This is a genomic window from Mesorhizobium norvegicum, from assembly GCF_004919685.1.
In the GTDB taxonomy this organism is placed as follows: domain Bacteria; phylum Pseudomonadota; class Alphaproteobacteria; order Rhizobiales; family Rhizobiaceae; genus Mesorhizobium; species Mesorhizobium norvegicum.
This window is the reverse complement of record NZ_SMYZ01000043.1, coordinates 1-55,291: the sequence shown is the minus strand read 5'-3', so window position 1 is coordinate 55,291 and position 55,291 is coordinate 1. Positions and strand designations below refer to the sequence as shown.

Sequence of the window (55,291 nt, the reverse complement as noted above, 5' to 3'; positions counted from 1 at the left end):
GCGCCCCTCTTTTCAGGGATTGAAACGCCACCTCCTCTCAGAGCCGGCAGTAGTGGCGGTAGCCGTCGTGGCCGACATAGGTGTCGGAGTCCACGTCGTAGCTGGCGTAACGATCGTAGCAGCGGCGGACGTGCCACGAGCCGCCGTCTTCGTCGACATAGACGGTGCGCGGCTGAGCGAGCAGGCTGCCGAGGACGAAGCCGCCGACGCCGGCGGCAATGCCGATGCCGAGGTCGTGGTGATGATGGCTGTGAGCAGCCGAAGGCTGGACGGTGCCGACCAGCGCGGTGGCGGCGACGGCGGTGGCGATGAGGCCGGAAACGAGTGTGTTCTTGAACATGATGATCTCCTTGCTTCGTTGACCGAGGCGATCCATCCGCCTCTTGATCATCAGTCGTTGCGGCCAGGAAAAAGGTTCGAATCTTTTTTCGATTTTCTGGGGTCGGCCAAATCGTATGGGCCGAGGTCGTGCTGACGGCGACCTGCAAGAGCTTGGCGAGGACGTTGATGCGGCTGATCTCCCCCCTTGCGGNNCTTGCGGGGGAGATGCCCGGTAGGGCAGAGGGGGGTGCTGCCCGCCGGCTTACCAACCAATCAAGGCGTGGCAACCGCACGGACAAAATAGGGAAGGTTCATGGAGAAGCTGGTGATCCTTCACACCCCCCTCTGTCCTGCCGGACATCTCCCCCGCAAGGGGGGAGATCGCTAGCTTTGCCCGCCCTACATCGCGAGGTGCAGAACGAAAAAGGGCGGCCGAAGCCGCCCTCTAGGAAGAATGGGTCCCTCGATCAAAGGAAAATGATCACCCTGCCATACCTGTGGTGATGATGGTTGTGCTTCCACCAGAACTTCTTGAAGTGCTTGTTGTGATGGTGGTGATGATGATGGCCGTGCATGCCGTGGGCCGACGACGTGCCCACAGTGCCGGCGAGCGCGCCGGTGGCGACGAAAATGGCGACGAGGCCTGAGGTAAGAGTGCGCTTGAACATGATCTCCTGGATCCTTGATCGAGGCGACCCATTCGCCTCTGACCATCAGTCGGCGCGGCGCGGGAAAAGGTTCGAAAGGGCGAGGAGATTTTTGGAGCGGCCGTTGGCGCAAGCGAATAGCGAATAGCGAGTTGCGAGTAGCGAGTAGCGAGTAGCGAGTAGCGAAGGCAGGGACACCAAGGAATCCCTCGCAACCTATTCCCTATTCCCTATTCCCTATTCCCTATTCCCTATTCCCTACTCGCTATTCGCTCTCTCTCACCCCATTCCCGTGACATGGCGAAGCCAGAAGGCGAGCGCGATGAAGCCGATGATGGTGGTGACGCCGGTCCAGTCGACATTGGCCTTCTTCACATCGCTGATGATCTTCACCAGCAGCATCCAGGTCACGAAGATGATCGGGAGAATGATGACAAATCTGATCATGCGACACCCCTGCTCGAAGCGATTGCACCTTCCTTCTATGTAGGAAGCAATCTGGCGCTTTTCAGGATGCCCCTGCCCGGCAGCCCATACGACATGCCGGGAAAAACGGAGTTTTGTCTTTACTGGCGCAACAAATATGCTAACCGGAGCTCCGTGCCCTTGTAGCTCAGCTGGTAGAGCAGCGGTTTTGTAAACCGAAGGTCGGCGGTTCGATTCCGTCCGGGGGCACCAGCCAGCTTCGGTCCATTCCGATGCTCCCGGCGTGGATGAATTGGAGATGGCGATCATTGAAGCGGCATTCGCCACGCATATACAATCAGGTCCCCATCACGGTGAACCGAGTCCTGAACTCGCAACCTTACCGGGTCTCTGCACAGAGCCACAATATCCAAAGTTGGCAGTTATAGGGCTTTTAGTCCCCTCCTTCACGCCAAGAGATGGATATGAATGACAGCATGCGATTGCCATCTAAAATACTAGCCAAACCTGAGGAATTGCTATTTCGTTGTGATGGGATTTGGCGAAGGGGGGAACATGAAAGACTTCGATACACGTACGTACAATGTGTCGGATTTTGTCGAATGGAATAGTCGTGACCAAATCCAACTCTCTCCCGACTTCCAGCGGCGTTCGGTATGGAGCCTGCAGGCAAAATCCTACCTGATCGACACAATCATTCGCGGCAAGCCGATGCCAAAGATGTTGTTGACCCAAGATATTAAGGACCGTCGCAACGTTCGCGTAGTGGTGGACGGTCAACAGCGGCTACGGGCCATTCTCGAATACGTTGACGGGCGCTTCTCACTTTCCAGGGCGCACAGCAAAGACTATGCCGGCGCCCGCTTCAATGCGCTTCCCATCGATGTTCAATCGGCGTTCATGAAATACGAGATCGGCGTCGACCTTCTCTACGACCTTCCTTACCGTGAAATCCTCGACATCTTCGCGCGTTTGAATACCTACACTGTAAAGCTCAATCCGCAGGAACTTCTTAATGCGAAATATGTTGGCTTCTTCAAGCAGTTGGCATATCGACTAGGGTATCGATACGTGGACTACCTCATAGCTGCGAAGGTTATTTCGAAGGCTCAGGTCACGCGAATGGTCGAAGCAGAGCTAACGTCAGACCTCCTCGTAGCGCTGACGGAAGGCGTGCAAACAAACAAAAACATTGAAGCCCACTACCGAAAGAACGAAGAGGAGTTTGAGAACGTCGACATTGTCGAAGATCATTTTGATCGCGTTATGGCATTTGTGAACGCGATCTATAAGCCTGAAGAACTTGCACCTACCAACTGGGCGAGAATCCACCTCTTTTATACCCTTTTCACTACAGTAGCACATGGTCTCTTCGGTCTGCGAGGTCTTAACGCGCCGCGCCCCATTATTTCAGAGGCAAACGTCGGCCGAATACGCGTTGTTCTTGATGATATAAGCGCGCGGTATGACCGCTTCACCTCCGCCGAATACAAAGATGATGATATTCCGAAGGACTTTGCCGAATTTATCGAGCGGTCACGACGCGCAACCACAGACAGTGGGTCAAGAATCAGCCGGACAAACTTCGTCTGCAAGGCATTGCAAGCTAACTAACGATGGCTGAGCGGCGCAAAGTAAGTGCAGTTCATTCGGACTTCATCCACGAGTTGGACAGTTTGCTCCGGTTGGACGCCCAGAATCAAAGTCGATTCCGCGCGGGACCAGGACGTCCTGGAAAAGCGAGCCTTTCAAAAGGTCAAATGGTGCTCATGACGGAGAGCATCTTCACGAAGGCGTTTTCTCACTACGAGCTCTTTCTTGAAGAGGTTTTCATCCTCTATACTAGGAGTAAACCGACGATTGGTGGAGCGAGTGTTCCCAGTTACATAGCGCCGCGCGATGCCAATCACGCGCGTGACATGCTGAAATCGAGCATGCCGTTCCTAGATTGGAACAGCCCGGACAACATCGTTCGTCGGTGCGAGATTTATCTTAAAGACGGCGATCCCATAAAGCTCTCAATCACCACGCATTCCGCTCGACTGCAAAGCATGAAGACCATTCGGAACGCGATAGCACATCGTTCGACAGAGGCGACTGTGAAATACAACAATGTTGTACGCGCTGAGCTTCGCGCAGCACCGCTACGCCCCCTAAATCCCGGCGAATTTCTATTGGCTGCCGACCCAGTTGCGCCGCCGTCATACTTTCTTTTGAGCTACCTCGACGTCCTTCGAAGGGTGGCGAACGTCGCTGCAGGTTAGACGAAGCGTTCAGCCACAATTGACCTTCAAGTCCCAATCGCCGCCACCAATATCCGGTTCTGCCTTCGTATCGCCGCGCGCAGTTCCGGTATCTTCGCCGCATCCCGCTTCACAAACTCGATGAACATCATGTTCATGTTGTTGAAGATCAGTTCGCCGAGCGCTGCGCCGTCGATGTCCTGGCGCACCAGGCCGAGCGCCTGCAGCCTCGCGATCAGCGCGCGGATCTGCTCGGTCAGTGCGCGGTCGAGCGCGGTGTAGGCTTGGCCGAACGGGCTGTCGGGCAGTTGTGTCGAGATCGCCATCGCCTGCCGCCACATCTCCTTGCTGAGATAGTGCAGCGAATGCTCGATATAGATGCCGATCAGCGTGTCCAGCGCATCGCCGACATTGGCCGGCGGCCTGGCGACGACGCCTTGACCGGCATTGAGCACCTCGTTGACCTCCAGCGAGACGATGGCGCCGAGGATGTCGCCCTTATTCTGGTAGTAATTGTAGATGGTGCCGACCGAGACCTCGGCCTGGGCGGCGATCGCCTCGATCTTGGCGCCTTCATAGCCGGCCTCGCGAAACAGTTCCGCCGCCGCCTCGATGATGCGCCGGTGCCGGTCCGCCTTTTGCCTTGCCCGCAATCCGCTCATCTCAGCCTCTTGCCATAAAAACAGAATTGACTCAATTTTAGAATTGGTTCAATTTTTTGCAAGAAGCCACAAAGGCAAGGGAGAACACTCGATGTCCGCAAAATCCGCATCCAGGAATCCGCTTTCCATCCTGAAGAGCCATCTGCATGCCGCGTGCGCCGCCACGGCACTGCTGCTCGGAGCCGGCAGCGCTGCCCAAGCCGCCGACCTCAACGCGCTGATCTGGTGCGATCATGCCGATCCGGCGTTGCTGCAGCCGTTCGAGGAGGCCAATGGCGTCAAGGTCAACGTCAAGGAATTCGAGGGCACCGGCGCTGGGCTGGCCATCGTCGAACAATCGCAGCCGGGCGACTGGGACGTGATGGTGATCGACTCGATCGACGTGCCGCGCGGTGTCGAAAAGGGCCTATTCGAGCCATTGCCGGAAGACAAACTGCCGCTGGCCGACCTGTTTCCGCAGGTGAAGATGGACGGCTCCACCGTGGTCGGCGGCAAGCGCTACGGCATCACCGAAAAGTTCGGCTACAACACGATCGGCTACAACAAGACCAAGGTCGATCCGGCCGACATGCAGTCGATGGCGGCGCTCACCGGCGACAAATACAAGGGCAAGGTCGCCATCTACGACTACTACCTGCCGGTCATCGGCATGGCGGCCCTCGCCATCGGCAAGAAGACGGCTGAGCTTACCGAAGCCGACCTGCCCGCTCTCAAGGACGAGCTTCTCAAGATGAAGGCCAATGCCAAGCTGGTCGGCGAAGTGACCGCCAGCCAGACCGCACTTGCGACGGGCGAGGTCGACATACTGGTCGGCGGCGGCGAATGGGTGACGGCGGGGCTGGCCAAAGAGAACCCGGCGCTCGACTTCTCCATCCCCAAGGAGGGTGCGGTTCTGTGGTCGCAATCGCTGGCCATGTTCAAGGATTCCAAAAACAAGGACATGGCGCTGAAATTCATCCAGTACATTATGAGCCCGGAGGGCCAGGCGCGGCTTGCCACCTCGTCCTGCTATTGGGGCATGCCGGCCAACACCAAGGCAGCACTCACCGACGACCAGAAGAAGGTCCTGCGCTTCGACGAGCAGCCGGGCTTCCTCGCCCGCGCCCAGGCCTATCCGGCGCCGAGTGCCGATCTCGACAAGAAGATGCAGGACATGTGGACCGAAATGCTGCAGGCAAAATGAGCAGATATCGCTCATGAGCCCTTCGGGAAACAACCCCCTGCCCCGGGCGGGTCGTGCCCTGCCCCGGGCGGGCTCTGCCCTGCCCTGGGCGCTGGTCACGCCGGCACTCGGCTGGACGCTGCTGTTCTTCGTGCTGCCCTTCATCGCCATGGGATTTTCCAGCCTGACGGCGCATGAGGGCGGCGGCTTCACTCTGTCCAATTACAGCCAGTTCTTCACCAACCCTTCCTATTGGCAGGCGATGGTGAACTCGCTTGAGGTGACGGCGATCGTCACCGTGATATCAGTACTGCTCGCCTATCCCTTTGCCTGGATCCTCGCCGAACAGGTGCCGGAGCGCTGGCAACGGCTGGCGCTGATGCTGGCGGTGCTGCCGTTCTGGACCTCCTATGTCGTGCGTTCCTATTCCTGGCTGCTGGTGCTGGCGCAGAACGGCGTCATCAACCGGGCGCTGACCGGCTCCGGCCTCATCAGCGAACCGCTGCAACTCGCCAACACGCGTTTCGCCACCGTCACCGGCTTCGTGCATTTCTTCGTCATGCTGTTGACGCTGACGATCTTCGCCAATCTCAAGCAGTTGAGCCCAAGCTACCGCAAGGCGGCCGCCGATCTCGGCGCCGGGCCGGTACGCACCTTCCTGCATGTCGTGCTGCCGCTGACCTTGCCCGGCATCATGGTCGGCGCGTTCCTAACCTTCGTGCTGTGCATCGGCGACTACATCACGCCGCAGATCCTGGGCGGCAACAACGAGCTGCTGATGCCGCAGCTGGTGATGATGCAGATCGGCCGGCGCGGCGACTTTCCGCTGGCCTCGGCGCTGTCGATCATCCTGATGGGGGTGGTCACCATCGCCTACCTCGCCTGCGCCCGCTGGCTCAAAATCGAGCGGGCCTGAAATGCGCAGGATTGTCCGCATCGCCTCCTGGCTCTACGCGATCGCCGTCTACGGCTTCATCTTCCTGCCCGTGGTCGTGCTGGTGCTGTTTTCGCTGCAGGCAACGTCGTTCCCGATCCCGCCCTTCACCGGGCCATCGCTGCGCTGGTACGACGCGGTGCTCTCCGACGTCAGGCTGACTTCGGCGCTGGTCAATTCGCTGCTGGTGGCGTCCATCTCGTCGCTCGCCGCCGTCACGCTCGGCTTCCTTTCCGCCTGGGGTTTTGCGCGCTTCGTCCTGCCGGGCTCCGGCTTGCTGCGCGGGCTGATCACGCTGCCGCTGACGGTCAGCTATCTCATCATCGGCATGGGGCTCCTAGTGCTGTTCAACTGGGCCGGCGTGCCGAAATCGCTGCTGGCCGCCGGCATCGGCCATGTCGTGATCAACCTGCCGCTCTGCTTCGCCATCATCTACAGCCAGATGGGCGACCACCAGATCAACATCGAGCGCGCCGCGCGCGACCTCGGCGCACCGGAATGGAAGGTGCTGCTGTTGATCACAGTGCCTGTGATGGCGCCGGCCATCTTCGCCGGTTTCTTCCTGTCGATGACCTTTTCCTGGGACGAGTTCGTGATCTCCTTCCTGCTCACCCGCTTCGACACAACGCTGCCGGTCGAAATCTGGAACCTCCTGCGTTCCGGCCTCAATCCCAAGACCAACGCCGTCGGCTCGCTGGTCTTTGCCGTCTCCATCGTGCTGGTGGTGCTGTTCGAACTGACATTGCTGCGCAGGAGAAAGGCATGACCGCGCCTTTGGTCGACATAAGTTCCGTCTCGCATCGCTTCGGCCAGCACACCGTGCTGAAGGATGTGTCGCTGCAGATCGAGCCCGGCAGCTATACGATCCTGCTTGGGCCGTCCGGGTCCGGCAAGACGACGCTCTTGTCCATTCTGGGCGGCTTCGTCACCCCCAGCGACGGCAAGGTGTTCATCCGTGGCGAGGACTGCACCTCGGTGCCGCCGGCCAAGCGCCCGACGACGACGGTGTTCCAGGACTATGCGCTGTTTCCGCATATGAGCGTCGGCAGCAATGTCGGCTTCGGCCTGCGCATGCAGGGCGTCGATGGCGCTACCCGAGCGGCAAAGGCGCGCGAGGCGCTGGCGCTGGTCGGCCTCGCCTCCGCCTTCGACAAGAAGCCGCACCAGCTTTCCGGCGGCCAGCGGCAGCGCGTGGCGCTGGCGCGGGCGCTGGTGATCGAACCGGCGGTGCTTTTGCTCGACGAGCCGCTCGGCGCGCTCGACCTCAAATTGCGCCGGCAGATGCAGGACGAGTTGAAGGCAATCCAGAAGCGCGTCGGCACCGCCTTCATCCATGTCACGCACGATCAGGAAGAAGCGATGGCGCTGGCCGACCATTGCGTGGTGATGAATGACGGGCGCATCGAGGACGAAGGTCCACCCGAGCGTGTCTATGCGCGGCCGGCAACGCGCTTTTCCGCCACCTTCATGGGCGAAAGCACGATCCTTGCCGGCACAGTCACGGCGGCGACGGAAAGGACAAGCACTGTCGCGACGCCGGTTGGGTCGGTTTCACTGCCCAGCGCATTACCGGTGGGCTCCGCCGTTGCGCTGGCCATACGGCCGGAGCATCTTGTCTTCGGCGAGGCCCGCGGCGGTGTCAGGCTCGGCACGGCTGAGGTGAGCGACGTCGTTTTCCAGGGCAGCTTCAAACGCGTGCTTGCAGTTTCCACCGAAGATCCTTCGATCCAGTTCATCGCCAAATTGCCCGCGACGGCGACCGTCCAGCCGGGCGACACGGTCGCGATTTCCTGCGATACCGACCAGATCATCCTGCTGACGGATTGACCATGGCAACACTTCCGCTCATCGACGCTCCAGACTGGTACGAAACCATCCGCATGAGCGATGACGTGACCTTGATCCACGAGCCGTGGATCAAGCCGTTCTTCCGCTGCAACATGTGGCATGTGCGCGGCCGCGACCGCGACCTTCTGTTCGACACCGGCCTCGGTCATTTCAGCCTCAGGCGTCACGTGCCTCTGGTCACCGAGCGCAAGCTGACCTGCGTCGCCAGCCATACGCATTTCGATCATATCGGCTGCCACCACGAATTTCCCGACCGCTGCGTGCACGCGGCCGAGGCCGACATCCTCGCCGATCCGCGCAACGAATGGACCGCCGCCGGCACCTATGCGACAGACGAGATGTTCGACGGTATGCCGCAAGGCTGGGACACGGCGCGCTACGGCATTCTGCCCGCACCTGCCAGCCGCCTGCTCGCACAGGGCGATATCGTCGACCTCGGCGACCGTGCCTTCGAGGTGATCCATACACCCGGCCATTCACCCGGCGGCATCGCGCTCTACGAAAACAGGACGGGCATCCTGTTATCCGGCGACATCATCTATGACGGCCCGCTGATCGACGATGTCTACCACTCGGACATATCAGACTACATGGCGACACTCCTGCGCCTGCGCGACCTCGATGTCTCGGTCGTGCACGGTGGCCATTTCCCCAGTTTCGGCAAGGTGCGTTACCGCCAGCTTGTCGACGAGTATCTGGCGCAGAAGCGGCAGGCGGGCTGCCATCTGCGGCAGCCCTGAAAGCGGTTAGAGCATCAGTTCAAAATGCCGCGGAAACGCCTGATGCAGCAGGAGCAGCGTGGTCTTGCGCAGCACGTTGGTGTCACGGCCGCGAGGGTTCAGGTGATCCCAATACCAGGCGCCATGAACCAGATAATTCAGGCTCTCTGACAGGGTGTCTATGTCGACGCCGGTATAACCGCCGGCGCGCGAAATCTCGATCAGCAGCTCACGCGCCTCGGCGGTGTAGGCGAGATCGCTCGGCAGGCCGATCTCGTTGTAGATCTGCATGCTCTTGCGGTCGCTGGAGAACACGACAAAGACCGAAACCCATTTTGGATGCTGCCGGGCGAAGTTTTGCGCGCAGTTGACCGCCCCGAGCAGGCGCTCCACCGGCGACAGGCCGGGCGCCCGCACCAGAGACACCCACAGCTCATCGTATCGATCGCTGAGATACTGCAGGACGGCGCGAAACAGGTTCTCCTTGCTGCGAAAGTGGAAGACGACCAAGGCATTGGACGAGCCGACATGTTCGGCGATGCGCTGCATGGTGACGCTTGCCAGCCCCTCCTCCGCGATGAGTTCGATGGTGGCGTCGATGATCCGCTGCACGCTGGCTTCGCCGCGCTCGCGCCGGCGGTCCTTGGGCGCGGCATCGTTTGCCGAAACTCCGTCCTTGGCCATTGCGCCTTTGTGTTTTGCCGCTGTGGCCTTGCGTTGCGCCATCTCGTCCAGTTCCTTTCGAACCTTGTGGCGGCGATCGCTGGCGCCGCCACAGATCCGTCTCTTCGATGTGTCCGGCGCCGGCTCACCACAACCGAAGCCGGAGATCAAGCACCAGTGCGGCAAGCGCCGCATCGCCCGATCAGAGCGACGGACGCGTTTCGGTGTTTGTGTACCATTGTCCCTTGGCCGTCTCATAGGCCATGGCCGCCCGGAAAACATCGGCATCGCAATAGGTGCGGCCGACAATCTGGATGCCTGTCGGCACACCACTCGCCGCCCGGCCCGATGGCACGGACAGAACCGGACAACGGCTCAGCATGTTGAACGGCGTCGTCATCACCCATCCCAGCGAGGGATTCACCTGTTTTCCGTTGATCTCGACCGTACCCTTGGTCTGATCGAACTCCGCCGGCACGGAGGGAAGCGCGTTGGTCGGGCAGATCAGCACATCATAGGTCTCCAGCAGCGGACCCAGCGTCTGGTACATTCTGGCCGCCACGTCCAGGGTGGCGACAAAGTCCGTCGCCTTGGACTTTTGCCCGTCCTCGGCGAACTGCCGCGCATAGGTCGTCATGTCCTTGCCGTGGTCCTTGAGCAGTTGCGACAGCGAAGCGCCGAAGAGATGTTCGAGATAAGCCATGCCGGCCTTGAGCACGTCGTCGCCCCAGCCCAGATCGACTTCCTCGACCGTCGCGCCAAGCGAGCGGAACACGTCGCAGGCCGCGAGTGTGTTCTTGCGCACGTCCGGATCGACTTCAAAGGAGCCAAGGTCCATCGAGAAAGCAATCTTCCAGCCCTTGATCGGCTTGTAGTCGAGCGGCAGCCGCAGTTTTGGGCGAAGCGTGGCGATGTCGAGCGAGCTCGGTCCGGACATGACATTCTGCAGCAGTATGGCATCCCCGACATTTCGCGCCAGCGGTCCGGTGTGGCAGTAGAAGTCGAGGTTGAACGGCGGCTCGTCCGGATTGCGCCCGTAAGGCGGCTTGAAGCCGACAAGGCCGCAGGCCGACGCGGGAATGCGGATCGATCCGGCAATGTCCGAACCGGTGGCGATCGACGACGTGCCGGAAGCCAGCGTCGCCGCAGAACCTCCCGACGAACCGCCCGGCGTGAAATCCGGGTTCCACGGATTGCGCGTCACACCCCAGCGTTTCGACCAGGTATAGCCGGCGCAGCTGAATTCAGGCGTCGCCGTGCGGGCATGGACGATGCCTCCGGCCTTGATGATGCGCTCGTTCATCGTCGAGGTATGACCGCCGATGGCATCCTTCGACAGCAGCGAGCCGTTCGATGTCGGCTTGCCCTTGATGTAGCTCTCGTCCTTGATGCCGATCGGCAACCCCTCGAGCGCCCCGGTCCGGGCGCCCCTGGCGTATTTCGCCTCGGCCTTCCTGGCCAGATCCATTGCCTCGTCGAAATGCGTGAAGGTGAAGCAGTTGATCGTCGGCTTGGTGGCTTCGGCGCGGCGGATGGTGGCCTGCATCAAGTCGACGGGCGAAAGCTTCTTCGCCTTGAACAGCCGCAGCGCCTCGCTGGCCGGCATGTAGCAAAGGTCGAGATCGGTCATGGGAAGTCTCCTGCGATCGCCGGATCGCTTTTGGCATGGATGGGAGGTGGCCGCGCCGCGTGTGCGGCGCGGAGAAGCCGGATCAGGTCATTTCTGCAGATCGGTCCAGATTTTCGTGTAGAGCGCCTGCACATCAGGCGGACAGGCCTGCATGAACTGGCCCTTGGCGGCGAATTGCGCGGGAACATCGACTTCCGGCACCCCTTTCATGTCCGCGGGCATGAAGGCTTCCGAGCCCTTGATGCCGTTGGCATAGCGGGCAAAGGCCGAGATCATCGCGGCATTTTGCGGATCCATGACGAAGTTCTGGAAGAGTTTGGCGTTTTCGACGTTTTTGGCGTCCTTCAGCACCGCGACATTGTCCATCCAGATCGGGTATCCCTCCTTGGGATAGCCATAGACGATCTTGTCGTTCTGCAACCGCTGGCGCAGCGAAATGCCGTTCCAGTTCACGCCGGCCGCGATGTCGCCCTTGCCCAGGCCATCGACGGCGCCATAGTCGAAGGACAGCCATTTTGCCTTGGCCTCGACCAGCTTGTCGCGCACCTTCTTCAGCAGCACCTTGTCGGCCGTGCAGTACTGGCCGCCTTCATAGGCGATGGCGAGGAACATGATGTCACCCATTTCGGGCACGACATTGATCTTGCCGACGAGTTCGGGCGGCGGGTCGAGGAAGATCGCTGATGTGTTGATGTCGCCGGAATAGACCGACTTGTTGACCGACACGCCTGTCGTGCCCCACTGCCACGGAACAGTGTATTTGCGGCCCGGATCGAACGGAACATCGACCCATTTCGGGTCCATATTCTTGAAATTCTCCATCTTGTTGGGATCGGTCTCCAGCAGCAGATCTTCGCTGATCCAGATCGGAACGACGCTTGCCGAAGGCACGACGATGTCGAAACCGGCGCCGCCCTGGCGGATCTTGGCCAGTGCGGTGTCGTTGGAATCGAAGTCGGTGACGGTGACCTTGACCTTGTAGGTCTCCTCGAACTTCTTGATCAGATCGGGGCTGGTATAGTTGCCCCAATTGTAGATGTTGAGCTCGCCCTCGGCACGGGCAACGCCCGTGACAGTCAGCAGCGACAACCCGATGGCCGTCGCGGTCAGTTTCCAGTTCATGCTCCATGCTCCCATTGTTGGGACCGGCGGCGTTACGGCCTCAGGTCCGTTTCCTGCTGACGAAAAAGAAGGCGGTGACAATGCCGATCGACAGCACCAGGAAGGCTGTCGAGATTGCATTGATCTCGGGCGTAACGCCGCGGCGGATCTGGCCGAGCATGTAGGTGGGCAGCGTGTCCTGGCCGCCGGATTTGACGAATTCGGTGATGACGACGTCATCCAGCGAGACGACGAAGGCGAGCATCAGCCCGGCCAGAATGCCCGGCCAAAGCAGCGGCAAGGTCACGTGCAGGAACGTCTTCCATTTGGTCGCGTAGAGGTCGGCCGCCGCGGTTTCGAGCGCCAGGTCCATGCTTTCGAGCCGCGCCCGGATCGGCAGATAGGCAAAGGGAACGCAGAAAGCGGTGTGCGCGGCGATGAGGTAGCCGAGGCCGGAATAGCCGGTCCAGATCTTGATGCGCGAAAACACGATCAGCAGCGCCACCGCGGTGACGATCTCCGGCACCATCAGCGGCTGGTTGATGAAGGCGTATTTGAAGGTCAGTCCGCGATAGGGTTTGGTCCGGGTCGTAGCCAGCGCCGCCATCGTCGCCGAGATCGTCGCCAGCAACGCAGCGACGGCCGCGATCTGGAACGAGCGGATCGACGATTCGATCACCAGCCCGTTGTTCCAGGCCACATGGAACCAGCGCAGCGAGAAGCCCTTCCAGATCGCCAAGGAATCGTTGTCGTTGAAGGCGTAGACCACCAGCGTGGCTATCGGCAGATAGAGCAGGAAGAAACACAGTATCGCCAGGCTGACGAAGCCGTTCTGCCGCCGGACGTCGAAGCGCTTAGCCATGGGCGCCATCCGACCTGGTCGTGTTGCGGACATAGAACAGCAGCGCCACCATGACGATTGCCATCAAGGTGATCGACAGTGATGCGCCAAGCGGCCAGTTTCGCCCTTGGCCGAACTGCAGCTCGATCAGATTGCCGATCATCAGATTGGTGCCGCCGCCCAGCACGCGCGGCGTCACATAGGCGCCAAGCGACGGTATGAAGACGAGGATCGAGCCGGCGACGATGCCCGGCGTGACCAGCGGGATGATGATGCGCCTCAACACCTCGAACCGCGTCGCGTAGAGATCATAGCCCGCCTCGACAAGGCGGAAGTCGATCTTCTCCATGCTGGCGTAGAGCGGCAACACCATCAGCGGCAGGAAGACGTAGACCATGCCGGCCAGGACGGCGAAATTGGTGTACATGAGCTGGACGGGATGGTCGGTGATGCCAAGCAGTTTCAGCGCCGAATTGATGATGCCGTCATTGCGCAGCACTTCCTGCATGGCGAAGGTGCGGATCAGAAGGTTCGTCCAGAACGGTATGGTGATCAGGAACAGCCAGATGTCGCGCCGGTGATCCGGCCGCGTGGCGATGAAATAGGCGGTGGGAAAGCCCAGGATCAGGGTCAGCACGGTGGTGGCCAGCGACAGCGACACCGAGCGCCAGAAGATCGACAGATACGCGGTGGCCAAGGACAGCGTGTCGTCGAAGACATCGCGCTCGAACAGCACGCTCACCCAAGCGTCGGTCGAGAACTGCCATTTCACATCGCCGTAATTGCCTGGCGTCAGGAAGGAATAGACGACCACGATCAGCAGCGGCCCAAGGGCCGCAAGGAAGACGATCAGCAGCGCCGGGGCCGAAAGCAGCCAGCGCGACCTGATGTCGTCGCGTTCGGCCTTGTCGGCGATCTCTTTCGCGGTTGCCATGGCCCTAGTCCTTCAGCAACTGGGCGGCGTCATCGCCGATGGAAATGCCGACCCTGGTGCCGTTTTCGAAACCGCAGCCGGCGCTGCGCGAATTCTGCTGGCGCACCATGAAGACATCGCCTTCGTCCAGCCGGACATGGATATGCGTGTCGGTGCCGAAATAGACGATGTTCTCGATGATGCCGCCCAAATCGCCGCGGCCTTTGACGAGCTTCGCATGTTCGGGCCGGACCATCAGTGTTGCGTTGCTGCCGGCGCGGAAGTCTACTGCGGCGATCGCGCGGATCTTCGCACCCGAGCGCAAGGCAACCTGCGCCTGGCCATTGCCTGCATTTTCGACCGTGCCGGTCAGGAAGTTCGTCTCGCCGATGAAGTCGGCGACGAACCGCTCCGCCGGATGGTCATAGACATCCCATGGCGTGCCGACCTGCAAGATGTTGCCCGACGACATCACCGCGATGCGGTCCGACATGGTCAGCGCCTCTTCCTGGTCGTGGGTGACGAAGATGAAGGTGATGCCGGTCTCGTGCTGCAGCCGCTTCAGCTCGATCTGCATTTCCTTGCGCAGCTTGTAGTCGAGCGCGGAGAGCGGCTCGTCGAGCAGCAGCACTTTCGGCTGCGGCGCGAGCGCCCGGGCCAGCGCCACGCGCTGCTGCTGGCCGCCGGAGATCTGGCTGGTGCGCCGGTTCTTCAATTCCTGCATGTGGACGAGTTTCAGCATCGCGTCGACGCGAGCTTCGATCTCGGCTTTCGGTCTGCCCAGCATCTTCAGGCCAAAGCCGATATTGTCGGCGACCGTCATGTGCGGGAACAGCGCATAGGACTGGAAAACAGTGTTGACCGGCCGCTTGAACGGCGGCAGCGGCGCGATGTCCTGGCCATAGAGCAGGATCTCGCCGTCGGTCGGAAAGTCGAAGCCGGCAATCAGCCTGAGCAGCGTCGTCTTTCCGCAGCCGGATGGGCCAAGCAGCGTGAAGAATTCATTTTCGCGGATCGCGACGGAGACATTGTCGAGCGCTCTGACCGAATCCTGGCCGGTTCCCCGAAAGACCCTGGTGACGCCCTTCGCCTCAACGGCGGGCCGCATAGCTGTCAAGATATTCCCCTCTCCTTGGTGGCCATTCACCGGCTAACGCCGGCTGGCCAACTCAATCCTCGACCTCAGGAATAACTATGACTAAACATACAGTCAATATCTTTTTGCAAGCATGGCCACGGCACGACCAGCGATGATGTGGCCGATGCGCCGGTGAACCCGTCATGATATGGTCAAGGACGAGGCCATTATGAATTGGGGCAAGTTTGTGGCGTGATCGCCACGGCCTGCAGGGCTTGGATCAGGGTCATGCGCCTATTTCTGGCGGCCGCGCTGCTGATGACGATGGCGCTCTTCTCCGCCGCGCGCGGCGAGGAGCGTATTGCGTTGGTCGTCGCCAATCCGGCCTATGAGGGCGCATCGGCCATCGCCAACGCCGAGCTCAGCGCCGAACTCGTTGCAACATGTCTCAGGTCGCTTGGCTTCACCGTCCGGCAAGTGTCCGATGGCGACCGCGCCGATGTGGCGCATGCCATGTATGATTTCGCCAAGTCGCTGAGCGCCGCCGATTCCGTTGGCGTCTTCTACTATGTCGGCCATACGGCTCAGGCCAATGACCGAAACTATCTGCTGACGCGCGGGGCGCGGACCGATTCGAAGGAAGCCGTGGACCAGACGGCATTGCCTCTCGATCTGTTTATGCAAGCGCTCGAGGCCACACCGACATTGAAGGTGGTTCTGCTCGACAATCCCGGCGATGGAAACAACCCCACCCCAGGCGTGATGCAAGGTCTGTCGGTCGTCGATCCGCTCTCCCACGCCATCGTCGCCCTTTCCGCCAAGCCGGGAAGCGTCGCGCTGAAAGAAACCAGCCCGGTCACGGTGTTTGCCGATGCGCTCACGGCAGCGCTGACCAGGCGAGGCATGGGCATCCGCACCATCCTCGCCTCTGTCAGGCAATCCGTTTACGAAAGGACATTCGGTACGCAGTGGCCATGGGTGGCCTATGGCCGTTCGGCAGACACAAATTTTGTGCTGACGCCGGACCAGCCGGCCGCCGCTGCACCGGCGCCGACCGAGGCGCCGCCCGAGACAGCCGCGCCGCAGCCGGCACCGCCGCCGACGAGCGCGGACGGCAGCGGCTATGACAGCCCGCCGAGCGGCTACGATTTGCCAAGCGGCGGCGACAACGGCAGTGAATACGGCTCCGGCAGTTCCGATGGCAGCAGCCAGGCGCCCTATCCGATGGATGTGGCGCCGGGGACCGGCAATCCCGACGCCTCGACGGGAAACGGCGCCGACGAGGCTGCCCGATACGAGGAATACAAGCGCCAGGAGCTGCGGCGTCAGCAGTATGAGGAGCAGGCTCGACAGCAATACGAAGAGTCCGCCAAGGCCGCGGCCGCTGCGCAGAACAATCTCGGCGAGCCCTATCAGAGCGACGGCGAAGCTAGCGGCGCGGAGCCAGCCCCGCCTCCCGACGCGCCATCGACGATGGAGCCACCTGCCCCGCCGCGTGACACCGCGACATCCGAAGAACCTCCGGCGGCATTGCCGCCCGCCCCGGAGCCAGCGCCCGGCCCGCCGCCTGTCGTTGTGCCGCTTTCCCCTTTGCCCGACGTGGCGGCCGATGCGCCTTCAGTGCCGCCACTGGAGCCGCCTGCTGTCGCGATTTCTCCGCCCGTGGACAACAATTCGGTCGAAATCGTGCGCCATCCGACCATCGATGCGCCGGATGAGATAGTTGCCGGTGACACGGTGACCGTGTCGATCGCGCTGACCGAGGAGCAATTGACGCCCGAGGTGAAGGTGAAGGCAGCGCCCGGCTCGACAGTGACGGCGGACGGGGCGCTTTCCATGGCAATGCCGGCGGGAGCCGACAGATGGCCCATAGACATCGATCTGTTCGCTTCCGGTTTCGACCTTGCCGATGGCGGCAAATGGAGCCGGCAAACGACGCTCTACCGCGAGGGCGACAGCGATTTCGTCCGCTTCGACCTCAAGGCGCGGCCCATTGCCAAGGACAGCAAGCCCGCCCAGTTCATCGCCCGTATCTACAGCGCCGGACGGTTCCTCGGATCGGCGTCGCGACCCGTCATTGTTCGTCGAACGGCGCCCGTTGAAGCCAGTGCTGAAGGTGCGACAGCCAATCGTGCTGCCGCGCCTGCCATGCTGATGCTCGCCTCCGCCCCGCCGCAGCCGGCGCTGACCGGCAGCGTCCAGCTTGGCAATGCCAGCCCCGACGATGTCCCCGATCTCGATGTCACCATCCTTTATGACGACCCGAGCGGACTGGGCGCCGGGCAAATCATCATCCATTCGCCGCATCTGGCCGGCCCGGTGACCGATACGTTCTCGACGCCACCGCAAATGGCGGCATGGCTGGACTCGCAGTATCTGCGGCTGCTGCAGCTCGGCCTCAACCTGCGCGGCGCGGTGTCGCTGCAGCAGCCTGCCGCGAACAGCGACCCTGACGCGCAGAAGCGCTTTGTCACGCTGGCCGCCGAAGGCTTTGGCGACGCGCTCTACCGCGACTATGTGCCGGAGGCGTTCAAGGATGTGTTCTGGTCGCTGCGCGACAAGGGCGAACTGCATTCGATCCAGATCACTTCGAACAGCCCCGTTCTGCCCTGGGAGCTGATCCGCCCGCAAAGCGTGGATGGCGCAACCCGCGATGGTTTCCTCGGCATGAGCTACCGGCTTGCACGCTGGGCGCCGCGCAGCACCTCCTCGCAGCTCGACAATCCGCTCGATCGGATGGCTTTCACCGGCGTCGCGACTGTGGCTCCTTCCTATGTCGACAAGCAGTCGCTGCCGTTCCAGGAGGTCGAAATCCAAGCTCTGAGCAAGCTCTCCGGCTATCGCCGCTTCGATGGGGATTTCGTCTCCTTCGAAAGGCTGGTCGGCGAGATCTCGACCGGCTTCATCCATTTTTCCGGCCACGGCGAGGTCAACCAGCCGAGCAGCGGCAGGCCGGTCTTTGCGATCGACCTCGTCGACCAGTCGCTCGACCCCGATACCTGGCGCGCACTGGTCGCCACCGCGCATGGCAAGGGCAATCCGTTCTATTTCTTCAATGCCTGCGACACGGGCAAGTCCCGGCTGCTCGGCGGTTTCGTGCAGGGCTGGGGTCCGGCGGTGCTGGCCGGAGGCGCGTCAGGGTTCATCGGCGGCATGTGGCCGTTGACCGACCGAGCGGCCGCCGCCTTCTCGAGCGATTTCTATGGCGGCATCAACGCGCGGCTCAAGGACGGACCGGTTTATCTGGCCGAGATGCTGCAAGTGGTGCGCAAGCGCTTCTATGAAACCGGCGACCCGACCTATCTTGCCTACACGTTCTACGGTAACGCCAACCTGCAGGTGGTGGCGCGGTGAACGGCCGTTCGTTGCGTCAGATCCTCGACCGCATAGGCGCCGCCGCCGCCGGTCACCAAGCCAATGATCTTATGCCTTTGCGCTTCACAGCGCCCTTTGCGGGCATGGCGCGCCAGCGGCATCACCACAGCGCGACGCCGTGGGCTGAGGCCGGAAGCTCGTCTCTTCGGACTGGCGCACCAGTTCGGCAAAGAGAAGCGCGAAGCTTCCCAACATCAGGAAGACGATGATCAGGCGTGTTACCGGCAATATGTCGGCCTCTACTGGCTAGGCCCCACGCCACCCATCCATGCCGGCTAACATGACCGATCCGGCTTTACGAGAGTTTAAGCCCGGTCTTAACCATCACATTCACGTAGCCTTTGACATGATGCGCGAACGGCAAGTCCGCATCCCGCCGTTGCGCGGTCGCCTTGCCATCCGGGATGGCGCTGCCATCCGGGATGGCGGCTCCCTTTGCAGACGCACCCCGCCCATGCTACCTCGGCGCTGGCGCGGCCCAGCAACCGGCCGCCGCCAACCGGTCGTCATCGGGGAGCCATGAGCAAAGCCGCCAGCCGCATCGCCTTCGTCTCGTCCGACACCGCTGACGCCAAGACGGCGCTGGAAAGCCTGTCGGCGCGCTATGGCCAGTCCTCCGTCGAGGATGCCGGGATCGTCGTCGCGCTTGGCGGCGACGGCTTCCTGCTGCAGACCCTGCGCGAGACGATGGGGACCGGCAAGAAGGTCTACGGCATGAACCGTGGCACCATCGGTTTCCTGATGAACGAATACAGGTCCGGTGGCCTCACCGAGCGTCTCGCGGCCGCCGTCGCCGAAACGATCCGCCCGCTGGAGATGCTGGCCGTCACCTCGGAAGGCGAAACGGTTTCGGCGCTGGCGATCAACGAGGTGGCGCTGTGGCGCCAATCCTATCAAACGGCCAAGATCCGTATCACCGTCGACGAGCAGGTCCGGCTCGAGGAACTGAGCTGCGACGGTGTGATGATCGCGACGCCTGCCGGATCCACCGCCTACAATCTTTCGGCGCACGGGCCGATCCTGCCGCTCGATGCGCCACTGCTGGCGCTGACCCCGGTCAGCCCGTTTCGCCCGCGCCGCTGGCGCGGCGCGCTGCTCTCCAACAAGGCGACCGTGCGCTTCGACATTCTCGAGCCGGAAAAGCGGCCTGTTAACGCCGCCGCCGACCATACCGAGGTCAAGGCGGTGACCTCGGTGACGGTCAGGGAATCACCAACGGCGACAGCAACGTTGCTGTTCGATCCCAATCATTCCTGGAACGAACGCATCCTGGCCGAGCAGTTCAGGTACTGAAAACTTCGCTCAAAACAAACCCAGAGCGAAGCCGAGCATCTTCAAGACGCAACAAACTCACAACAAGCTGTTCGCTCCGATCAGAATTTGTAATTCAGGCCGATAACACCGGTATGTATTTTGATCTTTGCATCGACGTCATCGATCGTATACTTTGCCTTCCCGAAGTCGAAATATTTGTATTCACCCTTGAGCGACCAGTGGTCATCAAGCGCATATTCCAGACCTGCGCCCAACGTCCAGCCTGCTTTGGTCCTCGTGGTGCCGCTGGTCCCTAGCACTACAACATCACTCGTTGTGCTGATGTCTATGGTGCCGTAGCCGAGACCGCCGGTCCCATAGATCAGCAACTTATCCATGGCGAAGCCAACCCGACCCCGTAACGAACCGAGCATCTTTACATTGGATTCGCAGGAGAAATCCGGGTTCGGGCAGGATGTGCCCCCATCGATGTTGGCTGCGGAAATATCCGCCTCGATGCCATAGACCACATTTCCGCTCTGTATATTGTACCCGACTTGGACGCCGCCGAGGACGCCGCTACCATTGTGATCAGCAGTCAGGCCATTGGGATATGTCCAATCTACCTTGCTGCCGCCGCCTCCGACATGCGCGCCCAGATAGAGGCCCGACCAATCATGTGTCGACGCGACCGGCAATTCAACGGTGTCGGCCGCGATCACCGGCGTCAAAGCTATTGCCAGAAACGCCGCCGAAAGAAGAAACTTTTTCATGCTTTTACCCCTCACTGGGCTTATGCTTGCCAAGTTTTTTGTTTCAATTCAAATCTCAAACGAGATTCTGTGATGTATTTAGAACTATTCACGATTGAGTTGCAGATTTGCACCACGTGTGCTCAGCGCGCAAACTGCCGATTTCCTGGAACAGCACCTCGGTCACGCACCGGGAATCGCCGATCGCGACAGTGACGCTGCTGTTTGATCCAAACCATTCCTGGAACGAGCGCATTCTCGCCGAGCAGCTCCGCTGCTGAGCCGGCGCAGCGACCTACACCTCGATTAAGCATCCCGATTAAGGTTACAACTTCACAATCGCGCCAATGCCGCCCGTTTCTGTTGACAAATCGCGGGCTTGCGCCTAATCGCAATACCAATCTTGCAGGCGCGTGGCGCTTGCCGCGACAGACGCCGTTGCGCTTCCCCGAACCAGCCAAAGACAACAACACTTGTCCTCAGACACCACGACCGCTCAAGAAGCGTTGACCTTCGCAGACCTCGGCCTGTCGCCGAAGGTCCTTTCCGCAGTCACCGACGCCGGCTACACCCAGCCGACGCCGATCCAGGCTGGTGCCATCCCGCACGCCTTGCTCGGCAAGGATATTCTGGGCATCGCCCAGACCGGCACCGGCAAAACGGCTTCCTTTGTGCTGCCAATGCTGACCCGCCTCGAAAAGGGCCGGGCTCGTGCCCGCATGCCGCGCACACTGATCCTGGAGCCGACGCGCGAGCTGGCCGCACAGGTCGAAGAGAATTTCATCAGATACGGCAAGAACCACAAGCTCAACATCGCACTCTTGATCGGCGGCGTGTCGTTCGACGAACAGGACAAGAAGCTGGAGCGCGGCGCCGACGTGCTGATCGCGACGCCCGGCCGCCTGCTCGACCACCGCGAACGCGGCAAGCTGCTGCTCAACGGCGTCGAAATCCTCGTCATCGACGAAGCGGATCGCATGCTCGACATGGGCTTCATTCCCGACATCGAGCGCATCTGTGAGATGATCCCGTTCACCAGGCAGACGCTGTTCTTCTCGGCGACGATGCCGCCGGAAATCACCAAGCTCACCGAAAAATTCCTGCATGCGCCGGTGCGCGTCGAGGTTTCGAAGGCCGCGTCCGCGGCAACCAACATCATCCAGCGCCTGGTCAAGTCCGGCTCCAAGCCATGGGACAAGCGCGAGACCTTGCGCAACCTGATCAAGGCCGAAGACGCAGAGCTGAAGAACGCCATCATCTTCTGCAACCGCAAGGTCGAAGTGTCGGAGCTGTTCCGCTCGCTGCTGAAGTATGATTTCGACGCCGGTGCGCTGCATGGCGACATGGACCAGCGCGCGCGCATGCAGATGCTGGCCAATTTCCGTGACGGCAAGCTGCGCTACCTCGTCGCTTCCGACGTCGCCGCGCGCGGCCTCGACATCCCCGATGTCAGCCACGTCTTCAATTACGACGTGCCGATCCATGCCGAGGACTATGTCCACCGCATCGGCCGTACCGGCCGCGCGGGGCGCTCGGGCAAGTCCTTCACCATCGCGACCAAGTCGGACACCAAATATATCGACGCCATCGAGCGGCTGATCGGCAACAAGATCGAGTGGCATGACGGCGACCTGTCGACAGTGGTCGCCAGCGAAGGCGAGGACGACGCTCCGCGCCGTGGCAAGGGCGCGCCGCGCCGTGCCGGCCGCAAGGACGATGACCGCAAGGACCATGATCGCAGGGAAAAGGGCGGCGAGCGCAAACCACGCGAACGCCACGCCAGGCCGAGCGAAGATGCGGCACCGGCAACGGTACGCGAGGAGCAGCCTGATGTGGCCGAGGTCGCAGTCGCCGACATCGGCGAACGGCGCGTGCGCAAGGAAGCGATCCGTTCGGAAAACACCGAGCGCAAATCATCCGATCGCAACGAACAGCGCGCACCGGAGCGCGGCGACACCAGGCCGCAGCGCGACAGCAACCGCCCTGCCCGCCAACGCCACCAGGAAGACAACGATTCCACCGTCGGCTTCGGCGATGACATGCCGGCCTTCATGCGGATCGTCGCCAAGGTCTGATATTGCTGCGCGCGCGTCCTTTTGGACGCGCAAAGCGTATAGCCGCTTGCGATCTGGCGGCTAAAGGTTTTTGAGTTCCAGGCCGGACGCCAACATATCCAGGAACGTGCGAACCTTGGCGGAAGATGATCTGCCTTCCGGCCACAAGGCGTGTATCGGCACCGGCATCACAGCACCCGCCAGACAGAAGCAATCAATTGTCGGGAAGCGGCAACGGTGTGTCACTCAAGGTCCGCAGGTAAGCGATGAGGTCTGCTCGCTGCTTCTCGTCCTGCAGACCCGGGAAAAGCATATCTGTTCCAGGCAAAGTGAGTGCGGGATTTGAGATAAAAAAATTGAGTTCCTCAAAGGTCCAATCGCCACCAGCGTCCTTTAGACTTGACGAATACGTGACATCGCTTTGCGAAGCCTTCCGCCGCCCTACGATGCCCCACAGATTGGGCTTGGGATTCTCGACCCCCGGCGCTACAAGATGACAAGCTCCGCACGTTCTGTCGAAAATTTCTTTGCCCGATTCAGCGTTTGCCGATGCAAGTCGTGCCGAAATCGGCGCAATGGCCGGTCGTCCGGCGCCGTGACTGTGCAAGTAGGCCACGACGTCGTCGTGACCTCTGAGCTTGGCCAAATGTATGGGCGGACTTCCATTCGATGTCAGTGCATTGACGTCTGCTCCAGCATCCACAAGATGGATGACGCACTGAAGGCAGCCATTCTCGGCAGCCACGTGCAGTGGGGTCTGCGCTTTCGCCAACTGATTTGGATTGGCCCCATTATCGAGTAACAGCTTCACGATGTCAGCGTACCCACCCTTGTTCGCGGCGTAGAGTGGCGTTCGTTGCCAACTGACGGGCAGGTTAACGTCCGCCCCACGATTGATCAGAAGTTTTGCCAATTCGACATGTCCGCCTTCGCAGGCGATATAGAGCGCCGTAACACCGTCAATTTCGTCAATAGCGGCGCCTTTGTCCAAGGCGGAAGTCACCGCTGCGACGTCGCCATTCCTGACAAGATCACCTAAGTTGCTCGCCTGGGCGGGCAGAGTAAAAAGCCAAAGGGCCCACGAAGCCGCTATCACCCCCATGCGTCCCCGCTTGATCATTGTATCCTCCCTGATGAGAGTTCCATGACGGGTTTATCTTAGAACAAGGGCTTGCTGCTGCGACACGGCAACGGTAGCGGAGAATGGCCGCTTTCGCCTCGGAAGCAGACATACGTGTTGATCTAACCGCGCCCGTTTATGAGTTCACGCTCTAGCAGGCTGTTGAAAAACTGTTTTGTTCACGGAACGTATCAGAATCAGACCGAGCACAAACCAGAGTCAAAACGGGCATCTCCGATCCTTTTTCCACAGCCTGCTAGCTAGCCTGACTCGCCCGTTACATCGGCCCGGGCATCATCTTGGTCGGCTTCTCCAGCATCGGAAACTCGGCCTTGCTGCATTTCACGTTCGGGTTCGTCGGACTGAACATGCCGTTCGGGTTGTCCCCGAACCAGGCGTGAAGATCATAGTGGACGAACTCCTTCGGGATGAGCGGATAGTGCCCCTCCATCGGGCCCATGAAGGTTTGGCCAAACAGCTTCGGCGGCGCCTTGATGTCCGGCGTCAGCGGCACCAGCCACTCCACGCCCACCAGGCGCAAGCCCTTCTTGGTCGGTTCGTAGATCAGCACATTGGGGTGCATCGGATCGAGTTTTTGGCCGACGCTTGGGACATTGACGAAATGGATACCCATGGCGCCTTTCGGGTAATCCATCGCGCCCGGTATCTTTTCTCCGCTGAAATAGACGCAACCGACTGTCGACAGATAAAGGTCGCGGACGGCGGCGGTGTAGTCCTCATACTTGGCGAGCGACTTTTTCAAGGCATCGATGTCGGCCTTGGCGTCCTCGGCCCTGGCCGTGGCGATGCCCAACCATGCGCTTGCGAGACTTGTTAAAGCGAGGACGCCGCAGCGCCCAAGGGTGGCTGTTCTTGCCATGCATTCCTCCCAGATTTACTGATCTGGCCGTGCAAGACCGAGGCGGAAAATGCTGATTTCGCGGCCAGTTGTACCACCTCATCCCCTCTGGAACAGCGATGATGCTATTCCTTTCCATGGCTGCGGGAAAGCAGTATTTTAGCAGTAGCTAATTCTACATCTGAAGAGCACCGACATCAGCTCAAACAAAAACGGCCCCCGTCTGGGGGCCGTCTCGCACTGGCTTGCCGAACAGCTCAGGTGAGCGGCGACAACTGGATCTCGACGCGGCGGTTCTGGGCGCGGCCTTCGGCTGTCGCATTGGATGCGACGGGACGCGTCTTGCCGAAACCGGTGACGGCGAAGCGGCGCTGATCGACGCCCTGGCCGGACAGATAGTTGGCGACGGCCAGAGCGCGGCGCTGCGACAGGTCGAAATTGTGCTGGTCACCGCCGGTCGAATCGGTGTGGCCGAAGACGTCGACCGTGGTCTGCTTGAACTTCTTCAGCACCAGCGCGACAGAGTTCAGCACCTGGTAGAAGCCGGGCTTCACCGCATCCTGATCCGAGTTGAAGGTGATGTCCGACGGCATGTTGAGGATGATCTGGTCGCCGCTACGGGTGACGCTGACGCCGGTGCCTTCGAGCTGCCGGCGCAGTTCGGCTTCGTTCTGGTCCATGGTGGCGCCGATGGCGCCGCCGGCGAGCGCGCCGATGCCGGCGCCGATCAGTGCGTTGCGGCGGTCATTGCCGCCGGCAAGCAGGCCAAGGCTGGCACCCGCCAGGGCGCCAAGGCCGGCGCCGGCCGCCGTGTTGGAAATCTTCTGGTCGCCGGTATACGGATCGGTGGTGGTGCAGGCACTCACGAGCACAGCCGTCGCCACGACGACGAGCACAGTCTTTTTCATAGGATCGTCCCTCTCCAAGTCACGCCTTGCGGTGGCGCCAAATCAGCCCTTCCCGCGACTTGTACCATGAATTGCGGCGAAAAGCGGAACGGCAAAAGCGCCGCCCACGGCTTTTCCCGGAGGACCACTGCCCGACGAAAGCGCCGCATCGCCGTGCCGGAATGGCCTGAATTGGGCTACCAGAGATTCTTGCCGTCGATGACCACCACTTCGACCTTGTCGAGATCGAAATCGTCGAACAGCCGCGAGTTGACGCTGATCTTGGGATTGTCGAAATCCGGCTCGCCGGTCGACCAGTCCGGTGTTTGCGTGAAGGTGCCGCAGCCGCAGGTGGCGCAAAAACCGTGCTTTACGGTTTTCGACCCCCACTCGTAGACAGAAACGTTCTCCGGCGGGCTCGTGAGCTTGAATTGCGATGGGATGTAGTAGGCCCAGAGCGAGCCGCGTTTCGAGCAGAACGAACAGGTGCATTGCGTCACCGTCTGCGGCGCCTGCGAAACCTCGAATGTCGTCGCCTTGCAATGACAGCTTGCCTTGATGGTCATCAACGAACTCCTCCTGTCGCCCGCCGCCCTGTGCGGCAAAGGCAGCATAAAGAGGTGCTCCTGACAACTGTCTGTCAGCAGGCATCCACGAACCGCGGAAACCCGGCCTGCGGCCCCGTCACACGCGATCGCGAACCTCCGACCGCCGTCCTGTCGTCAGTAAGAGCGCGGCGGCACGAACAGACAGATCGTCTTGCCGGCGTCGAGACCGGCCTGATGCGCACACCAGTGGAATTCGCCGTCCGGGCTGTCCTTGACGCGCTTGTCGCTCATCGGAACGACCTCACCCGTCCCGGCGATGACATAACCCTCGGGTTTCTCCAACACTTCGCCGGTATGGGTGGTGCGACAATCATAGTTGGCGCAGCATGCGAATGGGTAACTCCAGCCTTGCGGCTTCGCCGCCGTGGGTGTGGCGTCATGTGCGAAGGCAGGTGCCGTCAGCATTGCGGTCGCGCCGATTGCGAACAGGGAAAACAAAAGTCGGCCAGCCGGTTGAACGGCATTGGCCGATCTGGATGTGGCAGCAGACATGGAAACGTTCCTTTCAAACGAGCATCAAGCGTTTCGCTTGCCCGTTCCCGGAACGTGTCTTCCCAGCGGCCAGATCGTCAGCTTGCAGATATGCCGCGACCGGCCATAAATGCTTTTTGTCTCCCCTCAATGCCGTGATGGTGAGCGCAAATGTGAGTCGGCGCAAGAAATTGCTGCGTGGCCGGCCGAAGCCTATTCGTCGACGGATCCGGCAGCCACGACGTGCTCTTCATACTGCGGCAGATCGTCGGTGATGGTGAACCAGCCGGCCTTCGAGCCGACGAAAATGTGCGCGGTTGGACGAATGGCCGGATCGTCGACAAGGGTTCCCATGGCGACATGGACGTAGGCGCCGTCGCGCACGAGCGAATAAAGCAAGGAGCCGCAGCGGCCGCAATGCGCGTCATGGCCGCTTTCGTCGCCGAAGATCAGGAGCTCGTCATGCCCCGCGGTGAGGGCAAACTTGCCGCCTTCGATGCCGGCGAAAGGCTTGAAGGCCGAACCGGTGGTGCGCCGGCAGTTCGAACAATGGCAATTCGCGGCATAGACGAATTCGTCCGCGACCTCGTAGTGAACCGCGCCGCAAAAGCACTTTCCGGTGAGCTTGCGAGTCATCGGCTTCTCCTTCGCCCGACGCCTGAGGATATGTGCAGATGCAGGTCAGGCTGAGTCGAGAATGGTTGTTTCCGAGAACCGGAGCGGAGCGTACTTAAGTACGTGAGCACCGGAAGCGCAGGAAACTGCCATTCGCAGGCCAGCCTCACCTGAATCTGCACATATCCTAGTCCAGGTCCGCCACGGCTTCGCCCGCACCGCCCTCGATGCGCTGCGACAACGAGGCTTCCATGAAGTCGTCGAGGTCGCCATCAAGCACGCTCGACGGGCTGGTGCTTTCGACGCCGGTGCGGAGATCCTTCACCAGCTGATAGGGCTGCAGCACATAGGAGCGGATCTGGTGACCCCAGCCGATATCGCTTTTCGACGCTTCGGTGGCGTTTGCAACCGCCTCGCGCTTCTTCAGCTCTTCCTCGTAGAGGCGCGAGCGCAGCATCTCCCAGGCCTTGGCCTTGTTCTTGTGCTGCGAACGTTCGGCCTGGCAGGCGACAGCGATGCCGGTGGCCAGATGGGTGATGCGCACCGCCGAATCGGTGGTGTTGACGTGCTGGCCGCCGGAGCCGGACGAGCGATAGGTGTCGATGCGGACGTCGGATTCGGAAACGTCGATCTCGATCGTGTCGTCGATGACCGGATAGACCCAGATGCTGGCGAAAGAGGTGTGGCGGCGAGCATTGCTGTCATAGGGCGAAATACGCACCAGGCGATGCACGCCGGATTCCGTCTTCAGCCAGCCATAGGCGTTGTGGCCCTTGATGAGCAGCGTGGCGGACTTGATGCCGGCTTCTTCGCCGTCATGCATTTCCAGCACCTCGACCTTGAAGCGCCGTCGCTCGGCCCAGCGCGTGTACATGCGCAGCAGCATCGAGGCCCAGTCCTGGCTTTCGGTGCCGCCGGCACCGGCATGGACTTCGAGATAAGTGTCGTTGGAGTCTGCTTCACCCGACAGCAGCGTCTCGACCTGGCGGGCCTTCGCTTCGCCCTGCATCGAGCGGATCGCGGCTTCGGCCTCGGCGATCACGCCCTCGTCGCGCTCTTCCTCGCCCAGCTCGATCAGGCCGATATTGTCTTCCAGCGCCTGCGTCAGACCTTTCACCGAGGCGATGCCTTCCTCGAGGCCCTGGCGTTCGCGCATCAGCTTCTGCGCTTCCAGGGGTTCGTTCCAGAGGCTGGCGTCCTCGGCGCGCACATTGAGGTATTCAAGCCGCTTTATGGCCTGATCCCAGTCAAAGATGCCTCCTCAGCAGGGTTATCGCCTGCCTGATCTCGTCGACAATATTCTGCGTTTCCGCGCGCATGGCTGGCTGTTCTGTCCTGTTTGCTGAAATCGGTCGGCGCGATACATAGGGAGGCCGCCGCCGGCTGTAAAGCAAAATGGGCTGGCGCAAGGCCAGCCCATCCGCTCATGAAAATCGTCAGTAGAGGCCGCCGCCGCCGGACTGGATGGCTTGGTTGGCCTGCGGCGACAGCGCGCCACCGGTGGCATTGGAGCCGTCGGCGCCCATGCCGATCACCCAATAGCTGTCGGCGGGACCGGTGCCCGGCTTGAAGGCTTCGATGATGGTGCCGGGATCACCCGATGCGGCACGCATGCCGGTCTTGCGGTTGATGGCGACGAGGTTCATGCCTTCGGGCACCTTGAAGTCGACATTGGGCGTGCCGTCCAGCGCCACCCGCATGAAGTCCTTGAAGATTGGTGCCGCGAGACCACCACCGGTGGCGCCATGGCCAAGGCCGCGCGGTGTGTCGTAGCCCATGTAGAGACCGACGACGAGGTTGGGCGTGTAACCGATGAACCAGGCGTCCTTTTCGTCGTTCGTCGTTCCGGTCTTGCCGGCGATGTGGCGGCCAAGTTCGCCGATGGTGGCGCCGGTGCCGCGCTGCACGACGCCTTCCATCATCGAGGTGATCTGATAGGCGGTCATCGGATCGAGCACCTGCTCGGAATTGTCGACCAGTTCCGGCTCCGGCTGGTTCTGCCATTCGGGCGCATTGCAGCCCTGGCAGCCACGTTCGTCCTGCTTGAACACCGTCTTGCCGTAGCGGTCCTGGATGCGGTCGATGAGCGACGGTTTGATCGACTTGCCGCCATTGGCCATGATCGAATAGGCCGACACCATGCGCATCACGGTGGTTTCGCCGGAGCCCAGCGCCATCGGCAGATACGGCGCCAGATGGTCGTAGACGCCAAAGCGTTCGGCATATTCGACGACCAGCTTCATGCCCATGTCATTGGCAAGCCGCACCGTCATCAGGTTGCGCGACTTCTCGATGCCGGAGCGCAAGGTCGCCGGACCAGCGACGGTACCGTCGTAGTTCTTCGGCGTCCAGGTCGTGTTGCCGCTCTGGATGGTGATCGGCCCGTCCATGATCACCGAGGCCGGCGTATAGCCATTGTCGAGCGCCGCCGAATAGACGATCGGCTTGAACGAGGAGCCCGGCTGGCGCATGGCCTGCGTCGCGCGGTTGAATTCGGACTGCGCGTAGGAGAAGCCGCCGACCATGGCCAGCACGCGGCCGGTATGCGGATCCATGGCGATCAGGCCACCCTCAACCTCGGGAACCTGGCGCAGGCTGTAGGCATTGTCGGAGCCATCATTCTTCTGCACAAAGATGACGTCGCCCGGCTTCAACACCTCCGCCGGCGACTTGGCCTTCACGGTCTTGCCGTCGACCACATGGCGCATGGCAAAACCCATGTCCTCCTTGCTGACGGTGCCTTCGACGCGTTCCTTGACGATGTCGCCGGATGCCTGGCGCGCGGGCTGCAGGCCGATCGACAGGCCGGTCGCCGAACTGTCCAGCACGACGGCGAGCGACCATTCGGGAACATCCTCCAGCCCCTTGACGTTGCCCAGCGGCACACCCCAGTCACCCGACACGTCGATTGATTTCACCGGCCCGCGATAACCGCGCAGCGTGTCGTATTTCATCAACCCGTTCTGCATCGACTTGCGGGCAATGAGCTGGATCTTCGGATCGAGTGTGGTGCGGACGGAAAGGCCGCCTTCGTAAAGCGCATTCTCTCCGTAACGGGCGATGATCTGGCGGCGCACCTCTTCGGTGAAGTACTCGCCGGCGAACAGATAGGTGCCGCTGCGGCGCGGCGTCACGCCCAGCGGCTCGGCCTTGGCCTTGTCGCCTTCCTCACGCGTGACGTAGCCATTCTCGACCATCTGGTCGATGACCCAGTTGCGGCGCTCGATCGCGCGATCGGCATGCTTGAAGGGGTGGTAGTTGTTTGGTCCCTTAGGCAGGGAGGCCAGATAGGCGGCCTCGGCCACGGACAGTTCGTTGACCGACTTGTCGAAATAGGTCAGCGCCGCACCGGCGACGCCATAGGCGCCGAAGCCGAAGAAGATTTCGTTGAGGTAGAGCTCGAGAATGCGATCCTTCGGATAGGCCTGCTCGATGCGGAAGGCGAGGATCATCTCCTTGATCTTGCGCTCGTAGGTCTGATCCGAGGACAACAGGAAGTTCTTCGCCACCTGCTGGGTGATCGTCGAGGCGCCGACCTGACGCCGGCCCGAGCCGAGATTCTGCAGGTTGACGATGATGGCGCGGCCAAGGCCGGTCACATCGATGCCGGGGTGGTTGTAGAAGTTCTTATCTTCCGCCGACAGGAAGGCCGCCTTGACGCGGTCCGGTATGGCCTGGATCGGCAGGTACAGGCGCCGTTCGCGCGCATATTCGGCCATCAGCGCGCCGTCAGACGCATGGATGCGGGTGGTCACCGGCGGCTCGTATTTGGCCAGCACCTCGTAGTCGGGCAGATCCTTCGACAAATGGCCGATGTAGATCGCAACGCCCGCCGCGACCAGAAGGGCCAGCGTCGTGCCGATGCCGAAAAAATAGCCAATGAGACGAATCATACCCGCTCCAGTCCTTGGTTCGGGAATTTCCTAAACGAAGCCGCCTTTCGCGCAAGCTTTCGAGCCGGTCCCAATCCGTAATCGAAAACCCTTGTCGCCACCATGTGGACAAAATACGGCAATGCGGGATTTCGCGGCCGCGAGCCGGAAATAAAAGCACCGGGTGTTGTCGTCGCGCAACGCCGCCTCTGGTTGCAGGCGCCGCCTTGCATGTCAGCCTCCGGTTCCCGGTCCGGCCTTGGCCGAAGCGAAAAGCGCGACGGCATTGGTTATGCTCTGGGCGGCCTTGCCCCGCCAGTCGGCGTTGAGCAGCTGCGCCTCGTCCTTGGCATTGGAGAGGTAACCGAGTTCAACCAGCACGGATGGCACATCGGGTGCCTTGAGCACCTTGAAGCCCGCCGAACGCTGGGGATTGTTGATAAGGCCGACGCTGGTCGACAACTGACCGACCAGTGTGTGGGCAAAACTCATCGAGAAATTGTGCGTTTCGCGGCGGATCAGGTCGATCAGGATGTCGGTGACTTCCTTGTTGTCGTTCTTGATCTCCATGCCGGCGAACTGGTCGGAGAGGTTTTCCCGGTCGGCAAGCGCCTGCGCCTCGGGATCCGAAGCCCTGTCGGAGACGGTGTAGACGGTGGCGCCGCGAATGCCCTTGACGCTGATTGTGTCGGCATGGATGGAAATGAGCAGGTCGGCCTCATGCTGCCGGGCAATGCGCACGCGATCATCCAGACGCAGGAATTCGTCCGTGTCGCGCGTCATGAACACATCGTAATTGCCGACGGCTGCGAGTTTGTCGCGCAGCTCCGTGGCGAAGGCCAGCGTGACGTTCTTCTCGATTGTGCCGTTCAGGCCCTCGGCGCCGCCGTCGATGCCGCCATGGCCGGGATCGATGACGACGGTGAAGCGGTGGCCCGGATTGGAAACCGGTCCGGTGCCGACCCGGCCTCCCTTGTCGGTCGAAACCGTCGATCCGGTGGTCAGCGCCTGGTTGGCAAGCGCGGCATCGAACTCGCGTGCGGAGGCTGCCGACATGTCGATGGCAATGCGGTAGCCGGTTCCGTCCTCGTTCTTGAGCACATCGAGCTTGTCGACGGCGAACGGTCCCTTGCCGGTGAGGATCAGCCGCGAAACGCCCTCGCCAAGTTGGCCCAGGCGCACACCCTTGACCAGGCCGCGCGCCTTCAAATCCTTGGCATCAATGGCGAATCTCGTATTGGCGAGATCGATGACAAGGCGGTTGGGGCCGCGCAACAGGAACCATTTGATATCGGGTTCGCGATCGAAATCCATGACGATGCGCATCTTGGTGGCATCGCCGGCCATCTTGTAGCCTTTTGCCACCAGCGGAGCGTCGGTGGCATTGGCGACTGAGGAAAAGCCAGAAGAGATCGCCAGCAGCAGCAAGAGGCAGAAAGCGCCAAGAATCCGGCCGCCAACACGACATCCCTTGTCTGTGAAGTCCGCCAGTCCCATCTCTCTTCCAGTCGCTCCCGGTTTGGCGCCAGGCGCCCGGTCGTTTCGTCGAAAAGCCGGTTAGGCCGCGAACTCGATTAACGATTGGTATCCAGAGAAGGTTAACCAAGCCTTTTCATGCGGGTCGGAACCCAGACTTACGTTACGGAACTGCTTTTTGCCGGCATCGGAAATCGGGGTTGCCTTCCACCCCGCCAAATCATAAAAGCGATGGTGGATCACTGCAATCCTGGAACCGCCCTCCTCCGCAGCTTCCTGCTACAGGGTCAGATGAAAAAGGCGGCTCCTTTCGCTTCACGCGAAAAGGGTTCAGGTGATCGCGACGAATTTCGCAGGTGTGCGCCCGTGGCGGGGGAATCGCCTGCGTGAGGAAAACGGCCGGGTTTGTTCCCGCGCCGGCTCTGTATGAGCAAACAAGCTGGTCCGGTTCGTCCGGGCTTTGGTTCAAAAAGGTTCTGCTGGTGACGATGGCTTCAAGCGCAATCATGGAAAGGTCCGCATCAAACCGCGCCATTATGGCTGCGGGCGGCACCGCCATGGCGCTCAAGCGGCGGCCGGCGGACATCCAGACATCCGGCACCCACACTCCAGACACGCAGCAGCAGGCTTTGCCTCGCAAGCTGCGGCTGACGGCTGCCGGGGGGAAACGAAATAATGCCCAACAAAATGCTGATAGACGCCTCCCACCCGGAGGAAACACGCGTTGTCGTCGTTCGCGGTAACCGTATTGAAGAATTCGACTTTGAATCCCAGGACAAGAAGCAGCTCAAAGGAAACATCTACCTAGCCCGCGTAACGCGCGTAGAGCCCTCCCTTCAGGCAGCCTTTGTCGAATATGGCGGCAACCGTCACGGTTTTCTCGCCTTTAGTGAAATACACCCAGACTACTACCAGATCCCGGTCGCCGATCGTCAGGCACTGCTGCGCGCGGAAGCGCAAGAGGCAGAAGACGAGGAGAACGAGGACGGCGACGGCGATGATCGCCAGAGCCGCGATCGTGGACGGCGCAGCCGCCGGCGCGGCGGCAAACCCCGCGACCGCGGTGAGCACAAGCGCGACGCGTCCGCTTCCGACGAGACCAGCGAAGACGCCGGCGAAGGCAGCGACAATGGCGACATCGTTGTCGAGGAGATTTCCCATACCTCCGAGATCATCGAACACGCAGCAGATACATCGGAACATTCGGATGCCTCGGAGCATGCCGGCACGTCCGAGCATGACGACGCTTCAGCCGAGCAGGACGAAACCGAAACCCGCGAGGGTGGCCCGACATCGATCGCCGCCGCGGTCGAAGGCGATGTGATTTCCGAAGCCGTCCCGCAGGCGGAACAGGGCACTGAAGCAACGTCCGGCGACAATGATCGCGGCATGCTGGAAGAAGTACAGTCCTCGCATCCGGACGATCACGAGGTCGAATCGGTCGGCGCCGAGGATGCGCTGGAGGAAGTGCGCAACCGCCGCAAGCCGGTGCGCCGCCAGTACAAGATCCAGGAAGTGATCAAGCGCCGGCAGATCCTGCTGGTGCAGGTCGTCAAGGAAGAGCGCGGCAACAAGGGCGCGGCCCTCACCACCTATCTGTCGCTTGCCGGCCGCTATTCGGTGCTGATGCCGAACACGGCGCGTGGCGGCGGCATTTCGCGCAAGATCACCAGCGCGGTCGACCGCAAGCGCCTGAAGGAGGTCGTTGCCGATCTCGAAGTGCCGCAAGGCATGGGCGTCATCCTGCGCACCGCCGGCGAAAGCCGCACCAAGGCCGAGATCAAGCGCGACTACGAATATCTGATGCGGCTTTGGGAAAATGTCCGCAATCTCACCTTGCAGTCCACGGCCCCTGCCCTGGTCTATGAGGAAGGCAGCCTGATCAAGCGTTCGGTGCGCGACCTCTACAACAAGGATATCGACGAGATTCTTGTCTCCGGCGAGGAAGGCTATCGCGAGGCCAAGGACTTCATGCGCATGCTGATGCCGAGCCACGCCAAGGTGGTTCAGCCGTTCCGCGACACGACGCCGATCTTCGTGCGCAACGGCATCGAGGCGCAACTCGACCGTATGCTGCAGCCGCAGGTGACGCTGAAGAGCGGCGGCTACATCATCATCAACCAGACCGAGGCGCTGGTTGCCATCGACGTCAATTCGGGCCGCTCCACCAAGGAGCACTCGATCGAGGACACCGCGCTCCACACCAATCTGGAAGCGGCCGAGGAAGTCGCGCGTCAGCTCAGGCTGCGCGATCTTGCCGGCCTGATCGTCATCGACTTCATCGACATGGAGGAGAACCGCAACAACCGCTCCGTCGAGAAGCGGCTGAAGGATCACCTCAAGAACGATCGTGCGCGCATCCAGGTCGGCCGTATCTCGCATTTCGGCCTGATGGAGATGTCACGCCAGCGCATCCGCGCCAGCGTGCTGGAATCGACCATGAAGCCCTGCCCGCATTGCGGCGGCACCGGCCATGTGCGCTCCGATTCGTCGGTCGCGCTGATGGTGGTGCGGGCGATCGAGGAATTCTTGCTCAAGGATTCGCGCAGCCACATCACGGTGCGGACGCCGGCAGCCACCGCACTCTACGTGCTCAACCACAAGCGCGGCACGCTGGTGGAACTCGAAAGCCGCTTTGGGCTGACGATCACCGTCGAGGCCGACGATTCTGTCGGTGCGCAGCACTATGCGATCTTCCGCGGCGCGCTGGCTGAAAAGCCGGAAGGCTTTGTCGAGGCACGCAGCTTCCCGGCCTATGTCGAGCCGGAAGAGCCCGAGGACGAGATTGTCGTCGTCGAGGAAGACGATGAGGCGCCAGTGCAGGCCGAACAGCCACGCCAGCAGCCGCAGCAACAGCAGCCGCGGCCTGCTGCCGGTGGTGAAGAAGGCGAAGGCCGCGACCGCAAGCGCCGCAAGCGTCGCAGACGTCGCGGCAGCAAGGATCGCGACCGCGAACATGGCGCCCCTGCGGACGGTGCTTCCGTCTCGGCGTCGACCGATGAGTTCTCCGACTCGGCCGCCAGCGATAGCGACGCGGAAGCGGACGACAACGCCCTTGTTGGTGTTGCCGAAACGTCGGAAACGGTTGAGGCGTCGGACGAAAGCCAAGGCACTTCGGATGAAGGCCCGGGCAAGAAGCGCCGGCGCGGCAAGCGCGGCGGCAAACGCAATCGCCGCGAAGACGGTGAAGGCGAGGTCGAGGCAAGTGCTGGCGAAACAGCCGACGTGTCTGAAGTCGAAGTCTCGGCAACCGAGGTGATCGCCAGCGAACCGGTAGTTGCCGCACCGGCCGAAGAGCCGGTGGCGCTTGCTCCGGCCAATGACGACGCGCCGACAACGGAGAAGCCGAAGAAGCCACGTCGTGCCGCCAAGCCGAAGAAGGCCGCGGCCGAGGTCGTCGCCGAGGAACCGGCTGCCGAAGCGGTCGCTGAAGAAGCACCGGTAGAGACGCCGGTCGCTGCGCCCGACGAAACAGCCGTCGCGGCCGTCAAGGATGCACCGAAGGCCCGCCCGTCACGGCGCAAGCCGGCGGCCGTCGATGCGCCGGTGGTGCCGGTGGTGTCTTCGACCGTTGCGGAAGAGCCCGCAGCCAAGACCGAGGACAAGCCGAAGCGCGCCGGCTGGTGGCAGCGGAAAGGCTTTTTCTAAGCCCTTCAGTCACTTGAAGTGATTTTTTGACAAAAAAGAGTCCCGCGCCATCGAAAGATAGCGCGGGATTTTTCATATCCGGCATTCCGATGGGCCGCGATGCGATTTACGGCGCGAAGATCGACCAGTTCATTATCCTGGCCAGCTTTTCCAGGGCGATCGAACCCAGCTTGGAATTGCCGTTGGCATTGAGGCCGGGCGACCAGACGGCAAGCGACGCCACGCCCGGCACGATGCCCAATATGCCGCCGCCAACGCCGCTCTTGCCCGGAATGCCGACGCGGAAGGCGAAATCGCCGGAACCGTCATAATGGCCGCAGGTCAGCATCATCGCGCCGATGCGCCGTGCCCGCTCGGCCGACACCACGGAATGCCCGGTCGCCGGGTTCTTGCCGCCATTGGCGAGGAAGCGCCCGGCGAGCGCCAGTTGCCGGCAACTCATGGCGATGGCGCAATGGTGGAAATAGACGCCCAGCGCCAGCTCCGGCGCATGGTGGAGATTGCCGAAGGACTTCATGTAGTTGGCAAGCGCGAAGTTGCGATAGCCGGTGGCCCGTTCGGACGCCGCGACCTCGCGATCGATGATGATCGTCTCGTCGTCGGCCAGAAACTGGATGAAGCGCAGGATTTCGCCGATCGCTTCACGCGGCTGGTGGCCGGCAAGCAGGATGTCGGAAATGACGATGGCGCCGGCATTGATGAACGGATTGCGCGGAATGCCGTTCTCATGCTCGAGCTGCACGATCGAGTTGAACGGATTGCCTGACGGTTCGCGCCCGACCCGCTGCCACAGCGCGTCGCCGACATTGCCGAGCGCCAGCGTCAGGGTGAACACCTTCGAGATGCTCTGGATCGAAAAGGCCTGTTCGGCGTCGCCTGCCATCAGCACGCGGCCATCATTGGTGACGGCGGCGATACCGAACTTCCTCGGATCGACCTTGCCCAGCTGCGGAATGTAGGTGGCGACATCACCACGATCGGTGCGCTCTGCCATTTCGGCGGCGACTTCGGCCAACGCCTGTTCGAGTTCCGGCATGGCTCTACCTCAACCAGCGTTCGATGCGCGCCATTGCCTCGACCATGTCGTCGTGGCTGCCGGCATAGGAGAAACGCATGGTCCGATGTCCCGCCTGGGTGTCAAAGTCGCGACCAGGCGTTGCCGCCACATGCGCCTCAGCCAGCATCTTTCGCGCAAAGGCCATGCTGTCATTGGTATGCCTGGTGACATCGCAGAAGGCATAGAAGGCGCCGTCCATGGGCGCGGCCAGCGGAAAGCCGAGTTCCGGCAGACGTTTCATCAGGAGCTCACGATTCAAGGCGTAACGGCCTTTCACTGCCTCCAACTCCTCAGTCGCCCTGAACGCCTCGATCGCGGCAATCTGCGACAGTTCCGGCGGCGAGATGTAGAGGCTCTGGGCGACGCGCTCGACCGGCCGCACCAAGTCTTCTGGCAGCACCATCCAGCCGATGCGCCAGCCGGTCATGCAATAGTATTTCGAGAACGAGTTGATCACCGTCACGTCGCCTCCATAGGCAAGCGCCGTCGTGTCGGGTGCGGCATAGGCCAGCCGGTGGTAGATCTCGTCGGAGATGACGGCGATGCCGAGTTCCTGTGCCGTCCTCACCAGAGCCGCCAGCTCATCGGCCGGAATGACCGCGCCTGTCGGATTGGCCGGACTGGCGAACAGAACGCCCTTCAGCGGCTTTTCACGATGCGCGGTCTCCAAATGGCCGGCATGCAGGTAGGCGGCGTCACCGAGTTCGATCTCGACCACATCGATGCCGAGTGCGGCCATGATGTTGCGGTAGGCGGGATAGCCTGGCGCCGCGATGGCGACGCGGTCACCCGGATCGAACATCGCCAGGAAGGCGAGGTTGAAGGCGGCCGACGATCCAGTGGTCACCGCGATCCGGCCGGGCTCGATATCAAGCCCATAGTGATCGGCGTAGTGTCCGGCGATCGCCTTGCGCAAGGCAGCGAGGCCGAGCGCGTCGGTGTAGCCGATGCGTCCGTCCTGCAGCGCCCTGGCGGCTGCCGCGCGAACCAGAACCGGTGCGGGATCGGAGGGCTGGCCGACGGCCATCGAAACAACCGGCACCCCTCCAGCCTTCAGCCGGTTTGCCTCGGCCAGAATGTCCATGGCATGGAAGGGCTCGACATTGCCACGGCGTGAGAGCGAAACGACCATTTAACCAGTATTCCCGATGACTGACGGCGCCAAGCACTGGCGCATGCGCCGCACAAATGCCCGATTGATGTGAGGATCACAAGTTGAGGAAGTTTCCGGCGCCGACTTTTCATCTTTCGCCCGCTCGTCTACCAGTGGACATATCATGTTGAGCCGACCCAGATCGACGATTGCCCAGGCAGCGCGCGTCTTCGCGACGCTTTCGCTTGGCGTTGCCGTTGCAATGGCGAGTTCGGTCAGCGCCTTCGCCCAGAACGTGCCGGTGGTGCGCGACGCTGAGATCGAGGCGCTGGTGCGCGATTACGCACGGCCGATCTTCAGGGCGGCGGGTCTGGCGAACGACGGCATCGACATCGTTCTGGTCAACGACCAGAGTTTCAACGCCTTTGTCACCGGGCGCCGGCTGTTCATCAACACCGGAGCGCTGATGACGGCCGAAACGCCCAACGAGATCATCGGCGTCATTGCCCACGAAGCCGGCCATATCGCCGGCGGCCACCAGCAGAAGCTGCGCGACCAGCTCGAACGCGCCAAGACGATGGCCATCATTGCGACATTGCTGGGCGCCGGCGCCATCGTCGCCGGTGCGACCACCAACAGCCGCGGCCTCGCCGGCGCCGGCATGGGCGTGGCGGCTGGCGGCGGCGAGATGGCACAGCGCAGCATCCTCGCCTATCAGCGCACCGAAGAGATGACGGCCGACCGCTCGGCAGTCACCTATCTCAACGCCACCGGCCAGTCCGGCATGGGCATGCTGAAGACGTTCCATCGCTTCCAGACGGCGCTGTCGCTGTCGGGCGCGCAGGTCGATCCCTACCGGATCAGCCATCCGATGCCGCAGGACCGCATCGCCAATCTCGAGGTGCTGGTGAAACAGAGCCCCAATGTCGACAGACTGGACCCGCCCGCGCTGCAGCAGCGTCATGACATGATGCGGGTGAAGATCGCCGTCTACATGGAAGGCCAGGCCGCCGCGTCGCGGCTGATGCGAAAGATGCAGGGAACCCTGGCCGCGCAGTATGGCGACGCCCAGTCGACCTACCTGTTCGGCAGTATCGCCGCCGCGCTCGCCAAGACCAATGCACTGATCAAGGCGCAGCCGAAGAACGCCTATTTCCAGGAATTGCGCGGCGATATCCTGATGAAGGCAAACAAGCCCAAGGATGCCGCGGACGCCTATGCCAAGGCGGTCAGCCTCGATCCGGCGCGGTCCGGACTGCTGCCTGTCTCGCTTGGCCAGGCGCTGATGGCGGTCGGCACGCCCGACTCGCTCAAAAAAGCCGTGGTGCAGATCAACAATGGCCTCGGGCGCGACAAGGAAAACTCGGCCGGGTATCGCTATCTGGCACAGGCCTATGGCGAGCTGGGTGACATACCGGGCGCCGAACTTGCCACCGCCGAAGGCCATTTCTATTCCGGCAACTACAAGGATGCGAAGATTTTCGCCATGCGGGCGCAACAAGAGATGAAGCGTGGCGAGCCGCGCTGGCTTCGCGCTCAGGATATCATAAACTACAGAGCATCAAGCAAGATCAAGTGAACCTTCCGGTCGCGCGCTGCGACCCAGCCAGACCGGAAAACAGGTAGAAGGAACAGGAACGATGAAAAAGGCACTGCTGCTGGGCACCACGGGGGTTGCGGTCGCCCTGGCCATGCTGGCTTTCGGATTCGTGGCCGGAAGCCCACAAATTGCCAGGGCTGGCACAGCGCAGCCCGTCGAGACGGCAGCGGCCGACACCAAGATCGACCGCGCCGAGGTCGAAGGCATCATCCGCGACTATCTCTTGAAGAACCCGGAAGTCCTTCTGGAGGTCCAGGACGCGCTTGAGGCCAAGCAGAAGGAAGAGCAGCGCATCGCCCATCTCGGCGTGATCAAGAACGCCAAGGACCAGATCTTCAACTCCGCCTTCGACGGCGTCGTCGGCAATCCGAACGGCAAGGTCACCATCGTCGAGTTCTACGACTACAATTGCGGCTTCTGCAAACGCGCCATCGACGACATGAAGGCGCTGACCAAGACCGATCAGGACCTGCGCTTCGTGCTCAAGGAATTCCCCATCCTCGGACCGGATTCGCAGAAGGCGAGCGTCGTCTCGATGGCCTTTCACCTGATGCACCCGGAAAAATACGGCGAGTTCCACAATGCGCTGCTCGGCGGCCAGGGGCGCGCCACAGAGGCAGCGGCTATCAAGGTCGCGCTGTCGCTCGGTGCTGACGAAGCGGTGCTGCGCGAGAAGATGAAGGACCCGACAATCAACGAGGCCCTCGCCAAGACCTACGATCTTGCCAACAAGCTGGCCATCACCGGAACGCCGTCCTACGTCGTCGGCAATGAGGTGGTGTTCGGGGCGCTCGGGCAGGAAGTGCTGGCTGAAAAGATCGAGGCGGCGAAAGCCGCGCTCTGATCTTGCTCGCGAGCAAATTTCTCACGGGCACATTTCCGCCTGTTGTGGACAGTGAAAGAACGCACTTGCGCTCTTTCCGCGGGCGGCTATGCCCATTATAGAGGGCCCAGCGCGCCGGCTTGATGTCGGCGCCGGGAAAGGTCGGCTTTTTTGAAAACGGTTTTCGTCCTGAACGGTCCCAATCTCAACGCGCTCGGCAAGCGCGAGCCGGGCATCTATGGCGGCAAGACGCTTGCCGCGATCGCCGACGACTGCAAGCAGGCCGGCACGGCGCTCGGGCTCGAGATCGATTTCCGCCAGTCGAACCATGAGGGCGACCTTGTCGACTGGATCCAGGAAGCCGGTGACAAGGCTGTCGGCATCGTCATCAATCCGGGCGCCTACAGCCACACCTCGATCGCCATCCACGACGCCATCCGCGCCATAGCGCCGCTGCCCGTCGCCGAAGTTCATCTTTCCAACATCCATGCGCGGGAACCATTCCGCCACGTCTCCATGGTCGCGCCGGTCGCCGTCGGCATGATCTGTGGCTTTGGGCCGCTCGGCTACACGCTGGCATTGCAGGCGCTGGCAGCACGCCTATGACCGGCCAACAAACAGAAGGCTCGAAAATGTCGATAAAGAAGACCGGTGTTGACCAGCAGCTGATCCGCGATCTGGCGGGCATACTGAACGACACCAACCTGACCGAGATCGAGGTCGAACTGGGCGACCTGAAGGTGCGCGTCTCGCGCCAGGCACCGGCTGTTCATGCGATCGCAGCGCCGCAGCCGGCCTATGCCCCGGCAGCAGCGCAAGCTGCCGCCGTTGCTGTGCCCGTTGTTGCGGACCTTTCCAAGAATGCGGTCACCTCGCCGATGGTCGGCACCGCCTATCTGGCGCCGTCGCCGGATGCCAAGGCGTTCATCGAGGTCGGCCAGAAGGTCAAGGAAGGCCAGACGCTGCTGATCATCGAAGCGATGAAGACGATGAACCAGATCCCCTCGCCGCGCTCCGGTACCGTGACGGCGATCCTGTTCGAGGATTCGCAGCCGGTCGAATATGGCATGCCGCTCGTCGTGATCGAGTAGAGCGGGCCTGATGTTTCAGAAGATCCTCATCGCCAATCGCGGCGAAATCGCCCTCCGGGTCCTGCGCGCCTGCAAGGAACTCGGCATCCAGACGGTGGTGGTGCATTCGACCGCCGACGCCGACGCCATGCATGTGCGGCTCGCCGACGAGAGCGTCTGCATCGGCCCGCCGCCATCGCGCGACAGCTACCTCAACATCCATCAGATCGTCGCTGCCTGTGAGATCACCGGCGCCGATGCCGTGCATCCGGGCTACGGCTTCCTGTCGGAGAACGCCAAGTTCGCCGATATCCTGGCCGCGCACAACATCACCTTCATCGGCCCGTCCGGCGACCATATCCGCATCATGGGTGACAAGATCGAGGCCAAGCGCACGGCAAAGCGTCTCGGCATTCCGGTGGTGCCCGGTTCGGACGGCGCCGTCACCGATCAAAAGGAAGCCAGGCGCATTGCCGCCGAGATCGGCTATCCCGTGATCATCAAGGCCTCGGCCGGCGGTGGCGGGCGCGGTATGAAGGTCGCGCTTACCGAGGCTGATCTTGAGATCGCCTTGCAGACAGCAAGCACGGAAGCCGGTGCGGCCTTCGGCGACGATGCCGTCTACATCGAGAAATACCTGGAAAAGCCGCGCCACATCGAGGTGCAGGTGTTCGGCGACGGCTTTGGCCGCGGCGTGCATTTCGGCGAGCGCGACTGTTCCTTGCAGCGCCGCCACCAGAAGGTCTGGGAAGAGGCGCCCTCGCCGGCCCTCAATGCCGAAGAACGCGCCCGTATCGGCGGCATCTGCGCCAAGGCGATCGCCGATCTCGGCTATTCCGGCGCCGGCACGATCGAATTCCTCTACGAGAATGGCGAGTTCTATTTCATCGAGATGAACACGCGCCTGCAGGTCGAGCATCCGGTGACGGAAGCGATCACCGGCATCGACCTCGTGCACGAGCAGATCCGCGTCGCCTCCGGCGGCGGCCTCTCGGTGAAGCAGGAGGACATCAAGTTCAACGGCCACGCCATCGAATGCCGCATCAACGCCGAGGACCCGCGAACCTTCACCCCCTCGCCCGGCACGATCACCCATTTCCACACGCCGGGCGGCCTCGGCATCCGCGTCGATTCCGGCGTCTATTCCGGCTACAAGATCCCGCCATACTACGACAGCCTGATCGGCAAGCTGATCGTGCATGGGCGCAACCGTGTCGAGTGCATGATGCGGCTTCGCCGGGCGCTCGATGAATTCGTCGTCGACGGCATCAAGACGACGCTGCCGCTGTTTCGCGATCTCGTCGGCAATGCCGACATCGCCAATGGCGACTATGACATCCACTGGCTGGAAAAATATCTGGCCAAGGAAGAGTAGCGCACAGACGCGATGACCCGCCCCTACGCGCCCGGCTATCGCATCCCCACCGACCTTTTGCTCAAGGCCTATGCCTCGGGCGTCTTCCCGATGGCCGAAAGTGCCGGCGACCCGGAGGTGTTCTGGGTGCGGCCGGAGACGCGCGGCATCATTCCGCTCGATGGTTTTCACGCGCCGAAGAGCCTGAAGAAAACGATCAGGAAGCACCCTTTCGACATCCGTTTCGATTTCGATTTCGAGGCGACGATCGACGGCTGCGCCGAAAAGCGCGAGGAGCGGCGCTCGACCTGGATCAACGCGCCGATCCGCGAAGCCTATGTCGAACTGCATCGGATAGGGCATTGTCATTCGGTCGAGGCGTGGCGCGAGGACCGGCTGGTCGGCGGTCTCTATGGCGTGTCCCTCGGCCGGGTGTTTTTTGGCGAAAGCATGTTCGCCAGGGAGACCGACGCCTCCAAGACCTGCCTGTTTTATCTCGTCGAGCGGTTGAAGGCGCGCGGCTTCGCTCTGCTTGATACGCAGTTCACCACCGAGCACCTCAAGCGCTTCGGCGCGGTCGACGTGCCGCGTGGCAAATATGAGAAGATGCTCGCCGACGCGCTGAAGGGCGAGGCCGTATTCTACCCCTGACGATTGAGCCCCTTACTTCCCGGCAGTGGCTTCCATCGGCGTCTGCGAATGGAACATCATCTTCCAGCCATTGACGCGATGGACATAGCCGGTGCTGACCAGGGCCGCGTAGGGCTCGCCGCTCTCCCGCGTGGCATGCGCCTCGTAGGTCAGCATGACGATGTCGCTGCCCGGCTCGATAATGCCCTTGAGATCAATCTTCAGGTCCCGCCAGCGGTTGGGCTTGGTTGCGGTCTTGGCGAGATCGGCATTGTTCATCGCCTTGGCCATCTGCGGAAATGCCACCAGGCACTCGGTGTCTGCATTGGCCGCATAGTAGGCCGCGTCGCCCGTCCAGAACCCCTTTTCGAGTTCCAGCAGCTCTTTCTTGCCTGCGGTGATCCGCTTGCTGTCTGACATCGGAAATCCTCCTTACGCATAAATGCGCGATCGTCAGTGGCCTAACGCATGGTAGCCAGGACGGTTCCGGAGGATCAGTTGGCGTCGGTCGTATCGGGGTCCGAAGCGTCCGGCTCGGTCACATCAGGCTCTGTCACGTCCGGAGTGGCTGCGGGCTTCGGTTTGGCTGCGGCTGGCTTGGGTGCCTCGGCTTTGGTTGCGTCGGCCTTGGCGCCGTCGGGCGCCGGCACATCCGACTTCTGCTTGCATTCCTTCAGCCAGACGTCATAGACGGCATGCTCGACGGCGTTGAGACCGGGGCTTTCGGCAAACATCCAGCCGGTGAAGATGCGGCGGATCTTGCGGTCGAGCGTGATCTCGTCGACCTCGACGAAGGAATCAGTCTTCGGCTCCTCGGTCTGCGGCCGCGAATAGCAGACCCGCGGCGTCACCTGCAAAGCGCCAAACTGTACGGTCTCGTCGATATAGACATCGAAGGTGATGATACGACCGGTGATCTTGTCGATGCCGGCAAACTCGGCGACGGGATTGGTGACCCGGTCCGCTCCCGCGGGCGGCGCCGGCGCCGGCGCGGCGGGTTCAGGCGAAGCCGCGAAGGCCGCGCTGCTGACGGCAAGGCCGGCGGCTACCATCAGGCCGCCCATCGATGTCAGGCTGAAAAAGCTCATATAGGGGTACCGGTGGTTCGCGCCCGGGTGATTCTGTCGATCGCCAAGGCTAGTCGCCGTTTTCTGATCAGCAAGCAGCTAAACACCAATTGTGGCGATAAAGGACCGGCTTGCACCTTGCGCCGTTACAAGTCGGGGCCGTTACGACCCGGGTGTCCAGGCGTCGTAGTCGCCAGTGACCTGCGGGCGGTGCTGATTGGTCAGCACCGAACCCTTCGGGCGATAGGCCGCCGGAGTGCCGGTCAGATTGGGCTGATGCGACTTCTGCCAGTCGCGTGGCTTGTAGTCCTCACTCGACGGCGCGACGTCGACACGGTGATGGATCCAGCCGTGCCAGCCGGGCGGGATTGCGGAGGCTTCCGAATAGTTGCGGTAGATGACCCAGCGGCGCGTGCGGCCTTCCGAATCGATGCCGCCCTCGTAATAGACGTTGCCGGTTTCGTCCTGTCCGACCCTCTTGCCATGCCGCCAGGTGTGCAGCCGCGTTCCCAGCGTCTGGCTGTTCCACCAGGTGAAAAACTGCGTAAGAAAAGTCTTCATCACAAAACCCTCGCGCCGGCGGCGCCCGTTTCCTGCTTATGGCGTCAGGCCTTGCCGAAGGCAAGGGTTTTGCCACGGCGTGCGCACAAATGGCTTGCCGGAAACCCGACACAAGCCCGTGATCTTTCCGGGCGGCAGGATGGGTGCTTGCCAAGCCTTTGCGGTCTTTCTAAAGCTCTGCGCGCCCATGCGGGCATCCAGCCCGGCTTGAGGCCGAAGGAGGTGACGATTGGCCACGGAATTGCCGACCACCGACATCCGCATCAGCGCAGAGGCGATTCGCCACCGCAAGGGCGGCACGCCGATTGTCTGCCTGACCGCCTATACCTATCCCGTCGCCCGTCTGCTCGATGACCATGTCGACCTGCTTCTGGTCGGCGACAGTGTCGCCATGGTGCTGCACGGCCACAAGACGACGCTGGGCGCCTCGCTGGAGATGATGATCGCGCATGGCCAAGCGGTGATGCGCGGCTCGACCAAGGCCTGCGTCGTCGTCGACCTGCCGGCTGGCACCTATGAGGATTCGGCGACACAAGCCGTTGCCTCGGCGCGGCGGGTCGTCGACGAAACCGGCTGCCAGGCGGTGAAGCTCGAAGGCGGCGTCGACATGATCCCGCAGATCGCGGCCATCGTCGCCACCGGCATTCCGGTCATGGGGCATATCGGCCTGCAGCCGCAATCGGTCGAGAAGGACGGCGGCTACAAGATCAAGGGCCGCACCGAGGAGGCTGTCGCGGCATTGCTTCGCGATGCGCTTGCCGTCGAGAATGCCGGGGCTTTCTCGGTGGTCATCGAAGGCACGGTCGAGACAGTCGCCGCCGATATCACCCGCCGCATCGCCATTCCAACCATCGGCATCGGCGCCAGCGGCGACTGCGACGGCCAGATCCTGGTCATCGACGACATGGTCGGGCTGACCGTCGACCGCGTGCCGAAATTCGTCAAGGAATATGCCGATCTGCGCAGCGTGATCTCGCATGCCGCCGAAACCTACGCGGCGGAGGTGCGAAGCCGGACATTCCCTGGCCCCGGCCATGTCTTTTCGGCGACAAAGAGCAGGGATGACGCATGAACCAGCCCGTCGTCGTCGACAGCGTTGCCGCACTTCGCGCGCACATCCGTGACTGGCGGCGCGATGGCCTTCGTGTCGCCATGGTGCCGACCATGGGCGCTTTGCATGACGGGCACATCTCGCTGGTCAGGATCGCGCTCGAAAAAGCCGATCGCTGCGTCGTGTCGATCTTCGTCAACCCGACGCAATTCGCGCCGACCGAAGACCTCGACAAATATCCGCGCCAGCTCGCCAGCGACCTCGACCGGCTGGGCGTGGCAAAGGCGGACCTTGCCTTCACGCCGACGGTTGGCGAGATGTATCCTGCCGGCTTCGCCACAAAAATCTCGGTCGGCGGCCCCTCCGCCGGGCTCGAATCGGACTTTCGGCCGACCTTTTTCGACGGCGTCGCCACCGTGGTGGCGAAGCTCCTCCTGCAGGCAACGCCCGACTGTGCGGTGTTTGGCGAGAAGGACTACCAGCAGCTTTGCGTCGTCAGGCAGCTCTGCCGCGACCTCGACCTGCCCGTCGACATCATCGGCGCACCGACGATACGCGACGCGCATGGTCTCGCCATGTCGTCACGCAATGCCTATCTCAGTGAGGTCGAACTGAAGATCGCCCGCCAGTTCAACGTGATATTGCGCAACACGGCGGTGGCTCTGGCGGCAGGCGCCGACCCGAGCGACGCAACCGAAGAGGCCAGCAGCGCCCTCATCACCGCCGGCTTCCAAAAAGTCGACTATGTCGAGGCACGCGAAAGCCTTACGCTTGCGCCATGGCGTCGACACCGCGAAGGGCGCCTGCTCGCGGCCGCCTGGCTCGGCAAGACCAGGCTGATCGACAATATGGAGGTTCCTTCTGCCTAGCGCGGAGGCTCGATATCGCGGCGGATTGCTGCCGCGCCTAGCTCTCGCTCTTTTGTCCGCCGGCCCTGACGATCAGGTGTCCCGCGACGATCCCGACCACCCCGGCAAAGGCTTTCACAAGTGCATCGATGAGGCGTGCGTGTCGACCGGGATCAATGATCTGAAGCAGTTCCAGCATGCCGGCGGTCACAGCCACAAAAATCACGACTTGATACAGTCGGTTGGGGAAGCCGAGCGCCAGGGCGAAGCCCAACAGGACATAAGCCAAGGCACGCTCAACATTCGCTTCGGCGATGTGCGGCCGCATCTGGATCGGCGACAAGGTCGCGAAAATGATGATGGCGAACAGCGCCAGCGCTGCGGTGCGGGACAGTTTGGTCATACTCTTGCATATCCGTCGTGAGCCGGCACAGCAAACGCCGGAATGACGCATGGCCGGATCGCTGCCGCCATGCGGTGCTGCCCGCCAGTGGCCTTCGTCGAACTATTCCTCGGTCGGCATATGCAGATACATCGACTGGATGCCGACCCGACCCGGCCCGGTGAACCGGTTGACGATGAAATTCATGTTGGCGCCGAAGAAGCCGCTCGACAGCCGGTCGACCTTGGTTTCCATCCTGACCGAGACATCCTTGAACAGCCAGCCGCCCGGTTCGATGTCGATGGTTTCACCGGCGGCGAGCGTCTTTTCGAAGACGTTTCCATAGCCGTGCAGCCAGACGATGCCGTCGCCTGAATCGCCGCGAAAACGGTCGATGAAGAAGCCGCTCTGGCCGAACAGCATCGTCGCCAGGCCGCGCACGCGCTCGAACGTGTAGTCGACATTGCCGGTGGCGGCGAGAAACTGGTGCTCGCGCACCTGGATCTCCTCGCCACGCCTGAGATGGATCGGCACGATGTGGCCCGGCCCATCGCGGCTGAAGGCAATGATACCCGCCCCCGACGCTTCGGTGACGAAGATCTGCATGCCGGCCATCATGCGCTTCAGCGCACCCTTCAGCGATTTCAAGCCGATGGTGATGGTGGAATTCTTCCACAAAAGGATGTGGTGCTCGAAATAGACCGGCATCCGCGTCACATCGACCGAAAGCACCGGCACCAATTCGCCCGCCATATGATAGGTGACGCCGCCAAAGGTTTCGTCCGACACCTGCGTCGGCATCAGTTCGGGTAAGCTTGGCATGAACATCCCTCTCGCGCCGTCGCGTCCCTTGGATGCGGACGCGGGCTCAGGCAGCGTTGATACGACGGCAGGGAGCGGTCAAATCAAAAACGCGAGACAATTGCCGGCCGGGCTGTCTATCCGAGCGGCTTCTCGAAACTCAGCATCGTCGGCCTTGAGGTCCCATGGGGATCTGCGGCAGCGCTGACGGGCAAAAACCCCTTCGATCGGTAGAAAGCAATGGCGGCGCCATTGGCCTCCTCGACCTCGACGCGCAGCGTTCGCGCTTCCGGGAAACTGGCTTCGACCTCGTCGAGCAGCGCTTGCCCGATCCCTCGCCTTTGGCAGTCCGGATGGACGTAGAGCTGGTTCAACAGGATGATTTTCGCATCCGCGGTGGCGGCGGCGAAAGCCATGCCGCCGATGCGCTTGCCATCATCGGCCACCAGGAATTCCGAGTTCGGCCGTGTCAGCCGCGAGCGAAGCGAGGCGATCGAGTGCCATTCATCGGTGATCTCGGTGACTTTGGCAGCCCCATAAATGGCGTCATAGGTCGCATGCCAGGTTTCGACCAGCAGCGTGCGCACAGCGGCAAGGTCGCGCTCTCCGGCGGTGCGGACGAACACGGCCCTACTCGATGCCCAGCTTGGCCTTGACGAGGTCGTTGACCGCTTGCGGGTTGGCCTTGCCGCCGGTCGCCTTCATCACCTGGCCGACGAACCAGCCGGCCATACTCGGCTTGGCGCGTGCCTGTTCGACCTTGTCCGGGTTGGCTGCGATCACCTCGTCGACGGCCTTCTCGATAGCACCGGTGTCGGTGACCTGCTTCATGCCACGGTTTTCGACCAACTGGCGCGGATCGCCGCCCTCGTTCCAGACGATCTCGAACAGGTCCTTGGCGATCTTGCCGGAGATGGTGCCATCCCTGATCAGATCGATGACCGCGCCGAGCTGGTCGGGCGAAACCGGAGCGTTTTCAATATCCTTGCCGGCCTTGTTCAATTGCCCGAGCAGATCGTTGATGACCCAGTTGGCGGCAAGCTTGCCGTCGCGGCCGGCGGCCACCTTCTCGAAATAGTCGGCGATCGGCTTTTCCGACACCAAGATCGAGGCGTCATAGGTCGACAGGCCGAGCGACGCGATCAGCCGCGCCTTCTTGTCGTCGGGCAGTTCCGGCAATTCCTTGGCCAGCGCATCGACATAGGCCTGGTCGAACTCCAGCGGCAGAAGATCCGGATCGGGGAAATAGCGGTAGTCGTGCGCCTCTTCCTTGGAGCGCATCGAACGCGTCTCGCCCTTGACGGCGTCGAACAGCCGCGTTTCCTGGTCGATCTTGCCGCCATCCTCGAGAATAGCGATCTGCCGGCGCGCCTCGTAGTCGATGGCCTGGCCGATGAAGCGGATCGAATTGACGTTCTTGATCTCGCAGCGCGTGCCGAACTCGCCACCCGGCTTGCGCACCGAGACGTTGACGTCGGCGCGCATCGAACCTTCGTCCATGTTGCCGTCGCAAGTGCCGAGATAACGCACGATGGTGCGCAGCTTGGTGACATAGGCCTTGGCTTCGTCGGCCGAGCGCATATCGGGCTTGGAGACGATCTCCATCAGCGCCACGCCGGAGCGGTTGAGATCGACATAGGACATGGTCGGATGCTGGTCGTGCATCGACTTGCCGGCATCCTGCTCCAGATGCAGCCGTTCGATGCCGACCTCGATGTCCTCGAATTCGCCCTGGCGATCGGGGCCAACGGAAACGATCACAGTGCCCTCGCCGACGATCGGCTGCTTGAACTGCGAGATCTGGTAGCCCTGCGGCAGGTCGGGATAAAAGTAGTTTTTCCGGTCGAAGACCGACTTGTGGTTGATCTGCGCCTTCAGCCCAAGGCCGGTGCGGATCGCCTGCTTGACGCATTCCTCGTTGATGACCGGCAGCATGCCCGGCATGGCCGCGTCGACCAGGCTGACATTGGCGTTGGGCGCGGCACCGAAGGCGGTCGAGGCGCCCGAAAACAGCTTTGCTTCCGAAGTGACCTGCGCATGGACCTCGAGGCCGATGATGATCTCCCAGTCGCCGGTGGCGCCGGGGACCAGGCGTTTCGCGTCGGGGGTGCGGGTGTCGATGAGTGTCATGGCGGCCTGCGATTTGCGGTGAGTGAACTCACGTTTGAACGTGACTTTCACGTCTAAAATGAAAGTCATTGGCTAGTGCAAACAGCCAAAAGAGACAAGCGCAAAGCCACGGACTGGCCTTTTCAGCCGCTTTCGCCTATAGGATGCCCATTCCAATGGAGAGTGGATGTCCACTTACGCTCAGTCCCGGTAAGGCCCTGACCTCCCAGGAGGCAGGGCAGAAAACCTGAAACCCCGTGCCGCGAAGCTTCGCGGCGGCGGCATTTTCTGTTTTCCCGGAAACTCTCATATGGATATTTCGCGCATAGAACAGCGCATCCTGCACCTGCTCGCGCAGGGCGGACGCATTGAAATCGAAAAGAACGAGAAAAAGCGGATCGCCTCCGTCAAATGCCTGACCCGCGACGGCTGGCACTATCCCGGCGTCGATCTCGACCTGTTTCGAAAGCTGAAACGCAAGAAGGCGGTTTCATCGTCGGGTGGCGGACCTTACCGCATCACCCGGCGTGGGCTCGAACTCGTCCGCTCCGAACTCGACAACAGGTAGACCACGGCTCCGCCGGTCGGTCCTCCGGCCGGCGGTTTCCTTCACCGCTCAGGCGGTGGCGATATAGGCCCTGATCTCGTCGGCCTCGCGTTCGACATCCTCGATGCGGCGCTTGACCACGTCGCCGATGGACACGATGCCATCGAGCATGCCGTCCTTTTCCACCGGCAGATGGCGGAAGCGGCCTCGGGTCATGATCTCCATCACCTCGTTGACGGTATGGTTTTCGTTGCAGATCTTCACCTTCGGCGTCATCGCCGAACGCACGGCGATATCGAGCGCGGCTCCGCCTTCGCGGGCGACAACCCGCACGATGTCGCGCTCCGAAAGGATGCCGACGATCTTGTGATCGCCATTGGTGATGACCAGCGCACCGATCTTGTGTTCTGCCAGGATGCGGATGGCTTCGCTCAACTTTTCGTTCGGCCCGAGCGTGAACACGTCATGGCCTTTTTTCTCGAGAATTGCCTTAACCGTCATGGCGTCCTCCTCTGCTTTGCCTGCCGGTTCCTGCCCTGACCGGCCTTCACATAAGAGTGAACATCGTGCGCCGTGATCGGTTGCATTTCAAGTGCGGTGGTCGTCGGTCTCCCATTCGGGCGCCTGCCATCTTCTGTCGAACCAGCGCAGGCCGAAGAAGCCGGCGATGAAGCCGCCAATATGGGCTTCCCAGGCGATCTGGCCGTCTACCCCCGGGGCAAAGCCGAGAAGGCCGGTGGCGAGGTTGATGATCATCCACACCGCAAGGAAGATCACGACGCCGCGCAAGCGCAATACGAATGCGATCGGCAGCACAGGGCCGGCGAAGGCAGCCTTGCCGGCCGAGCGGTCGGTGCGAAAACCAAAACGCGCTGCAGCCCCCATCATGCCTGATATCGCGCCGGAAGCGCCGACCAGCGGCGCCTCTCCGTAAGGATGCATCGCCCAGAAAAGCGCGACCGAAGCCAGCCCGGTCGCGGCAAAGAACAGCGCGAACCAGAGCGTGCCCAGACGATTTGCCAATGGTGAACCGAACGCGGCGAGCCACACCATGTTGATGGCGATATGGGCAAAGCCGCCATGCATGAAGGCATAGGTGAAGGGGCGGGAAAACAGGAACCAGTCGAAGCCGTATTGCCCGGTGTAGAGAACAGGGATGAAGGCCCCGTCATACAGCAATGTCATCTGTTGGGATTCGGTCAACACATATTGCTGCAACAGATAGACAGCCGTGCAGATGCCGATCACCGCCAGCACGACGGGCGGCAGGTTGAACACCGGCTCGCGCCGCCGTGGCGGCGCGTCCTCGATCGGGTCGAGTTCCGAGGGAGTTACCGGTTCACTCATTTGAAATTGCACTCACTGCGGGATTCGGGGTTCGAGCATCTAGATCACCGCGGACCGAACAGCAAACCGCGAATCGCTGGGCGCGAATCAAAAAAGAAGCCGTTCAAGGTTTCCCTTGAACGGCTGGTCGAGCCCCCTGCTCCCCTAAAACTCTTGACTGAAGTGCTGCCGATCGTCGCGAAACGACCGCTTCTGGAGTGGTTTTTATGTGCCACGGGGCTCGCTTCGATGCAATGTAAACCACTTGTTAACCTTAACGGCCCCGACCCGTGAACAAGTGTTAACGACGCTGGCACGCTTCCTGCTCCGCAACGCATGTAAGTCATCGGAGGGCGCCCTTCTGTTCACCGATGGGACATCAGACGACAGATTGCGCGGAGCAGCATAGCATGAACCAGAACGGATCGATCACGCTGTTCCAATATTGGAACCGCCTGCGTGACGGACGCCCTGCCCCGAAGCGTTCGGAGGTCGAGCCGGCGGACATCAAGTCGCTGCTGGCCGACACCTTTATCCTGGAACGGGACACGCGCGGGCAAGCCGTATTCCGGCTCGCCGGCACAAGGCTTTGCGCCTGCTATGGCCGCGAGCTCAAGGGGTTCTCCTTTCCGTCGCTGTGGCGCGAGAAGGATCAGCGGCTCGTCTCGCGGCTGATCCATGGCGTCTTCGACCAGAAATCGGTCGTGCTCATCAGCTATGAGGGCTTCAGCCGCAACGGACGCTCCAACAAATTCGAGCTGCTTGCCCTGCCGCTTGACGGCGGGGTCGAAAATCCGCGCTGCCTGGGCGTCATCAGCGCCGTGGAGAAGCCCTTCTGGCTGGGCGCCGATCCGATCACCGACGCGTTGATCGATTCGATCCGCGTCATCGATCCGGAGAAGGAGCTGCTGAACAACCGCCCGGCGATCGATGTTCCCTCGCTCGTTCCCGATGAACTCGGGGCGCCCGAGACGATCTCGGCGCTCGGCCGGGCCCGCCGCATCCGCCATCTCGTCGTCTTCGACGGCGGGCGCGAGGAATAGTCCGCGATCTCACGGCTTGATGCATGTCGCCCGAAAGTGCGCTGCGTTTTTGGGACAACGACATGCAAAAAAGGAAAGCCCTGAAGCGCCCGCTTTTCCCCTTTGTTAACCCGCTTTGTTGTACTTCTCTGATGAAGTTCCTCGCATCGATGCGTGGGATGCCAAACGGGGTGTAGGCAGTCATGAGGTCAGCGGCGGTCGACTACGCACCGTCCCAAGCTGAAAGGCGTAACTTTCAGCGCGTCCGGGTCAAGATTTACGGGCGCTTCATGCTGGAAGACCGCACCGAGCATCCCTGCCAGGTCGTCGACATGTCACCGGGCAATGTCGCGTTTCGCACCGACCGCATCGGCATGCCCGGCGAAAAGATCATCGCTTACATCGATCATATCGGCCGCATCGAAGGTGTCGTCACGCGCACCTTGCAAGACGGTTTCGCGATGACCGTCATCGCGTCGGATCGCAAGAAGGACAAGCTTGCCGCGCAATTGACCTGGCTTGCCAACAAGCATGAACTCGACCTGCCGGAAGACCGTCGCCATGAGCGCGTCGCGCCCCGCAATCCAACCAGCGTGCTGCAGCTCACCGACGGCCGTCAATATCAGTGCCGCATCATCGACCTCTCGCTTTCCGGCGCCGCGATCGAGATCGACGTCAAGCCGGCGATCGGCATCCAGGTCATGCTCGGCACCATGCGCGGGCAGATCGTGCGCCATTTCGAGGACGGCGTCGCCATCGAATTCGCCGTCATCCAGCGCCCCGAGACGCTCGATTCCGAATTCAACACGCCGCGCGCCTGACAAGGCTCGACAGCAACTCCAGGAAACCGGCCCTTGCGGCCGGTTTTTTGTTTTCATGCCCATGGCCGGCGTGCTCCGGCTACACCCGGCAAAGCCTGCGCGACATCAATGCATGAGAGTCGAGGCTTCAAAAGCCCAAACGATTTAATACTCAAATGATTCAAATTTTATGTTTATTCTACTGGCGTTTTACTCAAAATCTACTTCGCGCTTTTGCGTCAAATAAATCCACATGTGGCAATGTCTCCTTCGAACGGGGAGACTACAACAATGAAGAAAACGAGGGGCAAGCTGTTGCTGGCGGCAATGGCGATGCAGCTTTCCGCTTGGGGATCAGCATATGCCGCGGGACCGGCCTATATGCACACCGGCGGACGCACCACGCAGCCTGTTGGCCATTATGAATTCTGCCAGCGCATTCCTGGCGAATGCAGCGAAAGGACCCCGAAGGGCGCGCCGGTCGAACTGACCCGTAAACTGTGGGCGACGATCGTCAACATCAACAATTCGGTCAACACCCGCATCAAGCCGCGCACCGACATGGAAAACTACGGTGTCGAGGAATACTGGGCCTATCCCGACAATGGCTATGGCGACTGCGAGGATTACGCGCTGGAAAAGCGCCGCGAATTGATGGATGCGGGCGTACCCGCCGGCAATCTGTTGATGACGGTCGCGCGCCAGCCGAATGGCGACGGCCACGCGGTGCTGACCGTGCGCACCAGCCTGGGAGAATTCATCCTCGACAATCTGCAAACCAAGGTCCTGTCCTGGACGGACACCGACTACACCTATCTCAAGCGCCAGTCGGATCAGAATTCGGGCGTTTGGGTGACGATCAACGACGGCCGCTCCGACGCGGTCGCCAGCGTCCGCTAAAACAGAGATCAAGCGCGTCGTATGAGTGCGACCGCTTCAGGAGAAACCCGGTCGAGTCCCCACCCTCCCCG

At 61.7% G+C, this 55,291-nt stretch carries 56 protein-coding genes and 1 tRNA gene; 24 read left to right on the top strand and 33 right to left on the bottom strand.

The genetic code is table 11. The annotated features are described in order from the left end of the window. Positions 1 to 37 precede the first annotated feature (37 nt). From FCU66_RS18405 to FCU66_RS18395, 3 genes are all read right to left on the bottom strand, one after another. Entirely contained in the window at positions 38 to 340 is a 303-nt protein-coding gene (locus tag FCU66_RS18405) for a BA14K family protein (protein ID WP_136621281.1), read from the bottom strand. Positions 341 to 788: 448 nt separating this feature from the next. Then, entirely contained in the window at positions 789 to 989 is a 201-nt protein-coding gene (locus FCU66_RS18400) for a hypothetical protein (protein WP_136621280.1), read from the bottom strand. 258 nt (positions 990 to 1,247) lie between these two features. Then, on the bottom strand, positions 1,248 to 1,415 hold the full coding sequence (locus FCU66_RS18395; RefSeq protein WP_136621279.1) for a hypothetical protein: 168 nt from the start codon (positions 1,413 to 1,415) through the stop codon (positions 1,248 to 1,250). 155 nt (positions 1,416 to 1,570) lie between these two features. Between FCU66_RS18395 and FCU66_RS18390 the strand changes: the two genes are divergently transcribed. From FCU66_RS18390 to FCU66_RS18380, 3 genes are all read left to right on the top strand, one after another. Beyond that, positions 1,571 to 1,646, top strand: a tRNA-Thr gene (locus tag FCU66_RS18390). 303 nt (positions 1,647 to 1,949) lie between these two features. After that, on the top strand, positions 1,950 to 3,008 hold the full coding sequence (locus tag FCU66_RS18385; protein ID WP_136621278.1) for a DUF262 domain-containing protein: 1,059 nt from the start codon (positions 1,950 to 1,952) through the stop codon (positions 3,006 to 3,008). A gap of 2 nt (positions 3,009 to 3,010) precedes the next feature. Continuing rightward, positions 3,011 to 3,658, top strand: a complete 648-nt coding sequence (locus tag FCU66_RS18380; RefSeq protein ID WP_136621277.1) for a hypothetical protein — start codon at positions 3,011 to 3,013, stop codon at positions 3,656 to 3,658. Between the two features lie 26 nt (positions 3,659 to 3,684). Here FCU66_RS18380 and FCU66_RS18375 read toward each other — a convergent pair whose 3' ends face one another. After that, positions 3,685 to 4,299 carry a TetR/AcrR family transcriptional regulator gene (locus FCU66_RS18375; RefSeq protein ID WP_136621276.1) on the bottom strand — a complete coding sequence of 205 codons (615 nt, stop codon included), beginning with the start codon at positions 4,297 to 4,299 and terminating at the stop codon, positions 3,685 to 3,687. A 91-nt stretch (positions 4,300 to 4,390) separates the two neighbouring features. On the opposite strand from FCU66_RS18375, the gene FCU66_RS18370 reads away from it, so the two are divergent. From FCU66_RS18370 to FCU66_RS18350, 5 genes are read left to right on the top strand one after another with little or no spacing between them, the layout of a single operon-like run. Continuing rightward, complete coding sequence (locus FCU66_RS18370) at positions 4,391 to 5,482, top strand: polyamine ABC transporter substrate-binding protein (RefSeq protein ID WP_136621275.1); 1,092 nt, start codon at positions 4,391 to 4,393, stop codon at positions 5,480 to 5,482. A gap of 13 nt (positions 5,483 to 5,495) precedes the next feature. After that, a complete protein-coding gene (locus FCU66_RS18365; RefSeq protein WP_136621274.1) occupies positions 5,496 to 6,377 on the top strand; it encodes an ABC transporter permease in 882 nt (293 codons plus the stop codon). Position 6,378: 1 nt separating this feature from the next. Beyond that, the gene (locus FCU66_RS18360) at positions 6,379 to 7,161 is read left to right on the top strand and encodes an ABC transporter permease (RefSeq protein ID WP_136621273.1); all 783 of its coding nucleotides are present in this window, start codon (positions 6,379 to 6,381) and stop codon (positions 7,159 to 7,161) included. Next, positions 7,158 to 8,222, top strand: coding sequence for an ABC transporter ATP-binding protein (locus FCU66_RS18355; protein WP_136621272.1), 1,065 nt, complete (start codon positions 7,158 to 7,160; stop codon positions 8,220 to 8,222). The genes FCU66_RS18360 and FCU66_RS18355 overlap by 4 nt, the downstream gene beginning before the upstream one ends. A 2-nt stretch (positions 8,223 to 8,224) precedes the next feature. Then, positions 8,225 to 8,983, top strand: a complete 759-nt coding sequence (locus FCU66_RS18350; RefSeq protein WP_136621271.1) for an MBL fold metallo-hydrolase — start codon at positions 8,225 to 8,227, stop codon at positions 8,981 to 8,983. A gap of 6 nt (positions 8,984 to 8,989) precedes the next feature. Here FCU66_RS18350 and FCU66_RS18345 read toward each other — a convergent pair whose 3' ends face one another. The 6 genes from FCU66_RS18345 to FCU66_RS18320 all read right to left on the bottom strand — a co-directional run bounded on the left by FCU66_RS18345 (position 8,990) and on the right by FCU66_RS18320 (position 15,218). Continuing rightward, positions 8,990 to 9,688 (bottom strand): TetR/AcrR family transcriptional regulator, encoded by a 699-nt coding sequence (locus FCU66_RS18345; RefSeq protein ID WP_136621270.1) that lies wholly within the window; start codon positions 9,686 to 9,688, stop codon positions 8,990 to 8,992. Positions 9,689 to 9,827: 139 nt separating this feature from the next. Further along, positions 9,828 to 11,255, bottom strand: coding sequence for an amidase (locus tag FCU66_RS18340; protein WP_136621269.1), 1,428 nt, complete (start codon positions 11,253 to 11,255; stop codon positions 9,828 to 9,830). A gap of 87 nt (positions 11,256 to 11,342) precedes the next feature. Next, entirely contained in the window at positions 11,343 to 12,377 is a 1,035-nt protein-coding gene (locus tag FCU66_RS18335; protein ID WP_136621268.1) for an extracellular solute-binding protein, read from the bottom strand. Between the two features lie 40 nt (positions 12,378 to 12,417). Further along, entirely contained in the window at positions 12,418 to 13,218 is an 801-nt protein-coding gene (locus FCU66_RS18330) for an ABC transporter permease (RefSeq protein WP_136621267.1), read from the bottom strand. Beyond that, complete coding sequence (locus tag FCU66_RS18325) at positions 13,211 to 14,131, bottom strand: ABC transporter permease (protein WP_136621266.1); 921 nt, start codon at positions 14,129 to 14,131, stop codon at positions 13,211 to 13,213. Before FCU66_RS18325 ends, FCU66_RS18330 begins: the two co-directional genes overlap by 8 nt. A gap of 4 nt (positions 14,132 to 14,135) precedes the next feature. Continuing rightward, positions 14,136 to 15,218 carry an ABC transporter ATP-binding protein gene (locus tag FCU66_RS18320; protein WP_136621290.1) on the bottom strand — a complete coding sequence of 361 codons (1,083 nt, stop codon included), beginning with the start codon at positions 15,216 to 15,218 and terminating at the stop codon, positions 14,136 to 14,138. 258 nt (positions 15,219 to 15,476) lie between these two features. Between FCU66_RS18320 and FCU66_RS18315 the strand changes: the two genes are divergently transcribed. Next, positions 15,477 to 18,542, top strand: coding sequence for a caspase family protein (locus FCU66_RS18315; protein ID WP_136621265.1), 3,066 nt, complete (start codon positions 15,477 to 15,479; stop codon positions 18,540 to 18,542). Between the two features lie 84 nt (positions 18,543 to 18,626). Here the strand turns inward: FCU66_RS18315 and FCU66_RS41180 are convergent, their stop codons facing one another. Then, on the bottom strand, positions 18,627 to 18,791 hold the full coding sequence (locus tag FCU66_RS41180) for a hypothetical protein (RefSeq protein ID WP_164748845.1): 165 nt from the start codon (positions 18,789 to 18,791) through the stop codon (positions 18,627 to 18,629). 291 nt (positions 18,792 to 19,082) lie between these two features. Here FCU66_RS41180 and FCU66_RS18310 point away from each other — a divergent pair, with 291 nt between their 5' ends. Beyond that, positions 19,083 to 19,856 carry an NAD kinase gene (locus FCU66_RS18310; RefSeq protein WP_136621264.1) on the top strand — a complete coding sequence of 258 codons (774 nt, stop codon included), beginning with the start codon at positions 19,083 to 19,085 and terminating at the stop codon, positions 19,854 to 19,856. Positions 19,857 to 19,936: 80 nt separating this feature from the next. Here FCU66_RS18310 and FCU66_RS18305 read toward each other — a convergent pair whose 3' ends face one another. Then, positions 19,937 to 20,590 (bottom strand): outer membrane protein, encoded by a 654-nt coding sequence (locus tag FCU66_RS18305; RefSeq protein WP_136621263.1) that lies wholly within the window; start codon positions 20,588 to 20,590, stop codon positions 19,937 to 19,939. 452 nt (positions 20,591 to 21,042) lie between these two features. Here FCU66_RS18305 and FCU66_RS18295 point away from each other — a divergent pair, with 452 nt between their 5' ends. Continuing rightward, positions 21,043 to 22,644, top strand: coding sequence for a DEAD/DEAH box helicase (locus FCU66_RS18295; RefSeq protein WP_168992114.1), 1,602 nt, complete (start codon positions 21,043 to 21,045; stop codon positions 22,642 to 22,644). 193 nt (positions 22,645 to 22,837) lie between these two features. Here FCU66_RS18295 and FCU66_RS18290 read toward each other — a convergent pair whose 3' ends face one another. From FCU66_RS18290 to FCU66_RS18245, 10 genes are all read right to left on the bottom strand, one after another. After that, positions 22,838 to 23,743 (bottom strand): ankyrin repeat domain-containing protein, encoded by a 906-nt coding sequence (locus FCU66_RS18290; RefSeq protein ID WP_246093941.1) that lies wholly within the window; start codon positions 23,741 to 23,743, stop codon positions 22,838 to 22,840. A 277-nt stretch (positions 23,744 to 24,020) separates the two neighbouring features. Then, positions 24,021 to 24,623: a hypothetical protein gene (locus tag FCU66_RS18285; RefSeq protein ID WP_136621262.1), complete on the bottom strand. Its 603-nt coding sequence runs from the start codon at positions 24,621 to 24,623 to the stop codon at positions 24,021 to 24,023. Between the two features lie 236 nt (positions 24,624 to 24,859). After that, the gene (locus tag FCU66_RS18280) at positions 24,860 to 25,510 is read right to left on the bottom strand and encodes a YiaD family glycine zipper/OmpA-like lipoprotein (RefSeq protein ID WP_013531371.1); all 651 of its coding nucleotides are present in this window, start codon (positions 25,508 to 25,510) and stop codon (positions 24,860 to 24,862) included. 176 nt (positions 25,511 to 25,686) lie between these two features. Beyond that, positions 25,687 to 26,055, bottom strand: a complete 369-nt coding sequence (locus tag FCU66_RS18275) for a GFA family protein (protein WP_056584504.1) — start codon at positions 26,053 to 26,055, stop codon at positions 25,687 to 25,689. 156 nt (positions 26,056 to 26,211) lie between these two features. Beyond that, positions 26,212 to 26,589 carry a hypothetical protein gene (locus FCU66_RS18270; protein WP_136621261.1) on the bottom strand — a complete coding sequence of 126 codons (378 nt, stop codon included), beginning with the start codon at positions 26,587 to 26,589 and terminating at the stop codon, positions 26,212 to 26,214. Between the two features lie 192 nt (positions 26,590 to 26,781). Further along, positions 26,782 to 27,204 carry a GFA family protein gene (locus FCU66_RS18265; protein ID WP_136621260.1) on the bottom strand — a complete coding sequence of 141 codons (423 nt, stop codon included), beginning with the start codon at positions 27,202 to 27,204 and terminating at the stop codon, positions 26,782 to 26,784. A gap of 166 nt (positions 27,205 to 27,370) precedes the next feature. Beyond that, positions 27,371 to 28,502, bottom strand: a protein-coding gene (gene prfB / locus FCU66_RS18260) for a peptide chain release factor 2 (RefSeq protein ID WP_136621259.1) whose coding sequence is annotated in 2 segments (ribosomal slippage) — positions 27,371 to 28,435 and positions 28,437 to 28,502 — 1,131 coding nt in all. Because the reading frame shifts where the segments join, the coding sequence is not laid out codon by codon here. Positions 28,503 to 28,619: 117 nt separating this feature from the next. Then, positions 28,620 to 31,076 (bottom strand): penicillin-binding protein 1A, encoded by a 2,457-nt coding sequence (locus FCU66_RS18255; RefSeq protein WP_136621258.1) that lies wholly within the window; start codon positions 31,074 to 31,076, stop codon positions 28,620 to 28,622. A gap of 213 nt (positions 31,077 to 31,289) precedes the next feature. Next, positions 31,290 to 32,552 carry an N-acetylmuramoyl-L-alanine amidase gene (locus FCU66_RS18250; RefSeq protein ID WP_136621257.1) on the bottom strand — a complete coding sequence of 421 codons (1,263 nt, stop codon included), beginning with the start codon at positions 32,550 to 32,552 and terminating at the stop codon, positions 31,290 to 31,292. Positions 32,553 to 32,751: 199 nt separating this feature from the next. Further along, positions 32,752 to 33,117 carry a hypothetical protein gene (locus tag FCU66_RS18245; protein ID WP_136621256.1) on the bottom strand — a complete coding sequence of 122 codons (366 nt, stop codon included), beginning with the start codon at positions 33,115 to 33,117 and terminating at the stop codon, positions 32,752 to 32,754. A gap of 89 nt (positions 33,118 to 33,206) precedes the next feature. Here FCU66_RS18245 and FCU66_RS18240 point away from each other — a divergent pair, with 89 nt between their 5' ends. Beyond that, on the top strand, positions 33,207 to 36,179 hold the full coding sequence (locus FCU66_RS18240; protein ID WP_136621255.1) for an Rne/Rng family ribonuclease: 2,973 nt from the start codon (positions 33,207 to 33,209) through the stop codon (positions 36,177 to 36,179). A 106-nt stretch (positions 36,180 to 36,285) separates the two neighbouring features. On the opposite strand, the gene FCU66_RS18235 is transcribed toward FCU66_RS18240, so the two are convergent. Continuing rightward, on the bottom strand, positions 36,286 to 37,215 hold the full coding sequence (locus tag FCU66_RS18235) for a glutaminase (protein ID WP_136621254.1): 930 nt from the start codon (positions 37,213 to 37,215) through the stop codon (positions 36,286 to 36,288). A gap of 4 nt (positions 37,216 to 37,219) precedes the next feature. After that, entirely contained in the window at positions 37,220 to 38,368 is a 1,149-nt protein-coding gene (locus FCU66_RS18230) for a pyridoxal phosphate-dependent aminotransferase (RefSeq protein WP_136621253.1), read from the bottom strand. A 145-nt stretch (positions 38,369 to 38,513) separates the two neighbouring features. Between FCU66_RS18230 and FCU66_RS18225 the strand changes: the two genes are divergently transcribed. From FCU66_RS18225 to aat, 6 genes are all read left to right on the top strand, one after another. Further along, positions 38,514 to 39,908, top strand: coding sequence for a M48 family metalloprotease (locus FCU66_RS18225; RefSeq protein WP_136621252.1), 1,395 nt, complete (start codon positions 38,514 to 38,516; stop codon positions 39,906 to 39,908). A gap of 61 nt (positions 39,909 to 39,969) precedes the next feature. Next, positions 39,970 to 40,773, top strand: coding sequence for a DsbA family protein (locus FCU66_RS18220; RefSeq protein ID WP_136621251.1), 804 nt, complete (start codon positions 39,970 to 39,972; stop codon positions 40,771 to 40,773). A gap of 150 nt (positions 40,774 to 40,923) precedes the next feature. Continuing rightward, complete coding sequence (gene aroQ, locus FCU66_RS18215; RefSeq protein WP_057145774.1) at positions 40,924 to 41,358, top strand: type II 3-dehydroquinate dehydratase; 435 nt, start codon at positions 40,924 to 40,926, stop codon at positions 41,356 to 41,358. A gap of 26 nt (positions 41,359 to 41,384) precedes the next feature. Beyond that, a complete protein-coding gene (accB, locus tag FCU66_RS18210) occupies positions 41,385 to 41,843 on the top strand; it encodes an acetyl-CoA carboxylase biotin carboxyl carrier protein (RefSeq protein WP_136621250.1) in 459 nt (152 codons plus the stop codon). Between the two features lie 10 nt (positions 41,844 to 41,853). Then, positions 41,854 to 43,197 (top strand): acetyl-CoA carboxylase biotin carboxylase subunit, encoded by a 1,344-nt coding sequence (gene accC, locus FCU66_RS18205; RefSeq protein ID WP_023812133.1) that lies wholly within the window; start codon positions 41,854 to 41,856, stop codon positions 43,195 to 43,197. 12 nt (positions 43,198 to 43,209) lie between these two features. Continuing rightward, positions 43,210 to 43,827 carry a leucyl/phenylalanyl-tRNA--protein transferase gene (gene aat / locus FCU66_RS18200; protein WP_136621249.1) on the top strand — a complete coding sequence of 206 codons (618 nt, stop codon included), beginning with the start codon at positions 43,210 to 43,212 and terminating at the stop codon, positions 43,825 to 43,827. A 12-nt stretch (positions 43,828 to 43,839) separates the two neighbouring features. On the opposite strand, the gene FCU66_RS18195 is transcribed toward aat, so the two are convergent. The 3 genes from FCU66_RS18195 to FCU66_RS18185 form a co-directional block, all read right to left on the bottom strand. After that, on the bottom strand, positions 43,840 to 44,226 hold the full coding sequence (locus FCU66_RS18195; protein ID WP_136621248.1) for a hypothetical protein: 387 nt from the start codon (positions 44,224 to 44,226) through the stop codon (positions 43,840 to 43,842). Positions 44,227 to 44,300: 74 nt separating this feature from the next. Further along, a complete protein-coding gene (locus FCU66_RS18190) occupies positions 44,301 to 44,894 on the bottom strand; it encodes a DUF2155 domain-containing protein (RefSeq protein WP_168992113.1) in 594 nt (197 codons plus the stop codon). A 141-nt stretch (positions 44,895 to 45,035) separates the two neighbouring features. Next, positions 45,036 to 45,434, bottom strand: a complete 399-nt coding sequence (locus tag FCU66_RS18185) for an NADH:ubiquinone oxidoreductase subunit NDUFA12 (protein ID WP_056584453.1) — start codon at positions 45,432 to 45,434, stop codon at positions 45,036 to 45,038. Positions 45,435 to 45,663: 229 nt separating this feature from the next. Here FCU66_RS18185 and panB point away from each other — a divergent pair, with 229 nt between their 5' ends. Next, complete coding sequence (gene panB / locus FCU66_RS18180; protein ID WP_136625429.1) at positions 45,664 to 46,506, top strand: 3-methyl-2-oxobutanoate hydroxymethyltransferase; 843 nt, start codon at positions 45,664 to 45,666, stop codon at positions 46,504 to 46,506. After that, positions 46,503 to 47,354 carry a pantoate--beta-alanine ligase gene (panC, locus tag FCU66_RS18175; protein WP_136622155.1) on the top strand — a complete coding sequence of 284 codons (852 nt, stop codon included), beginning with the start codon at positions 46,503 to 46,505 and terminating at the stop codon, positions 47,352 to 47,354. The genes panB and panC overlap by 4 nt, the downstream gene beginning before the upstream one ends. 37 nt (positions 47,355 to 47,391) lie before the next feature. On the opposite strand, the gene FCU66_RS18170 is transcribed toward panC, so the two are convergent. The 4 genes from FCU66_RS18170 to gatB form a co-directional block, all read right to left on the bottom strand. Then, a complete protein-coding gene (locus FCU66_RS18170; RefSeq protein WP_168992187.1) occupies positions 47,392 to 47,736 on the bottom strand; it encodes a VanZ family protein in 345 nt (114 codons plus the stop codon). Between the two features lie 102 nt (positions 47,737 to 47,838). Then, on the bottom strand, positions 47,839 to 48,537 hold the full coding sequence (locus FCU66_RS18165) for an AIM24 family protein (RefSeq protein WP_136625428.1): 699 nt from the start codon (positions 48,535 to 48,537) through the stop codon (positions 47,839 to 47,841). A gap of 116 nt (positions 48,538 to 48,653) precedes the next feature. Continuing rightward, complete coding sequence (locus FCU66_RS18160) at positions 48,654 to 49,142, bottom strand: GNAT family N-acetyltransferase (RefSeq protein ID WP_136625427.1); 489 nt, start codon at positions 49,140 to 49,142, stop codon at positions 48,654 to 48,656. A gap of 4 nt (positions 49,143 to 49,146) precedes the next feature. Then, positions 49,147 to 50,646, bottom strand: coding sequence for an Asp-tRNA(Asn)/Glu-tRNA(Gln) amidotransferase subunit GatB (gatB, locus tag FCU66_RS18155; RefSeq protein ID WP_136625426.1), 1,500 nt, complete (start codon positions 50,644 to 50,646; stop codon positions 49,147 to 49,149). Positions 50,647 to 50,935: 289 nt separating this feature from the next. Between gatB and FCU66_RS18145 the strand changes: the two genes are divergently transcribed. Beyond that, positions 50,936 to 51,193 carry a YjhX family toxin gene (locus tag FCU66_RS18145; protein WP_136625425.1) on the top strand — a complete coding sequence of 86 codons (258 nt, stop codon included), beginning with the start codon at positions 50,936 to 50,938 and terminating at the stop codon, positions 51,191 to 51,193. 48 nt (positions 51,194 to 51,241) lie between these two features. On the opposite strand, the gene FCU66_RS18140 is transcribed toward FCU66_RS18145, so the two are convergent. Together FCU66_RS18140 and FCU66_RS18135 are read right to left on the bottom strand one after the other, a co-directional pair. Beyond that, the gene (locus tag FCU66_RS18140; RefSeq protein WP_109671710.1) at positions 51,242 to 51,673 is read right to left on the bottom strand and encodes a CBS domain-containing protein; all 432 of its coding nucleotides are present in this window, start codon (positions 51,671 to 51,673) and stop codon (positions 51,242 to 51,244) included. 87 nt (positions 51,674 to 51,760) lie between these two features. Further along, complete coding sequence (locus FCU66_RS18135; protein WP_136625424.1) at positions 51,761 to 52,519, bottom strand: rhomboid family intramembrane serine protease; 759 nt, start codon at positions 52,517 to 52,519, stop codon at positions 51,761 to 51,763. A gap of 389 nt (positions 52,520 to 52,908) precedes the next feature. On the opposite strand from FCU66_RS18135, the gene FCU66_RS18130 reads away from it, so the two are divergent. From FCU66_RS18130 to FCU66_RS18120, 3 genes are all read left to right on the top strand, one after another. Further along, on the top strand, positions 52,909 to 53,541 hold the full coding sequence (locus FCU66_RS18130) for a PAS domain-containing protein (protein ID WP_109671712.1): 633 nt from the start codon (positions 52,909 to 52,911) through the stop codon (positions 53,539 to 53,541). A gap of 182 nt (positions 53,542 to 53,723) precedes the next feature. Continuing rightward, the gene (locus tag FCU66_RS18125) at positions 53,724 to 54,341 is read left to right on the top strand and encodes a PilZ domain-containing protein (RefSeq protein WP_136622821.1); all 618 of its coding nucleotides are present in this window, start codon (positions 53,724 to 53,726) and stop codon (positions 54,339 to 54,341) included. Positions 54,342 to 54,611: 270 nt separating this feature from the next. Further along, complete coding sequence (locus FCU66_RS18120; protein WP_136622822.1) at positions 54,612 to 55,220, top strand: transglutaminase-like cysteine peptidase; 609 nt, start codon at positions 54,612 to 54,614, stop codon at positions 55,218 to 55,220. The last annotated feature ends 71 nt before the right edge of the window (positions 55,221 to 55,291 follow it).

What these genes read in the sequence shown, in the direction of transcription:
- FCU66_RS18405 (WP_136621281.1), bottom strand. Translation starts at nt 340, where the DNA reads ATGTTCAAGAACACACTCGTTTCCGGCCTCATCGCCACCGCCGTCGCC.
- FCU66_RS18400 (WP_136621280.1), bottom strand. Translation starts at nt 989, where the DNA reads ATGTTCAAGCGCACTCTTACCTCAGGCCTCGTCGCCATTTTCGTCGCC.
- FCU66_RS18395 (WP_136621279.1), bottom strand. Translation starts at nt 1,415, where the DNA reads ATGATCAGATTTGTCATCATTCTCCCGATCATCTTCGTGACCTGGATG.
- FCU66_RS18385 (WP_136621278.1), top strand. Translation starts at nt 1,950, where the DNA reads ATGAAAGACTTCGATACACGTACGTACAATGTGTCGGATTTTGTCGAA.
- FCU66_RS18380 (WP_136621277.1), top strand. Translation starts at nt 3,011, where the DNA reads ATGGCTGAGCGGCGCAAAGTAAGTGCAGTTCATTCGGACTTCATCCAC.
- FCU66_RS18375 (WP_136621276.1), bottom strand. Translation starts at nt 4,299, where the DNA reads ATGAGCGGATTGCGGGCAAGGCAAAAGGCGGACCGGCACCGGCGCATC.
- FCU66_RS18370 (WP_136621275.1), top strand. Translation starts at nt 4,391, where the DNA reads ATGTCCGCAAAATCCGCATCCAGGAATCCGCTTTCCATCCTGAAGAGC.
- FCU66_RS18365 (WP_136621274.1), top strand. Translation starts at nt 5,496, where the DNA reads ATGAGCCCTTCGGGAAACAACCCCCTGCCCCGGGCGGGTCGTGCCCTG.
- FCU66_RS18360 (WP_136621273.1), top strand. Translation starts at nt 6,379, where the DNA reads ATGCGCAGGATTGTCCGCATCGCCTCCTGGCTCTACGCGATCGCCGTC.
- FCU66_RS18355 (WP_136621272.1), top strand. Translation starts at nt 7,158, where the DNA reads ATGACCGCGCCTTTGGTCGACATAAGTTCCGTCTCGCATCGCTTCGGC.
- FCU66_RS18350 (WP_136621271.1), top strand. Translation starts at nt 8,225, where the DNA reads ATGGCAACACTTCCGCTCATCGACGCTCCAGACTGGTACGAAACCATC.
- FCU66_RS18345 (WP_136621270.1), bottom strand. Translation starts at nt 9,688, where the DNA reads ATGGCGCAACGCAAGGCCACAGCGGCAAAACACAAAGGCGCAATGGCC.
- FCU66_RS18340 (WP_136621269.1), bottom strand. Translation starts at nt 11,255, where the DNA reads ATGACCGATCTCGACCTTTGCTACATGCCGGCCAGCGAGGCGCTGCGG.
- FCU66_RS18335 (WP_136621268.1), bottom strand. Translation starts at nt 12,377, where the DNA reads ATGAACTGGAAACTGACCGCGACGGCCATCGGGTTGTCGCTGCTGACT.
- FCU66_RS18330 (WP_136621267.1), bottom strand. Translation starts at nt 13,218, where the DNA reads ATGGCTAAGCGCTTCGACGTCCGGCGGCAGAACGGCTTCGTCAGCCTG.
- FCU66_RS18325 (WP_136621266.1), bottom strand. Translation starts at nt 14,131, where the DNA reads ATGGCAACCGCGAAAGAGATCGCCGACAAGGCCGAACGCGACGACATC.
- FCU66_RS18320 (WP_136621290.1), bottom strand. Translation starts at nt 15,218, where the DNA reads ATGCGGCCCGCCGTTGAGGCGAAGGGCGTCACCAGGGTCTTTCGGGGA.
- FCU66_RS18315 (WP_136621265.1), top strand. Translation starts at nt 15,477, where the DNA reads ATGCGCCTATTTCTGGCGGCCGCGCTGCTGATGACGATGGCGCTCTTC.
- FCU66_RS18310 (WP_136621264.1), top strand. Translation starts at nt 19,083, where the DNA reads ATGAGCAAAGCCGCCAGCCGCATCGCCTTCGTCTCGTCCGACACCGCT.
- FCU66_RS18305 (WP_136621263.1), bottom strand. Translation starts at nt 20,590, where the DNA reads ATGAAAAAGTTTCTTCTTTCGGCGGCGTTTCTGGCAATAGCTTTGACG.
- FCU66_RS18290 (WP_246093941.1), bottom strand. Translation starts at nt 23,743, where the DNA reads ATGATCAAGCGGGGACGCATGGGGGTGATAGCGGCTTCGTGGGCCCTT.
- FCU66_RS18285 (WP_136621262.1), bottom strand. Translation starts at nt 24,623, where the DNA reads ATGGCAAGAACAGCCACCCTTGGGCGCTGCGGCGTCCTCGCTTTAACA.
- FCU66_RS18280 (WP_013531371.1), bottom strand. Translation starts at nt 25,510, where the DNA reads ATGAAAAAGACTGTGCTCGTCGTCGTGGCGACGGCTGTGCTCGTGAGT.
- FCU66_RS18275 (WP_056584504.1), bottom strand. Translation starts at nt 26,055, where the DNA reads ATGACCATCAAGGCAAGCTGTCATTGCAAGGCGACGACATTCGAGGTT.
- FCU66_RS18270 (WP_136621261.1), bottom strand. Translation starts at nt 26,589, where the DNA reads ATGTCTGCTGCCACATCCAGATCGGCCAATGCCGTTCAACCGGCTGGC.
- FCU66_RS18265 (WP_136621260.1), bottom strand. Translation starts at nt 27,204, where the DNA reads ATGACTCGCAAGCTCACCGGAAAGTGCTTTTGCGGCGCGGTTCACTAC.
- FCU66_RS18255 (WP_136621258.1), bottom strand. Translation starts at nt 31,076, where the DNA reads ATGATTCGTCTCATTGGCTATTTTTTCGGCATCGGCACGACGCTGGCC.
- FCU66_RS18250 (WP_136621257.1), bottom strand. Translation starts at nt 32,552, where the DNA reads ATGGGACTGGCGGACTTCACAGACAAGGGATGTCGTGTTGGCGGCCGG.
- FCU66_RS18245 (WP_136621256.1), bottom strand. Translation starts at nt 33,117, where the DNA reads ATGTCCGCCGGCCGCCGCTTGAGCGCCATGGCGGTGCCGCCCGCAGCC.
- FCU66_RS18240 (WP_136621255.1), top strand. Translation starts at nt 33,207, where the DNA reads ATGCCCAACAAAATGCTGATAGACGCCTCCCACCCGGAGGAAACACGC.
- FCU66_RS18235 (WP_136621254.1), bottom strand. Translation starts at nt 37,215, where the DNA reads ATGCCGGAACTCGAACAGGCGTTGGCCGAAGTCGCCGCCGAAATGGCA.
- FCU66_RS18230 (WP_136621253.1), bottom strand. Translation starts at nt 38,368, where the DNA reads ATGGTCGTTTCGCTCTCACGCCGTGGCAATGTCGAGCCCTTCCATGCC.
- FCU66_RS18225 (WP_136621252.1), top strand. Translation starts at nt 38,514, where the DNA reads ATGTTGAGCCGACCCAGATCGACGATTGCCCAGGCAGCGCGCGTCTTC.
- FCU66_RS18220 (WP_136621251.1), top strand. Translation starts at nt 39,970, where the DNA reads ATGAAAAAGGCACTGCTGCTGGGCACCACGGGGGTTGCGGTCGCCCTG.
- accB (WP_136621250.1), top strand. Translation starts at nt 41,385, where the DNA reads ATGTCGATAAAGAAGACCGGTGTTGACCAGCAGCTGATCCGCGATCTG.
- accC (WP_023812133.1), top strand. Translation starts at nt 41,854, where the DNA reads ATGTTTCAGAAGATCCTCATCGCCAATCGCGGCGAAATCGCCCTCCGG.
- aat (WP_136621249.1), top strand. Translation starts at nt 43,210, where the DNA reads ATGACCCGCCCCTACGCGCCCGGCTATCGCATCCCCACCGACCTTTTG.
- FCU66_RS18195 (WP_136621248.1), bottom strand. Translation starts at nt 44,226, where the DNA reads ATGTCAGACAGCAAGCGGATCACCGCAGGCAAGAAAGAGCTGCTGGAA.
- FCU66_RS18190 (WP_168992113.1), bottom strand. Translation starts at nt 44,894, where the DNA reads ATGAGCTTTTTCAGCCTGACATCGATGGGCGGCCTGATGGTAGCCGCC.
- FCU66_RS18185 (WP_056584453.1), bottom strand. Translation starts at nt 45,434, where the DNA reads ATGAAGACTTTTCTTACGCAGTTTTTCACCTGGTGGAACAGCCAGACG.
- panC (WP_136622155.1), top strand. Translation starts at nt 46,503, where the DNA reads ATGAACCAGCCCGTCGTCGTCGACAGCGTTGCCGCACTTCGCGCGCAC.
- FCU66_RS18170 (WP_168992187.1), bottom strand. Translation starts at nt 47,736, where the DNA reads ATGACCAAACTGTCCCGCACCGCAGCGCTGGCGCTGTTCGCCATCATC.
- FCU66_RS18165 (WP_136625428.1), bottom strand. Translation starts at nt 48,537, where the DNA reads ATGCCAAGCTTACCCGAACTGATGCCGACGCAGGTGTCGGACGAAACC.
- gatB (WP_136625426.1), bottom strand. Translation starts at nt 50,646, where the DNA reads ATGACACTCATCGACACCCGCACCCCCGACGCGAAACGCCTGGTCCCC.
- FCU66_RS18145 (WP_136625425.1), top strand. Translation starts at nt 50,936, where the DNA reads ATGGATATTTCGCGCATAGAACAGCGCATCCTGCACCTGCTCGCGCAG.
- FCU66_RS18140 (WP_109671710.1), bottom strand. Translation starts at nt 51,673, where the DNA reads ATGACGGTTAAGGCAATTCTCGAGAAAAAAGGCCATGACGTGTTCACG.
- FCU66_RS18135 (WP_136625424.1), bottom strand. Translation starts at nt 52,519, where the DNA reads ATGAGTGAACCGGTAACTCCCTCGGAACTCGACCCGATCGAGGACGCG.
- FCU66_RS18130 (WP_109671712.1), top strand. Translation starts at nt 52,909, where the DNA reads ATGAACCAGAACGGATCGATCACGCTGTTCCAATATTGGAACCGCCTG.
- FCU66_RS18125 (WP_136622821.1), top strand. Translation starts at nt 53,724, where the DNA reads ATGAGGTCAGCGGCGGTCGACTACGCACCGTCCCAAGCTGAAAGGCGT.
- FCU66_RS18120 (WP_136622822.1), top strand. Translation starts at nt 54,612, where the DNA reads ATGAAGAAAACGAGGGGCAAGCTGTTGCTGGCGGCAATGGCGATGCAG.